This is a genomic window from Lentzea californiensis (assembly GCF_024648825.1).
GTDB lineage: Bacteria > Actinomycetota > Actinomycetes > Mycobacteriales > Pseudonocardiaceae > Lentzea > Lentzea californiensis.
Map to the genome: position 1 here is coordinate 1 of NZ_JANBBE010000011.1, position 57,162 is coordinate 57,162.

General features: G+C 69.2%; 49 protein-coding genes and 1 pseudogene (1 of these 50 only partly in view). 21 read left to right on the forward strand and 29 right to left on the reverse strand.

The genetic code is table 11. From position 1 onward, the window contains the following. Together LX88_RS31955 and LX88_RS31960 are read right to left on the reverse strand one after the other, a co-directional pair. A partial coding sequence (locus LX88_RS31955) for a helix-turn-helix domain-containing protein (RefSeq protein WP_258951499.1) occupies positions 1 to 230 on the reverse strand: 230 nt, incomplete at its 3' end. A 122-nt stretch (positions 231 to 352) separates the two neighbouring features. Beyond that, complete coding sequence (locus LX88_RS31960) at positions 353 to 1,318, reverse strand: aldo/keto reductase (RefSeq protein WP_258951500.1); 966 nt, start codon at positions 1,316 to 1,318, stop codon at positions 353 to 355. A gap of 179 nt (positions 1,319 to 1,497) precedes the next feature. Between LX88_RS31960 and LX88_RS31965 the strand changes: the two genes are divergently transcribed. After that, complete coding sequence (locus tag LX88_RS31965; protein ID WP_258951501.1) at positions 1,498 to 2,388, forward strand: polyprenyl synthetase family protein; 891 nt, start codon at positions 1,498 to 1,500, stop codon at positions 2,386 to 2,388. Here LX88_RS31965 and LX88_RS31970 read toward each other — a convergent pair. Then, complete coding sequence (locus tag LX88_RS31970; RefSeq protein WP_258951502.1) at positions 2,349 to 3,257, reverse strand: NADP-dependent oxidoreductase; 909 nt, start codon at positions 3,255 to 3,257, stop codon at positions 2,349 to 2,351. The two genes, LX88_RS31965 and LX88_RS31970, sit on opposite strands and share 40 nt — an antisense overlap. Positions 3,258 to 3,397: 140 nt before the next feature. On the opposite strand from LX88_RS31970, the gene LX88_RS44005 reads away from it, so the two are divergent. After that, positions 3,398 to 4,642, forward strand: a complete 1,245-nt coding sequence (locus LX88_RS44005) for a helix-turn-helix transcriptional regulator (protein WP_307791592.1) — start codon at positions 3,398 to 3,400, stop codon at positions 4,640 to 4,642. Here LX88_RS44005 and LX88_RS31980 read toward each other — a convergent pair. After that, complete coding sequence (locus tag LX88_RS31980; protein WP_258951503.1) at positions 4,639 to 4,980, reverse strand: iron chaperone; 342 nt, start codon at positions 4,978 to 4,980, stop codon at positions 4,639 to 4,641. The genes LX88_RS44005 and LX88_RS31980 overlap by 4 nt on opposite strands. 136 nt (positions 4,981 to 5,116) lie before the next feature. On the opposite strand from LX88_RS31980, the gene icmF reads away from it, so the two are divergent. Then, a complete protein-coding gene (gene icmF, locus LX88_RS31985; protein ID WP_258951504.1) occupies positions 5,117 to 8,323 on the forward strand; it encodes a fused isobutyryl-CoA mutase/GTPase IcmF in 3,207 nt (1,068 codons plus the stop codon). 184 nt (positions 8,324 to 8,507) lie between these two features. Here the strand turns inward: icmF and LX88_RS31990 are convergent, their stop codons facing one another. Both LX88_RS31990 and LX88_RS31995 read right to left on the reverse strand, forming a co-directional pair. Continuing rightward, complete coding sequence (locus LX88_RS31990; protein ID WP_258951797.1) at positions 8,508 to 9,188, reverse strand: MOSC domain-containing protein; 681 nt, start codon at positions 9,186 to 9,188, stop codon at positions 8,508 to 8,510. Between the two features lie 5 nt (positions 9,189 to 9,193). Next, the gene (locus LX88_RS31995) at positions 9,194 to 9,628 is read right to left on the reverse strand and encodes a nuclear transport factor 2 family protein (RefSeq protein ID WP_258951505.1); all 435 of its coding nucleotides are present in this window, start codon (positions 9,626 to 9,628) and stop codon (positions 9,194 to 9,196) included. A gap of 81 nt (positions 9,629 to 9,709) precedes the next feature. Here LX88_RS31995 and LX88_RS32000 point away from each other — a divergent pair, with 81 nt between their 5' ends. Both LX88_RS32000 and LX88_RS32005 read left to right on the forward strand, forming a co-directional pair. Then, complete coding sequence (locus LX88_RS32000) at positions 9,710 to 10,273, forward strand: CGNR zinc finger domain-containing protein (RefSeq protein WP_258951506.1); 564 nt, start codon at positions 9,710 to 9,712, stop codon at positions 10,271 to 10,273. 81 nt (positions 10,274 to 10,354) lie between these two features. Further along, positions 10,355 to 11,512, forward strand: coding sequence for a hypothetical protein (locus LX88_RS32005; protein ID WP_258951507.1), 1,158 nt, complete (start codon positions 10,355 to 10,357; stop codon positions 11,510 to 11,512). Here the strand turns inward: LX88_RS32005 and LX88_RS32010 are convergent. Then, positions 11,509 to 12,159 carry a hypothetical protein gene (locus LX88_RS32010; protein ID WP_258951508.1) on the reverse strand — a complete coding sequence of 217 codons (651 nt, stop codon included), beginning with the start codon at positions 12,157 to 12,159 and terminating at the stop codon, positions 11,509 to 11,511. The genes LX88_RS32005 and LX88_RS32010 overlap by 4 nt on opposite strands. A 97-nt stretch (positions 12,160 to 12,256) precedes the next feature. Here LX88_RS32010 and LX88_RS32015 point away from each other — a divergent pair, with 97 nt between their 5' ends. Next, complete coding sequence (locus LX88_RS32015; protein WP_443674879.1) at positions 12,257 to 13,882, forward strand: sensor histidine kinase; 1,626 nt, start codon at positions 12,257 to 12,259, stop codon at positions 13,880 to 13,882. Positions 13,883 to 14,128: 246 nt separating this feature from the next. Here the strand turns inward: LX88_RS32015 and LX88_RS32020 are convergent, their stop codons facing one another. After that, positions 14,129 to 14,779: a response regulator transcription factor gene (locus LX88_RS32020; RefSeq protein WP_030479008.1), complete on the reverse strand. Its 651-nt coding sequence runs from the start codon at positions 14,777 to 14,779 to the stop codon at positions 14,129 to 14,131. 84 nt (positions 14,780 to 14,863) lie between these two features. Here LX88_RS32020 and LX88_RS32025 point away from each other — a divergent pair, with 84 nt between their 5' ends. Continuing rightward, positions 14,864 to 15,661: a universal stress protein gene (locus LX88_RS32025; protein WP_258951509.1), complete on the forward strand. Its 798-nt coding sequence runs from the start codon at positions 14,864 to 14,866 to the stop codon at positions 15,659 to 15,661. On the opposite strand, the gene LX88_RS32030 is transcribed toward LX88_RS32025, so the two are convergent. Beyond that, positions 15,648 to 16,205 carry a YceI family protein gene (locus LX88_RS32030; protein ID WP_258951510.1) on the reverse strand — a complete coding sequence of 186 codons (558 nt, stop codon included), beginning with the start codon at positions 16,203 to 16,205 and terminating at the stop codon, positions 15,648 to 15,650. The genes LX88_RS32025 and LX88_RS32030 overlap by 14 nt on opposite strands. 94 nt (positions 16,206 to 16,299) lie before the next feature. On the opposite strand from LX88_RS32030, the gene LX88_RS32035 reads away from it, so the two are divergent. Next, the gene (locus LX88_RS32035; protein WP_258951511.1) at positions 16,300 to 16,833 is read left to right on the forward strand and encodes a MarR family winged helix-turn-helix transcriptional regulator; all 534 of its coding nucleotides are present in this window, start codon (positions 16,300 to 16,302) and stop codon (positions 16,831 to 16,833) included. Here LX88_RS32035 and LX88_RS32040 read toward each other — a convergent pair. Then, positions 16,738 to 17,682, reverse strand: a complete 945-nt coding sequence (locus tag LX88_RS32040) for a GlxA family transcriptional regulator (protein WP_258951512.1) — start codon at positions 17,680 to 17,682, stop codon at positions 16,738 to 16,740. The two genes, LX88_RS32035 and LX88_RS32040, sit on opposite strands and share 96 nt — an antisense overlap. A 71-nt stretch (positions 17,683 to 17,753) precedes the next feature. Between LX88_RS32040 and LX88_RS32045 the strand changes: the two genes are divergently transcribed. Then, complete coding sequence (locus LX88_RS32045; RefSeq protein ID WP_258951513.1) at positions 17,754 to 17,903, forward strand: hypothetical protein; 150 nt, start codon at positions 17,754 to 17,756, stop codon at positions 17,901 to 17,903. Here LX88_RS32045 and LX88_RS32050 read toward each other — a convergent pair. Then, positions 17,896 to 19,005 (reverse strand): citrate/2-methylcitrate synthase, encoded by a 1,110-nt coding sequence (locus LX88_RS32050; protein WP_258951514.1) that lies wholly within the window; start codon positions 19,003 to 19,005, stop codon positions 17,896 to 17,898. The two genes, LX88_RS32045 and LX88_RS32050, sit on opposite strands and share 8 nt — an antisense overlap. A 42-nt stretch (positions 19,006 to 19,047) precedes the next feature. On the opposite strand from LX88_RS32050, the gene LX88_RS32055 reads away from it, so the two are divergent. Next, the gene (locus LX88_RS32055; protein ID WP_258951515.1) at positions 19,048 to 20,169 is read left to right on the forward strand and encodes a citrate synthase; all 1,122 of its coding nucleotides are present in this window, start codon (positions 19,048 to 19,050) and stop codon (positions 20,167 to 20,169) included. A gap of 141 nt (positions 20,170 to 20,310) precedes the next feature. Next, complete coding sequence (locus tag LX88_RS32060) at positions 20,311 to 21,408, forward strand: acyltransferase family protein (protein WP_258951516.1); 1,098 nt, start codon at positions 20,311 to 20,313, stop codon at positions 21,406 to 21,408. Here LX88_RS32060 and LX88_RS32065 read toward each other — a convergent pair. The 9 genes and pseudogenes from LX88_RS32065 to LX88_RS32105 form a co-directional block, all read right to left on the reverse strand. Beyond that, the gene (locus LX88_RS32065; RefSeq protein WP_258951517.1) at positions 21,371 to 23,077 is read right to left on the reverse strand and encodes a 1-deoxy-D-xylulose-5-phosphate synthase; all 1,707 of its coding nucleotides are present in this window, start codon (positions 23,075 to 23,077) and stop codon (positions 21,371 to 21,373) included. The two genes, LX88_RS32060 and LX88_RS32065, sit on opposite strands and share 38 nt — an antisense overlap. Beyond that, complete coding sequence (ispH, locus tag LX88_RS32070; protein ID WP_258951518.1) at positions 23,067 to 24,008, reverse strand: 4-hydroxy-3-methylbut-2-enyl diphosphate reductase; 942 nt, start codon at positions 24,006 to 24,008, stop codon at positions 23,067 to 23,069. The genes LX88_RS32065 and ispH overlap by 11 nt, the downstream gene beginning before the upstream one ends. A gap of 22 nt (positions 24,009 to 24,030) precedes the next feature. Then, on the reverse strand, positions 24,031 to 25,077 hold the full coding sequence (locus tag LX88_RS32075) for a family 2 encapsulin nanocompartment cargo protein polyprenyl transferase (protein WP_258951519.1): 1,047 nt from the start codon (positions 25,075 to 25,077) through the stop codon (positions 24,031 to 24,033). A 2-nt stretch (positions 25,078 to 25,079) separates the two neighbouring features. Next, on the reverse strand, positions 25,080 to 26,480 hold the full coding sequence (locus LX88_RS32080) for a family 2B encapsulin nanocompartment shell protein (RefSeq protein WP_258951520.1): 1,401 nt from the start codon (positions 26,478 to 26,480) through the stop codon (positions 25,080 to 25,082). Between the two features lie 36 nt (positions 26,481 to 26,516). After that, a complete protein-coding gene (locus tag LX88_RS32085) occupies positions 26,517 to 27,524 on the reverse strand; it encodes a terpene synthase family protein (protein WP_258951521.1) in 1,008 nt (335 codons plus the stop codon). A 22-nt stretch (positions 27,525 to 27,546) separates the two neighbouring features. Next, positions 27,547 to 28,596 (reverse strand): annotated as a pseudogene (locus tag LX88_RS32090) (terpene synthase family protein); the annotation flags it as partial. Between the two features lie 3 nt (positions 28,597 to 28,599). Continuing rightward, positions 28,600 to 30,006 carry a family 2B encapsulin nanocompartment shell protein gene (locus LX88_RS32095; protein WP_258951523.1) on the reverse strand — a complete coding sequence of 469 codons (1,407 nt, stop codon included), beginning with the start codon at positions 30,004 to 30,006 and terminating at the stop codon, positions 28,600 to 28,602. 358 nt (positions 30,007 to 30,364) lie between these two features. Continuing rightward, positions 30,365 to 30,829 (reverse strand): heme-degrading domain-containing protein, encoded by a 465-nt coding sequence (locus LX88_RS32100; protein ID WP_258951524.1) that lies wholly within the window; start codon positions 30,827 to 30,829, stop codon positions 30,365 to 30,367. Next, the gene (locus LX88_RS32105) at positions 30,826 to 31,836 is read right to left on the reverse strand and encodes a Gfo/Idh/MocA family protein (protein WP_258951525.1); all 1,011 of its coding nucleotides are present in this window, start codon (positions 31,834 to 31,836) and stop codon (positions 30,826 to 30,828) included. Before LX88_RS32105 ends, LX88_RS32100 begins: the two co-directional genes overlap by 4 nt. A gap of 38 nt (positions 31,837 to 31,874) precedes the next feature. On the opposite strand from LX88_RS32105, the gene LX88_RS32110 reads away from it, so the two are divergent. The 5 genes from LX88_RS32110 to LX88_RS32130 all read left to right on the forward strand — a co-directional run bounded on the left by LX88_RS32110 (position 31,875) and on the right by LX88_RS32130 (position 38,492). After that, positions 31,875 to 32,849, forward strand: coding sequence for an ROK family transcriptional regulator (locus LX88_RS32110; protein WP_258951526.1), 975 nt, complete (start codon positions 31,875 to 31,877; stop codon positions 32,847 to 32,849). A gap of 24 nt (positions 32,850 to 32,873) precedes the next feature. Next, positions 32,874 to 33,674, forward strand: coding sequence for a helix-turn-helix domain-containing protein (locus LX88_RS32115; RefSeq protein ID WP_258951527.1), 801 nt, complete (start codon positions 32,874 to 32,876; stop codon positions 33,672 to 33,674). Beyond that, positions 33,671 to 34,069, forward strand: a complete 399-nt coding sequence (locus LX88_RS32120) for a VOC family protein (protein ID WP_258951528.1) — start codon at positions 33,671 to 33,673, stop codon at positions 34,067 to 34,069. The genes LX88_RS32115 and LX88_RS32120 overlap by 4 nt, the downstream gene beginning before the upstream one ends. 64 nt (positions 34,070 to 34,133) lie before the next feature. Then, positions 34,134 to 37,535 carry a S8 family serine peptidase gene (locus LX88_RS32125; protein WP_258951529.1) on the forward strand — a complete coding sequence of 1,134 codons (3,402 nt, stop codon included), beginning with the start codon at positions 34,134 to 34,136 and terminating at the stop codon, positions 37,533 to 37,535. 219 nt (positions 37,536 to 37,754) lie between these two features. After that, a complete protein-coding gene (locus LX88_RS32130; protein ID WP_258951530.1) occupies positions 37,755 to 38,492 on the forward strand; it encodes a class I SAM-dependent methyltransferase in 738 nt (245 codons plus the stop codon). Positions 38,493 to 38,495: 3 nt separating this feature from the next. Here LX88_RS32130 and LX88_RS32135 read toward each other — a convergent pair whose 3' ends face one another. From LX88_RS32135 to LX88_RS32145, 3 genes are all read right to left on the reverse strand, one after another. Further along, a complete protein-coding gene (locus tag LX88_RS32135; RefSeq protein ID WP_258951531.1) occupies positions 38,496 to 39,020 on the reverse strand; it encodes a hypothetical protein in 525 nt (174 codons plus the stop codon). A 71-nt stretch (positions 39,021 to 39,091) separates the two neighbouring features. Then, positions 39,092 to 43,390 carry an ALF repeat-containing protein gene (locus LX88_RS32140; RefSeq protein ID WP_258951532.1) on the reverse strand — a complete coding sequence of 1,433 codons (4,299 nt, stop codon included), beginning with the start codon at positions 43,388 to 43,390 and terminating at the stop codon, positions 39,092 to 39,094. A 4-nt stretch (positions 43,391 to 43,394) separates the two neighbouring features. Then, complete coding sequence (locus LX88_RS32145) at positions 43,395 to 44,318, reverse strand: hypothetical protein (protein WP_258951533.1); 924 nt, start codon at positions 44,316 to 44,318, stop codon at positions 43,395 to 43,397. Positions 44,319 to 44,705: 387 nt separating this feature from the next. Between LX88_RS32145 and LX88_RS32150 the strand changes: the two genes are divergently transcribed. Continuing rightward, complete coding sequence (locus tag LX88_RS32150; RefSeq protein WP_258951534.1) at positions 44,706 to 46,679, forward strand: RICIN domain-containing protein; 1,974 nt, start codon at positions 44,706 to 44,708, stop codon at positions 46,677 to 46,679. Between the two features lie 59 nt (positions 46,680 to 46,738). Here the strand turns inward: LX88_RS32150 and LX88_RS32155 are convergent, their stop codons facing one another. Together LX88_RS32155 and LX88_RS32160 are read right to left on the reverse strand one after the other, a co-directional pair. Continuing rightward, the gene (locus tag LX88_RS32155) at positions 46,739 to 48,415 is read right to left on the reverse strand and encodes a DEAD/DEAH box helicase (RefSeq protein WP_258951535.1); all 1,677 of its coding nucleotides are present in this window, start codon (positions 48,413 to 48,415) and stop codon (positions 46,739 to 46,741) included. Between the two features lie 60 nt (positions 48,416 to 48,475). Then, the gene (locus tag LX88_RS32160; RefSeq protein ID WP_258951536.1) at positions 48,476 to 51,574 is read right to left on the reverse strand and encodes a phosphodiester glycosidase family protein; all 3,099 of its coding nucleotides are present in this window, start codon (positions 51,572 to 51,574) and stop codon (positions 48,476 to 48,478) included. A 23-nt stretch (positions 51,575 to 51,597) separates the two neighbouring features. Here LX88_RS32160 and LX88_RS32165 point away from each other — a divergent pair, with 23 nt between their 5' ends. After that, positions 51,598 to 52,440: a DODA-type extradiol aromatic ring-opening family dioxygenase gene (locus LX88_RS32165; protein ID WP_258951537.1), complete on the forward strand. Its 843-nt coding sequence runs from the start codon at positions 51,598 to 51,600 to the stop codon at positions 52,438 to 52,440. Here the strand turns inward: LX88_RS32165 and LX88_RS32170 are convergent. Together LX88_RS32170 and LX88_RS44660 are read right to left on the reverse strand one after the other, a co-directional pair. Further along, on the reverse strand, positions 52,433 to 52,738 hold the full coding sequence (locus LX88_RS32170; protein ID WP_258951538.1) for a hypothetical protein: 306 nt from the start codon (positions 52,736 to 52,738) through the stop codon (positions 52,433 to 52,435). The two genes, LX88_RS32165 and LX88_RS32170, sit on opposite strands and share 8 nt — an antisense overlap. Next, positions 52,663 to 53,040: an HC3 family zinc finger protein gene (locus tag LX88_RS44660; RefSeq protein WP_372511457.1), complete on the reverse strand. Its 378-nt coding sequence runs from the start codon at positions 53,038 to 53,040 to the stop codon at positions 52,663 to 52,665. Before LX88_RS44660 ends, LX88_RS32170 begins: the two co-directional genes overlap by 76 nt. Between LX88_RS44660 and LX88_RS32175 the strand changes: the two genes are divergently transcribed. Genes LX88_RS32175 through LX88_RS32185 form a run of 3 tightly spaced genes read left to right on the forward strand, consistent with a single transcriptional unit; the run spans position 52,979 to position 54,861 of the window. Further along, positions 52,979 to 53,806 (forward strand): helix-turn-helix domain-containing protein, encoded by an 828-nt coding sequence (locus tag LX88_RS32175; RefSeq protein ID WP_258951539.1) that lies wholly within the window; start codon positions 52,979 to 52,981, stop codon positions 53,804 to 53,806. The two genes, LX88_RS44660 and LX88_RS32175, sit on opposite strands and share 62 nt — an antisense overlap. 10 nt (positions 53,807 to 53,816) lie before the next feature. Then, the gene (locus LX88_RS32180) at positions 53,817 to 53,978 is read left to right on the forward strand and encodes a DUF397 domain-containing protein (protein WP_090010660.1); all 162 of its coding nucleotides are present in this window, start codon (positions 53,817 to 53,819) and stop codon (positions 53,976 to 53,978) included. Positions 53,979 to 54,003: 25 nt separating this feature from the next. Then, on the forward strand, positions 54,004 to 54,861 hold the full coding sequence (locus LX88_RS32185; RefSeq protein WP_258951540.1) for an ornithine cyclodeaminase family protein: 858 nt from the start codon (positions 54,004 to 54,006) through the stop codon (positions 54,859 to 54,861). 96 nt (positions 54,862 to 54,957) lie between these two features. Here LX88_RS32185 and LX88_RS32190 read toward each other — a convergent pair whose 3' ends face one another. Together LX88_RS32190 and LX88_RS32195 are read right to left on the reverse strand one after the other, a co-directional pair. Then, positions 54,958 to 56,178: a glycoside hydrolase family 16 protein gene (locus LX88_RS32190; protein ID WP_090065038.1), complete on the reverse strand. Its 1,221-nt coding sequence runs from the start codon at positions 56,176 to 56,178 to the stop codon at positions 54,958 to 54,960. 189 nt (positions 56,179 to 56,367) lie between these two features. After that, positions 56,368 to 57,162 carry the 3' portion of a trypsin-like serine protease gene (locus tag LX88_RS32195; protein WP_258951541.1) on the reverse strand. Its footprint extends 651 nt past the window's final position, so only the last 795 of its 1,446 coding nucleotides appear in the window; its start codon lies beyond the right edge, outside the window; its stop codon occupies positions 56,368 to 56,370.

Below are 57,162 nucleotides of genomic sequence, written 5' to 3' on the forward strand. Positions count from 1 at the left end.
TGCCGGTCGGGCAGCCCTGTGATGCCGTCGCGGGTGTGCCGTGCGATCCAGCGGCGCACGGTGACCGGCTCGTAGTGCAGCAGCTCGGCGATCTCGGGCGCGCTCATTCCGGATGCGGACAGCAGGACGATGACGATTCGGGCGGCGACTCGGCATGGTCCGTGTAGCGCGGTGACCAGTTCGAGGTGCTGGGCAGGGGTCAGATCGGCGTAGACATGCGCTGGGCGCATACTGGTGAAGGCCTCGTTGTGGTGGGTTCAGGTGTGGTAACCGAATCCAACACGACGAGGCTCTTCACGTTCCCGGCAAGGTCAACTCCCGCGAGTTACAGACACAACTTCTGGCAACAGGCTTAGTGGTGCCCGGCGATGCGGTGCGGCTGGTAGCCCGACTCCAGCTGTTCCGCCTCCGCGTCGGTCAGCTCGAAGTCCAGCGCCGCCACCGCGTCGTCGAGCTGCGCGGGCTTGGTGATGCCGACGATCGGTGCCGTGACAACGGGATTGCGCCGCAGCCAGGCCAACGCAACCTGTGCCCGCGACACCCCGCGGGCGGTGGCGATGGCGGCGACCTGGTCGACGATCGCGCGGTCCGACTCCAGGTACAGGCTGGACCCGAACTCGTCGGTCTCGGTGCGCGCGGTCGTCGCGTCCCAGTCGCGGACCAGGCGGCCGCGGGCCAGCGGGCTCCACGGGATCACGGCGATGCCCTGGTCCGCGCAGAACGGCAGCATCTCGCGCTCCTCCTCGCGGTAAAGGAGGTTGTAGTGGTTCTGCATCGACACGAACTTCGTCCAGCCGTTCTCGCGTTGCGTGAACAACGCCTTGGCGAACTGCCACGCGTACATGGACGACGCACCGATGTAGCGCGCCTTGCCGGACTTCACGACGTCGTGCAGCGCCTCGAGTGTCTCTTCGAGAGGGACGGAACCGTCGAAGCGGTGGATCTGGTACAGGTCCACGTAGTCCGTGCCCAGCCTGCGCAACGAGTTGTCGATCTCGGCGAGGATCGACTTCCGCGACAGGCCGAAACCGTTGGGGCCCTCGTGCATCCGGTGGTGCACCTTGGTCGCCAGCACGATCTCCTCGCGCCGTCCGAAGTCGCGCAACGCGGCGCCGGTGATCTCCTCCGAGGAACCGTGCGAGTACATGTTCGCGGTGTCGAAGAAGTTGATCCCGGCGTCGAGCGCGGCCTTGATGAACGGCCTGGACTCCTCCTCCGGCAACGACCACGGGTGGCCGCCCCGCTTCGGGTCTCCGTAGCTCATCATGCCGAGACAGATCTCGGACACGTCCATGCCGGCGAGCTTGGTGTAGCGCATGGTCAGCCCCTCAGGAAAACGATGATCACGGTCGGGTGATGGTGACGACAACCCGTTCAACATCAACGTAGTCCGGATCGCTGGATCGTGCCTCTGTTCGACACGTCCGTGGCTAGTGGGCCTGATTCTCTGACCAGCGGGTTTAGCGTCGTCATCCCGGGGTCTGAGAGGAAAGCGCCATGACGAGCATCGACCTGGTCGCGCCACCGCAGCACGTGCTGGAGCGCACCCGTTGCGCGGTCGGGACCTTGCTGCCGGCGGCGCTGGCGGAGCTTCCGGACGAAACACGCGAGGTGGTCGAGTTCGGCCTCGCACGGCAGGACTTCTCGACGGCCGCGCTCGTGCTGCTCTCCGCCGAGGCGTTCGGTGACGCCGACGCGACCGGGGTCGCCCTCGCGCTGGAGTTCGCGCAACTGCACGAACGACTGCACGCGGACCTCATGATCCACGGGGGCGCGTGGGAGGCGTTCGGCGCGGACAGGGTCGTCTCGGCGGCGGATGCTCTGCTCTCGCTCGCCTTCGCACGGCTCACCAAGCCCTGGGTGATGATCGTCAACGTCGCACTGATGTCTGTTGTGGACGGTTACGTCCAGGAGATCGGCATGGACGAGGAGGACGACGTAGACCTGGCCCAGCACCTCGGTGTGGCGGCGGCGAAGCACAGCTCACTGCCGGCGGCGGCGTGCGAGCTCGGGGCGCTGGCCGCCGGCGCGAGCGCGAGCCAGGCCGGCCACCTCAGGCAGTTCGGGGACGACATCGGCCTGGCGCGCAAGCACGTCGACGACGTCCTGGCCCTCCCCGACGCCCTCGCGCACGGCCGCCGCACGCTCCCGGTCGTGGCGGCGGCGAACTCCGGGATGAGCGTCGCCGGCGGGCGGAAGTGGTGCGAGCAGCAGGCCGGACTGCTGCTCGCCCGCGCCCTGAACCACCTGCGGCGGTGCGGTCCGGGGGCGCGGGCGGCGGCAGAGCTGACGGCGCTGGCCGAGGAGCTCACGACCGCCCGGTGCGTCCCGGCCCCGGCCGTGCCGGCTCAGCCGACGGGGCGCAGCACGACCTTGCCCGGTGCGTGACCGGTCGCGACGAGGTCCTGCGCCTCGGCCGCCTCGGCCAGCGGGAGACTCTTCGCGACTCGCACAGCGAGCTTGCCGTCCACCACGAGCTGGGCGTACTCGGTCAGCCTCGCGCCGAACGGCGCACCTCCGCCGGAGAACGTGACGCCGAACTCGGCGGCCTGGGGATCGGCGATCGTGACGATCCGCTCGGTGCCGCCGCGCAGTTCGACCGACAGCGGCAGGTCACCCTGCCCGGCGGCGTCGTACACGGCGTCGACGCCCTGCGGTGCGGCGGCGCGAACCCGGTCGGCGAGCCCCTCGCCGTAGGCGACCGGGGTGGCGCCGAGCGACCGCAGGTAGTCGTGGTTGGCGGGGGAGGCGGTGCCGATGACGGTGGCACCGCGGGCCACCGCGAGCTGTACGCCGACGGCGCCGACCACGCCCGCGGCCCCGTGGACGAGCAGCGTGTCGCCCTCGCCGACCTTCAGCTCGTCGAGCACGCGGACCGACGTCTCGACGGCCACGGGCAGTGCGGCGGCCGTGTCCCAGTCGAGGTCCGCGGGCTTGAGGGCGAAGTCGGAGGCCAGCGCGTACTCGGCGTAGGCGCCGGTGACGGTCCAGCCCAGGACCGCGTCGCCGACCGCGACGCCGGTGACGCCCTCGCCGACCTCGTCGACGATGCCGGCCGCCTCCAGGCCGGGGGTCGCCGGGAACGGGGGCGTCATCTGCGGTGGCATCCACCCGTTGCGGATCTTGTGGTCCAGCGGGTTGACCGCCGCGGCCACCACTTTCAACCGCACCTGTCCCGGACCGGCGTGCGGCTCCTCGACCTCGTTCAGACTCAGCACTTCCGGGCCGCCGAACGCGGTGTAGGTGATCGCCTTCATCTCTGACTCCAGGTGCTCGTCGTTTGGTTGACATGTCAACCCTAGCGACGGCGATGCCCTGCCCGCCCCCGCACTTCGGCTAGTCCCACCTAGCCGAAAGACCAGCCGGGTGCACGTCTGGTCGGACTACGCTGGTCACCATGGACCTGCTGGCCGCCGCCGACGTGATCCGGGCACCGCTGTGCGAGACGCTGCCGCGGCTGTCGGCGGCGATCGCCGGCGCCATTCCGCACCACGCCGTGGTCGAGCTGTCCAACTGCTCGTTCGCGCCGTTCAAGCTCCGCGGCGAGACGCCGGTGACGATCACCGACATCGCCGCGTTGCGTCCCCTGCTGCCGAGCCGGGGTGCCTGGCAGGGGCGCGCGGCCATGGCCGGGGCCGAGGTGCCGGTCGTCGTGCTGGTGAGCGACGTGTCCGTACCGGGCGCACTGCTGGTGCTCCTGCGCGCCGACGACACCCCCGTGACCGACGAGGTGCTGGCACCCGCCGTCGCGTTGTGGGACGTGGTGACCGCGCACATGGAGGGCCTGCGCAACGAGGCGGTGCCCGCGACGCTGGCCGTGTCCCGGGCGGCCGCGGCGGCGCGTGCCGTCGCCATCTCCGACCTCGGCGACGCGTACGGCGCTTCACTGACCGCGCTGCTAGGCGTGCTGCGCGACCCCGGCGTGGACGACGCCGTCGCCCGCTCGCGGTCCGTCGACCTCGCCGTCACCGCGCTGGTCGAGCTGCGGTCGCGGGCCGACCTGGACCGGGCGCAGACCGAGGAACGGGCGGGGGAGGCCTTCGAACGGCTCGCCGAGTCGTTGCGCCGCGTGCTGCGCGGCCGCGACGTGCGCCTGGACCTGGGCACGCCCGGCGCGGAGGAGGGTGCCGACCGGATCGTGCCGACCGAGATCTCCGCCACGGCCGCCGCGGTGGTCAGGTCGGCCGTGCACGCCATGCTGGACGACCAGGGCGGCGTCGGCCGCGTCCACATCGGCTGGAAGATCGTCGGCGCCGTGCTGAGGGCGACCGTGCGCGACGACGGCCCCGGCACCCTGTCCTGCGGCAGCCTCGACCGGCGCCGGGTACCGGAACGCCTCGGGCCGCTCGGCGGGAAGGTCGAGGTCGACGCGGTGCCCGGCTGGGGCGCCACCGTGACGATCGAGGTGCCGCTCGGGCCGCCGGAGAGCCCGCGCGAGGACCCGCTGACCGTGCTGGGCGCGCGGGAGTTGGAGGTGCTCGGCCGTCTCGCCCGTGGCCGCCGCAACCGCGACATCGCCGGTGAGCTGCACATCAGCGAGTCCACGGTGAAGTTCCACGTGGCGAAGATCCTGGAGAAGCTCGGCGTCGGCTCACGCGGCGAGGCCGCAGCGCTAGCGCACGAGTGGGGCGCCGCGCGTTAGCCGATCTCGCCCATCCGCTGCCGCACGAGGTCGCGGACCACGTCGTCGGGCAGCGGCGCGTCCGGGGTGAACCGCACGGTGCCCTTGGAGAGCGAGAACCCGGCCAGCCGGTCGCGCACCACGTCCACGGCCGCGGGGCTGAACGGGAACACGGCCAGGTGGTCCTTCGCCGCCTTGAACCCGAGCAGAGGCTTGCCCTTGAGCCTCAGCGCGGCCATTCCGTAGCTCAGGCCCTGCTCGGCTGCCGGCGCCAGTTCCTCGGCCAGTGCGCGGATGTGGGCGAACGCGTCGCGCGCCGGGGCGTCGAGGCTCGCGAAGTAGTCGTCGACGTCGGCCATGGCGGCACGCTACTCGCGCGAAGTGCTCCGCGAGCGAACCTGTGGCACCTGGCGGGACCATGTCTTTTCCTTCTCGATACAGAGACCTGGACCACCCTCGGTTGCACGTCCGATAGTAGGAAGTCAAACTATTCTCATGGCGACCACTCTGCACAAGCCGGCGAACCCGGTGCGCTTTGTGACCGCGTCCAGCCTGTTCGACGGCCACGACGCGGCTATCAACATCATGCGGAGGATCCTGCAGTCGCAGGGTGCGGAGGTCATCCACCTCGGCCACAACAGGTCGGTGTCGGAGGTCGTCGACGCGGCGATCCAGGAGGACGTCCAGGGCATCGCCATCAGCGCGTACCAGGGCGGGCACGTCGAGTACTTCTCGTACCTGGTCGAGCTGCTCAACGAGCGCGGCGCCGGGCACATCCGGGTCTACGGCGGCGGTGGCGGCGTGATCGTCCCCGAGGAGATCGAGCTGCTGCACTCGCGCGGGGTCGCGCGGATCTTCTCGCCGCAGGACGGGCAGACGCTCGGCCTCGCCCGGATGATCAACCTGATGATCGAGGAGTGCGACCACGCGCTGACGGAGCCGTTCAGCCACGACGCGCTGCTGACGGGGGCGGACGAGGCCCTGGCGCGCGCGATCACGCACATCGAGGCCGGCACCGCGGAGCCCCTGGAGACCACGCGCAAGGTGCCGGTCCTCGGCATCACCGGTACCGGTGGCTCGGGCAAGTCGTCGCTCACCGACGAGCTGGTCCGCCGTTTCCGGCTCGACCAGCAGGACAAGCTGCGCATCGCCGTGCTCGCCGTCGACCCGACGCGCCGGCGTGGTGGTGGCGCGCTGCTCGGCGACCGCATCCGGATGAACTGCCTAGACGGCGACCGCGTGTTCTTCCGTTCGCTGGCCACGCGCCGTGCGGGCAGCGAGATCCCGGACGGCCTGGAGCAGGCCATCGTGGCGTGCAAGGCGTCCGGTGCCGATCTGGTCATCGTCGAGACGCCCGGTATCGGTCAGGGTGACGCGGCCATCGTGCCGTTCGTCGACTTCTCGCTGTACGTGATGACGCCGGAGTTCGGTGCCGCGTCACAGCTCGAGAAGATCGACATGCTCGACTACGCGGACGCCGTGGCGATCAACAAGTTCGAGCGCCGTGGTGCCGAGGACGCGCGCAGGGACGTCGCACGGCAGATGGTGCGCAACCGCGAGGCGTTCGGCGTCAAGTGGGAGGACATGCCGGTCTACGGCACGTCCGCCGCGACGTTCAACGACGACGGCGTGACGGCGCTCTACCAGTTCCTGCGCGACGGCCTGGTCGAACACGGCCTGCACGCCGAAGAGGGCGCCCTCGCCCCCGTCGCCGGCAAGACGTCCACGAGCGCCTCCACGGTCGTGCCCGCCGCCCGTGCCCGCTACCTGTCCGACATCTCGGACACCGTGCGCGGCTACCACCGCAGGACCGACGCGCAGGTCGCGGCAGTCCGCAGGCACCTCCAGCTCTCCGGTGCGCAGAAGGCGTTGGAGGCGGCGGGCAAGGGCGTCGCGGACATCGCGGAGCTGGCCTCCGAGGCCGAGCGCGAGGTCGACCGCGAGACGGCGGACCTGCTGCGGGCGTGGCCGGCGACCGTCGAGCAGTACTCCGGTGACGAGCTCGTGTTCAAGGTGCGGGACAAGGAGATCCGCACGTCGTTGACGCGCGAGACGTTGTCCGGCAACCAGGTCCGCCGGGTCAGCCTGCCCCGCTACGACGACGAGGGCTCGCTGCTGCGGTTCCTGCGCAAGGAGAACCTGCCGGGCTTCTTCCCCTACACCGCCGGGGTCTTCCCGTTCAAGCGCGAGGGCGAGGACCCGGCGCGCATGTTCGCGGGGGAGGGCGACGCGTTCCGCACGAACCGCCGCTTCAAGTACCTGTCGAAGGGCAACCCGGCCACGCGCCTGTCGACGGCGTTCGACTCGGTGACGCTCTACGGCCGCGACCCCGACACCCCGCCGGACGTCTACGGCAAGATCGGCACCTCCGGCGTCTCGATCGCGTCGCTGGACGACATGAAGGCCCTGTACGACGGCTTCGACCTCGTCGCGCCGACGACGTCGGTGTCGATGACGATCAACGGCCCGGCGCCGACGATCCTCGCGTACTTCCTGAACACCGTGATCGACCAGGAGGTCGGGAAGTTCAGGGACGCGGAAGGCCGTGAGCCGGACGCAGAGGAGTACGAGAAGGTCAGGGCCTACGCGCTGGCCAACGTCCGCGGCACCGTTCAGGCCGACATCCTCAAGGAGGACCAGGGCCAGAACACCTGCATCTTCTCCACGGAGTTCTCGCTGCGCATGATGGCGGACATCCAGGAGTGGTTCATCCAGCAGCAGGTCCGGAACTTCTACTCCGTGTCGATCTCGGGCTACCACATCGCCGAGGCCGGGGCGAACCCCATCAGCCAGCTCGCCTTCACGTTGGCCAACGGCTTCACCTACGTCGAGTCGTACCTCGCCCGCGGCATGAACATCGACGACTTCGCGCCGAACCTGTCGTTCTTCTTCTCCAACGGCATGGACGCCGAGTACAGCGTCATCGGCCGCGTGGCACGCCGCATCTGGGCCGTGGCCATGCGCGACCGCTACGGCGCCGCGGAGCGTTCGCAGAAGTTCAAGTACCACGTGCAGACGTCGGGCCGTTCGCTGCACGCGCAGGAGATGGACTTCAACGACATCCGCACGACGCTGCAGGCCCTCTGCGCGCTGTACGACAACTGCAACTCCCTGCACACCAACGCCTACGACGAGGCGATCACCACTCCAACGGAGTCGTCCGTCCGCCGCGCGATGGCCATCCAAATGATCATCAACAAGGAGTGGGGCCTCTCCGCCAACGAGAATCCGCTGCAGGGCTCGTTCGTCATCGACGAGCTGACCGACCTCGTCGAAGAGGCCGTGCTGATGGAGTTCGACCGCATCTCCGAACGCGGCGGCGTGCTCGGCGCGATGGAGACCGGCTACCAGCGCGGCCGCATCCAGGACGAGTCGATGCTCTACGAACAGCGCAAGCACGACGGCTCGCTGCCGTTGATCGGCGTCAACACCTTCCTGCCCGAGGACGGCACGCGCGAGGTCGTGAAGATCGAGCTCGCGCGCGCCACCGAGGAGGAGAAGGAGTCGCAGGTCGAGCGCACCCGCGCCTACCAGGCCGCGCACCGCGACGAGGCCCAGAAGGCGCTGGCCCGCCTGCGCGAGGTGGCGCAGACGAACGAGAACGTGTTCGCGGTGCTGATGGACGCGGCCCGCGTGTGCACGCTCGGCCAGATCACCGAGGCGTTCTTCGAGGTGGGCGGGCAGTACCGCCGCAACATCTGAACGCCCCAGCGGAACGACCCGGTGGCGGACAAGCCCGACACGTGTTTTGTGGTGACCGCACGCGGGGACCTTTCGTGCGGTCAGACCGCACGAAAGGTCCCCGCGTGCGGCTGGAGACTTGAGCCGTGCTCGCTCAAGTGTGGGTCGGCCGTCGTCTCGGGGAAGACCTTCCCGGGTCAAGTGGTCAGACCGCGTAGGGCCGGCCGACGATCCACCCGCCGATGTGTGCGGGGAGCTCGTCGGTCGGCACCAGCTCCACCGCGTCGCCGACGTTGACCACGCCCGGCTGGACCACCCAGCTGTCCAGGCACAGCACACCACCGAACTCGTGCCGGATGCGCCGGTGCACGTCGAGGTCCTGAGCGCCGGTGTCCGGGTCGATCGTCGTGACCACGCACCGGGCGCGCTTCTTGTACATCCCGATCACCACGTCGCCGACGACCAGCGCGTGTCCCGGCCAGCCGTCCTCCTCGCCGGCCTCGACGTCGCCGATGAGGATGTTGGGCCGCAGCCGCCGCACGTCGACTCCCGCGGCCTCGACCTGGCCGTCCGTGGCCACCAGGACGTTCAGCACGTCGAAGCGCTCCGGACCGGTGTAGCGGGTCAGCCTGCCGCCGAACGGCAGCACCCGCTCGTGGGCCTGCCAGCTGTCCCAGGGATGTCCGTCCACCAGCGGGCCGTCCGGGCCGGTGGTCGCGGGGATCGTGAGCAGGCCGTACCGGGTCCGTCCGGTGAGCACGCCGCGCGGGCCCCGCACGTGCACCAGCCGGTCGCCCTCGACGCCGTCCGGGGTGAACGTGGCCTGCTGGAGTTCTTCGCCGCCCAGTGACTTCACCGGGAACCGCCACAACGCCTTGACGTGCATGGTTCTCACTCCGCCGGGATCTCGTAGGTCGAGCCGGGGTCGACGCGGCGCTCGGCTTCGGCGATCTTCACGTCGTTGATGCTCGCCTCGCGCCTGCGCATCAGGCCGGACTCGGCGAACTCCCAGTTCTCGTTGCCGTAGCTGCGCCACCACTGGCCCTCGTCGTCGTGCCACTCGTACTGGAAGCGCACGGCGATGCGGTCGTCGCCGAACGCCCACAGTGACTTGCGCAGGACGTACTCGTGCTCGCGCTCCCACTTCTTCGTCAGGAACGCGACGATCTCGCCGGTGCCGTGGACGAACTCGGATCTGTTGCGCCACACCGAATCCGGTGTGTACGCGCCGGCCACACGAACCGGATCCTTGGTGTTCCAGGCGTCCTGGGCCGCCTGCACCTTGAGGCGGGCGGTCTCGGCGTCGAACGGGGGCACGAGTGTCACGACGATCCTTCCAACGGTTGGGCGATGCTGCAAACGTTAGAACGAGTCTCTAACGGATGCAAGCCTGTGTTACCGTTAGACGTGCTGACGCCCGACGAACCCCGTCCGGTCCTGCTGATGAACACCATCTGGGCCAATCGGTCGCAGGTTCACGACGACCTGACGACTGTCGGTGGACTTCGCGAGTTCCTGGGTGTTCCGGCGGATCAGGCCGATCTCGACGCGTTCCGCTCGTTGCGGCAGGCGCTGCGCGACCTCGCGGGCGTGCTGACCGAGGACACGCGTCCGGTCGCGCGCGATCGTGACCTGGAGCGGGCCGTGGCTGAGGTCAACCATGCGGCGCGCAGTGCGCAGCGGTGGCCGCAGCTGACCGTGCGCGACGGCGAACTGTTGCGGCACAACGAAAGCGACGGATCGCTCGCGGACCGTGAGCGCGCCTCGATCGCCGCGGAGGCCGTGGACCTGTTCACCGGCGAGAACAGGGTTCTGTTGCGCGCCTGTTATGCGCCGGGCTGCGTGCTGTACTTCGTGAAGGATCATCCGCGCCGTGAATGGTGCTCGCCGTCGTGCGGCAACAGGGTCCGCGCGGCCCGCCACTACCGGCGCAATCGGGGTGAATCCCCTGGTCCGAACGGGTTTTCCTGATCAGCGGGGGTAAACATGAGCCGCCCGGATTCCGATTAATCGGACAACAGTTGGGCGCGTTCTGTGTGGTGGTGATCCGCGATGTCCCGAGAATCCGTGCCAGGTCACGACATCAGCTATCACCTCGTCTGCTTCGACGAGACGGGCAACGAGCGGGGGCGGGACAGCGCGGACGTGCTGTACGACGCCCGCCAAGGCGTCACGGACGTCTTCTTCTTCATCCACGGGTGGAACGGCGACGTGCCGGCCGCCCGTGAGCAGTACGGGCGGTGGGTCGCGACGATGGCCGGCTGCCGTGCCGAACGTGAAGCGGCACACCGGCTTCCGGGCGGCTTCAAGTCCCTGCTCGTCGGCCTGCACTGGCCGTCGAAGGCGTGGGGCGACGAGGACGTGCGGTCGGACGAGTTCATCAAGGCGCAGGCCAACCGCCTCGGTGGCGGTGCCGGGCGCACGGCCGCCGTGCGCACGATCGTCCAGGCCGCGCGGCAGCACCCGTGCCGCATGTCGCCGGCGGTCAAACAGGCCTACGACTACCTGGAGAGCTCGGTTCCCGACCTGCCGGGCGAGGACGGGATGGCGTTCGACGCCGAACAGCTCTACCGGGCATGCCTGGAGGACCCGGCGCTGGGCGGCATCCTGTCGCCGTTGCGGATCCTGACGTTCTGGAAGATGAAGCGGCGCGCCAAGGTGTTCGGCGAGAGCGGCGCGGCCAGGATCGCCCGCGAGGTCGCCCAGACCGCCCCGAACGCCCGCATCCACCTGATGGGCCACAGCTTCGGCTGCATCACCGCCACCGCGATGGCGAACGTGGTGCCCGCCGCGACGCTGACCCTGGTGCAGGGCGCGATGTCGCTGTGGTCGTTCGCGGAACGGCTGCCCGGCGAACCCGGTTCCGGCTACTTCCGCGGCGTGCTCGGCCGCGTGCCCGGCCCGATCATCGTCACCACGTCGTCGAACGACTACGCCATCGGCCGCTTCTACCCGCTGGCCGCGCGTTCGGGCCGGCAGGTCGACCTGGACGAGTACCCGAAGTACGGCGGGCTCGGCTCGCACGGCGTGCAGGGCACCTACGCGCACGGCCACAAGATCGGCGCACCCGGCGAGCTCCAGCGCGGGCAGGTGCACAACGTCGACTGCACGTCCGTGATCCGCCGGATCGACGGGATCGCGGGCGCTCACAACGACATCTGCCACCCGGAGCTGGCGCGGCTGCTGTGGAAGGCGGTGATGGCCCGCTAAGGGGTGCCCAGGCGCAACACGATCTGGGGTACCAGCGTGTCGCCGAGGCAGGGGCGCAGCTCCGCGCGCAACGCGGACAGGATCACCGGGTCGTGCGCGGGGGAGACGGCGAACCCGGCCGTTCCCGCGGCCAGCACGACGCGCTGCATCGCCTGTCCCGCACGGATTTCCGCCGCGGCGCCCTGGGTGAACGTGCACAGCACCAGCTCGGTGCCGCTGCGCACGTGCAGCCACGCACGCTCCACTTCGGCCGCCCGCGACAGCAACCCGCGCCAGGCGGCGGGTTCGGGGAACGTCGTCCACGTGCGACGGTTCGCGTGCAGCGACCGGAGCAACGCGAGCACGTCCGGGCCCGGTTCCTGGTAGCCGCCGAGCCTGATGGCCGCCGCCGCGTCGTGCGCGCTCTGGCCGGGCAGCAGCGTCACCAGTGGACGGATGCCGTGTCCCTGCAGTGCCAGGCGGGCGTTGAGCAGCGCCACCCCGCAGGCCAGTCGCGTCTCGCGGCTGTGCGGCCCGGTGGTGTGCAGCTCGATCTGCTCGGGACGCACCTCGAACCGCACGCCGGGAGCGGAGGCCCTGGCGAGGGAGAGCACGCCGCGCACCTCCTCACTCGCGAGTCCGAGCGAGCCGGGCACGGTGACGGTCATGGTCATACTGTCCGGTCGGAGCGACTACCGAACCACGGTCGAAGGTCCCCACTTCCTAGGGCCGTGAGTTGGTCGAAAATGTGCGAATGTAGGCGGCGTGCCTGACGTGCCTGGTCGCCGCGACCTCGACGAGCTGCTCGACGAGGTCCGGGACCGCATGGACGAGATCGTGACCACCCGCGACCACATGCAGGAACTGCTGGGAGCGGTGCTCGCCGTCGCGTCCGGTCTGGAACTCGAGCCGACCCTGCTGCGCATCGTCCAGGCGGCCGTGGACCTGGTCGGTGCCCGCTACGGCGCGCTGGGCGTGCTCGGCACCCGCGACGACCTCTCGCAGTTCCTCCACGTCGGCGTGGACGAGGTGACCCGCGGGTCCATGGGCCACCTGCCCGAGGGCAAGGGCCTGCTCGGGTTGCTCATCAAGGACCCGACGCCGTTGCGCCTGCGCGACCTCGCCCAGCACGAGATGTCGGTCGGCTTCCCGGCCAACCACCCGCCGATGCACAGCTTCCTGGGCGTGCCCGTGCGCGTGCGCGACGAGGTGTTCGGCAACCTCTACATGACCGAGAAGATCGACGCCGCCGAGTTCACCGCCGACGACGAGGCCGTTCTGCTGGCCCTGGCCGCCGCCGCGGGCATCGCGATCGAGAACGCCCGCCTGTTCGAACGCTCCCGCATGCGCGAGCGGTGGCTCGAGGCGATCGGCGAGGTCAACTCCGAACTGCTGGGCGGCGCCTCCGGCGAGTACGCGCTGCGCCTGATCACCCAGCGCACCGTCGAGCTTGCCGGCGCCGACTCGGCCCTGGTCGTCCTCGGCGACGGCCGGCACACCCCGCTCTCCGTCGCCGCGACCGCGGGCATGAAGATCGACGACTTCGACGCCGCCGACCACGCCGTCGACGAGGTGATCCACTCCGGCGTCCCGCTCCTGGCGGACGACCTGGGTCCGGTCTTCGGTCCCGTCCTGGCCGTCCCGCTGCGGTCGGAGATGGGCGTGACCGGCGCGTTGGTCGTGCTGCGCCGCACCGGCGAGACCCGCTTCCTGCCCGACCAGGTCCCGATGCTCGCCTCGTTCGCCGACCAGGCGGCCGTCGCCCTGGAGTTCGCCGAGCAGCAACGCTCCCAGCGCCTGCTCGACGTGCTGGAGGACCGCGACCGCATCGCCCGCGACCTGCACGACCACGTCATCCAGCGCCTGTTCGTCACCGGCCTCACCCTGCAGGCCACCCTGCGCCGCATCACCGATCCCGAGGTGGCCGCCCGCCTGCGGACCGCCGTCGTGCAGCTCGACGAGACGGTCCGCGAGATCCGCACGTCCATCTTCGACCTGCACTCGAACGACAACACCTCGCTGCGCCGCCGGCTGCTCGACCTCGTCGCGGGCCTGACCGAGTCGACGCACCTCAAGCCGTCCATCCGCATGTCCGGCACCGTGGACAACTCGGTGCCGCCCGAACTCGCCGAGCACGTCGAGGCCGTCGTGCGCGAGGCCGTCACGAACTGCGTGCGGCACGCCTCCGCGACCGAACTGACAGTGCTGATCGACGCGGGCGAGGACGTCGTGATCACCGTGCAGGACAACGGCGTCGGCATCTCGGCGGACGCCTCGCGCAGCGGCCTGCGCAACCTGGCACACCGCGCGGTGAAGTTCGGCGGGTCGCTGGAGGTGACAGCGCCGGACGGCGGCGGAGCGTGCCTCGTCTGGCGCGTTCCACTGGGGTAGTGGTGTCGCGCGTCCCTTTGAGCTAGTGCCCTACGCCGGAAGTCCGCCGCTGAAGTCCCTGCCGTTTGTGCCGCACGCGGGGCGCTTTCGTGCACGTGGAGCGCACGAAAGCGCCCCGCGTGCAGTTGATGACGGCGTGGCTGAGGCCCCGCGACGTTGATGAGGGGAGCTTTCCCAAACCTGAGGTTGATGAAAGCTCCCCTCATCAACCTTCATACTTTGATGACGAATTTCCGACGCAGGACACTAGCGGAGCTTGTCGCCGTCCTTGCGGAACTGCGACGCGAACACGGCGGCCTGCGTGCGCCGCTGCATGCCGAGCTTCGCCAGCAGGTGTGAGACGTAGTTCTTGACGGTCTTCTCGGCGAGGAACATGCGCTCGGCGATCTGGCGGTTGGTCAGGCCCTCGCCGATCAGGTCGAGCACCGTGCGCTCCTGCTCGCTGAGCATGCGCAGCGGGTCGCCCTCCTCGCGCTCGCGGCGGATCCTGTTGAGCAGCGCGGAAGTCGTGCGTGCGTCCAGAAGGGACTGTCCGGCCGCGACGGTGCGCACGGCGTTGACCAGGTCCGCGCCGAGGATCTGCTTCAGCACGAAGCCGGAGGCGCCCGCCATGATCGCGTCGAACAGGGCCTCGTCGTCGGCAAAGCTCGTCAGCATCAGGCACTGCAGGCCCGGGATGCGGCTGCGCAGCTCACGGCACAGCTCGATGCCGTTGCCGTCGGGCAGCCTGATGTCGAGCACCGCCACGTCGGCCTGCGCGCCCGGCACCTTGGCCAGGGCCTCCGTCACCGATGCCGCATCACCGACCACCTCGAGATCGGACTCCTCGCCGAGCAGGTCCGCTATGCCGCGCCGGACGATCTCGTGGTCGTCGACGAGGAAAACACGCGTCGCCATGGAGGTCACGGTAGCCCAAAGACCCTGGCATGAGGGGACCAACGGCACGCGGCTCACTGCGACGATCGGGCCTATTTTGGGATCATGAGCGGACTTCCCGTTGTCGTCGGGGTCGACGGTTCCTCCTCCGCGCTCGCCGCGGTGGCGTGGGCCGCCCGCGCGTGCGTGCTCCACGGTGCGCCGTTGCGGCTGGTGCACGCCTACACATTGCCGACGCGCGGGTATCCGGAGGTCATCTCATCAGCGCGTGATCTGCGCTCGGCCATGTACGACCAAGGGCGGATGTGGCTTTCTCAGGCCGTTGCCGTCGCACAGGCCGAGGCGCCTGATGTGCCGTTGGAGCACGACCTGCGCATGGAACACCCCACGCCCGTGTTGCTCGCGGAGTCTGCACGCGCACGAGAGGTGGTGGTGGGGTCGCATGGATTGGGCGGGTTCACCGGAGCGTTGGTCGGCTCAACGGCTGTGGCGCTGTCGATCCACGGTGAGTGTCCCGTGGTGGTGGTCCGCGGAAACCAGCAGCAAGGACCCGTGGTGGTGGGCGTCGACCTCTCGCCCGAGTCGGACCCGGCCATCGGCTTCGGGTTCGAGGAGGCGGCGGCGTCCGGCATGCCGCTGGTGGCGACGATGGCCGACGACGACGAGCAGGCCCTGAACACGCGAATGTCCGGGTGGCTGGAGAAGTACCCGGACGTCGCGGTGGAACAGCTCGTGGTGGGGGAGCGACCGATCCCGGTGCTGCTGGAGCTCGGGCAACGGGCCGGGCTGCTCGTGGTCGGGTCGCGGGGGCGTGGCGGATTCGCCGGGATGCTGCTCGGGTCTACCTCGCAGGCCCTGATCTACCACGCCCCGTGCCCGGTGGCCGTCGTCAGGCCTGCTTGACCGCGGAGATCTCGAACTCGAGCACGATCTTCTCGCCGACCAGGACGCCGCCGGTCTCGAGCGGGGCGTTCCAGGTCACGCCGTAGTCCTTGCGGTTGATCGTGTGCGAGCCCTCGAAGCCGACGCGGGTCTGGTTGTACGGGTCGACGGCCACGCCCTCGAAGGCGAACGGGATGGTGATGTTCTTCGTGACGCCCTTGATGGTGAGGTCGCCCGAGATCTCGAAGTTGCCGTCGTCGACCTGCTTCGCGGAGGTCGAGACGAACGTGATCTCCGGGTGGTTCTCGGCGTCGAGGAAGTCGTTGGTGGCCAGGTGGCCGTCGCGCTGCGCGTTGCGGGTGTCGATGCTCGCGACCTTGAGGCTCACCGAGGCGGTGGTGTTCTCCGGCTTGTCGCCGTCGATGGAGATCTTGCCGTCGAACTCGTTGAACGCACCACGAACCTTGGTGACCATGGCGTGGCGCGCGACGAAGCCGATGCGGGAGTGCGAGCCGTCGATGACGTAGTCGCCGGTCAGTTCGGAGAGGTTGGTGGCGGAGGTCATGGTGTCAAGTCCTTCGGTTGCTCGATTTGGTTGAAGTGTCACTCACCCTGCCTGAACCTGGATGATGTGTCAACTATTCCCGTATGCTGAAGCGGTGACACGATGGTTGGAACCTGAGCAGCAGCGGGCGTGGCGTGCGTACGTCCGCATGCAGGGGGAGCTCAATGCGCATCTGAGCAGGCAGATGTCGGTCGATTCGGACATCTCGATGGCTGACTTCGCCGTGCTGGTGCAGCTCACCGACACGCGTGATGAACGCGTGCGCGTGTTGGAGCTCGCACGGTCTTTGCACTGGGAGAAGAGCCGCATCTCACATCATGTAGCACGGATGGAGAAGCGCGGCCTGGTGCGCCGGGAGAACTGCAGCAGCGACGGGCGCGGGTCGTTCGTCGTGCTGACGGACCAGGGCCGCTCCGCGATCGAGGAGGCCGCGCCGGCGCACGCCGAAACGGTCCACAAGCTGGTGTTCGACCTGCTCACCGAGGCCGAGGTCGAGGCGCTGGGGTCGATCTCCGAGAAGATCTTCACGCGCCTAACGACAGGAGAATGTGCGGCGGTAGTCGCTCGGTGCGATGCCGACGACCCGATGGAAGTGGTGTCGCAGGAGGGCGGCTGTCCCGAAGCCTGACCTGGTCGCGACCGCGTCGACGTCCAGGTCGGTCTCCTCGAGCAGCCTGCGTGCGTGAAGCACCCGTTGGAGTGACAGCCACTTGTTGGGAGTGGTGCCGGTCTCCGCGGCGAACCTGCGCGCGAAAGTCCGTTCGGACATGACGGCGAGCTTCGCCATCGTGGACACCGTGTGGTTGTCCGCGATCGTGTCGAGCACCTGCTCCAGCACCGGTTCGAGGCTGTCCGAGTTGCACTCCGGGATCGGCAGCTCCACGAACTGCCGCTGACCGCCGTCGCGCTGCGGCGCCACGACCATCCGGCGCGCGATCGTGTTGGCGATCTTGGTGCCGAGCTCCCGCCGGACCAGGTGCAGGCAGGCGTCGATGCCCGCCGCCGTGCCGGCGCTGGTGATGATGTTCCCGTCGTCCACGAACAGCACGCTGGCGTCGAGCCGCGCCTTCGGGAACCGCTCCTGGAACTGCGCCGCCTCACGCCAGTGCGTCGTGCAGTGCCGGTCGTCGAGCAGGCCTGCCGCGCCGAGGATGAACGCCCCGCTGCACACGCTGAGCAGCGTCGCGTCGGTCTCGCGGAGCGCCTTGACCAGCTTCTCCGGGTACTCGTCTCGAACCCGCGCGGCGGGCAGCGCGACCAGGTCGACGCTCTGCAGCGCGTCGAACCCGTGCTCCGGCGTGATGCTCACGCCGCGGATGCTCGTCGGCACCGGCTCGTTCGGGATCTCCCCGCACACCCGGAAGTCGGCCAGCGGCACACCCTCTTCGGTCCGGTCGATGCCGAACACCTCGCAGAGCAGCCCGAACTCGAACGGCGCGACGCCGTCGATGAGGGGGACCGCCACCGATCGCAGCATGGCAGGATATTAGCGCGCATCGTCAGATCTGCCACTGTTGGCGGGATATAGACGGTCGCAAACTTACTGACATGACTCTTGCAGCGATCGTCCTCGCAGTAGCCGCCCTCTCCGTCTGGCTCGACCGGCACCGCGACCGCACCGCCGGTCTGGCCGGTTCCTCCGACGTCCACGACCGCGATCGCGTCCGCGTCGGCGACGACCTCCGATACCTCACCTGATGAGCGGTGCGGGTCCCGTGTAGCGGGCCACCGGGCGGATGATCTTCGTGTCCTCGGACTGCTCGAGCGCGTTGGCACACCATCCGACCACCCGGCTGCACGCGAACGTCGGCGTGAACATCTCGCGCGGGATGCCGCACTGCTCCATCAGCACGCCGGCGTAGAACTCCACGTTCGCGTACAGCTGCCGGCCGGGCTTGAGCTCGGCCAGCAGCTCCGTGACCCTGCGCTCGACGGTGACCGCGAACTCGGTGAGGCGGGTCGGCTGCTCCTGGGCGATCCTCTTGAGCAAGCGCGCCCGCGGGTCCTCCGTCTTGTAGACGGCGTGCCCGAAACCCATGATCCGTTCACCGCACTCGATGCGTTCCCGCACCCAGGTGTCGATGTTGTCCGGCGTGCCGATGAGGTCGAGCGCCTCCAGCGCCCGGTCCGGTGCGCCACCGTGCAGCGGCCCGGAGAACGTCCCGATCGCCGCCGTCACCGCCGACACGATGTCCGCTCCCGCGCTCGCGACCACGCGCGCGGTGAACGTCGACGCGTTGAAGCCGTGGTCGATCGTGGCGATCAGGTACTGCTCGACAGCGCGGCTCGCCCAGGTTGACGGCTCCTGTCCGGTCAACATGTACAACCAGTTCGCCGACGTGGACAGATCAACCCTGGGGTGGACGGGATCAAGTCCGAGCTTGAGCCGGTGCAGTGCCGCCAGGATCGTCGGTGTCATCGCGCTGACCTTGAGCGCGTCCGCCTTGCGCGTGCTCATCGGCGCGTCCCACATCGGCTGCGACGGCAGCATCGAGAGCGCGGTCCGCAGCCCGGCCAGCGCCGTGCAGCCCGACCGCGCGATCGCGGGCAGCACCTCGCTGACCACCTCCGGCAACGGTCGCAACGCGGCGGTCTGCGCCGCGAAGAGCGCGGCTTCGTCCCCGTTCGGCAGCCGGCCCTCGGTGAACAGGAACCACACGTCCTCGAAGGAGCGCGTCTCGGCCAGTTCGATCGCGTCGTGCTCGCGGTAGTGGTAGTAGCCCGCGGCACCGTTCACGTCCCCGATCAGGGTGGTGGTGACGACGACGTCTTTAAGCCCTTTGGGTGCATCAATCAACATGGATGAAAGGCTCCGTCAACATGTCTTGTACAGTCAACGTTGATGGAATCAATGTTGACGACGAACCAGGCCGCGCGGCGACTCGGGGTGAAGCCGGCGACGGTCTACTCATACGTCAGCCGCAAACTCCTGACCAGCAAGAAGGTCAATCGCCAGAGCATGTTCGACGTCGCCGAGGTCGAGGCCCTGGCGCAACGCACTGGTGCCCGTGGCGCAGTGGCCGCTGTGACGGATCGCATCCGCACCCGCATCTCCCTGCTGGAGAAGGACCGCCTCCACTACCGGGGTCGCTCCGTTCCCGGCCTCGCGAGCACCAAGCGCTTCGAGGACGTGGCGCACTGGCTGTGGACGGGGATCGACTCGGAGGGCGTGCAGTTCCCCGAGGGCCAGGAGATCTGGATGGCCCTTCCGGAGAGCGCCACCCTGACCGACCGGATCCGGGTGGCCGTGGTCCTCGCGAGCGCGGGCGACCCGCTGAGGTTCGACCTCGACCGGGCGATCACCACCGCCATGTCGCTGATCGCCGACGTCGTCGAGTCCCTGCCGCTGCTGGGCAGGCCGGCGGGCACCGACATCGCCGACCGCCTCTGGGCCCGCCTCTCGCCGGAACCCCCGCGGACGGACCTGCTCAACGCCGCCCTGATCCTCCTGGCGGACCACGACCTGGCCATCTCGACCATGGCCGCGCGAGTGGCCGCGTCGGCCCACGCCCACCCGTACGCCGTCGTCTCCGCCGGCCTGGGCGCGATGGAGGGCCAGCGGCACGGCGCCGCCGCGACGATCGCGCACCGCTTCCTCACCCAGGCCGCGTCCGACCCGATGGGCACCGTCGCCGAACACCTGCGGGCCGGTCAGCCGATCCCCGGCTTCGGCCACCGCATCTACCAGTCCCGTGACCCGCGCGCCGACCACTTCCTGGCGCTGCTGCGCGGCAACGGCGACCTGGTGGTGGACAAGGTGATCGCCACCCAGCCGAAGACGTTCCCGAACATGGACCTGGCGCTGGCGCAGTTCGGGCTGACGTTCTCGATGCCGCCGACCGCGGGGGAGGCCATCTTCTCCATCGCGCGGATCGCAGGGTGGGTCGCGCACGCGATGGAGGAGTACAAGGAGCCGGGTCTGCGGTTCCGGACGATGGGTGTGTACACGGGCGACAGGCCGTAGCAAAACGCCACGCGGGGACCTTTCGTACTGCATGACGGTACGAAAGGTCCCCGCGTGGCGTTGGCGACGGAGGACGGGTGGGTGTTGTAGGCCTCTGTTGGCTGCTGGTGTGAGCGCGCCCGGAAGCGGACCATCGGAACCATGAGATTGTCCGCAGTGGACAACCTGAAGGTCGTCCTGGTGGCGTGGGTCATCGGCGGCCACGCGCTGCTGGGTTACGCCGCGATCGGCGGCTGGCCGTACGACGAGGTCAACGAGGTCACGTTCCACCCCGGCACCGAGACGGTGCTGGCGGCGTTGGTCGGGCCGTCCGGCCTGTTCTTCATGGGCACCTTCTACTTCATGGCCGGGATCTTCACGCCCGGCTCCGTCGAGCGCAAAGGCCGGCGGCGGTTCATCGCCGACCGGCTCGTGCGGCTGGGTACGCCGTGGGTGGTCAGTGCCGTCGTCGTCTGGCCGACGTTCGTGTGGATCGCCTACAACGGGGCCGGCCGGGACGTCTCGTGGTGGCAGGCGTTCACGGACCGGCGGCCGTTCCTGGACAGCGGGTCGCTGTGGTTCGTCGGGGTGCTGCTGATCTTCAGCATCGCGGTCGCCCTGGCGCCGCCGATCAAGGAACGCGCCATCACGCCGTGGACCGTGGCGGGCATGACGATGATCGTGGCGGGGACGACCTTCCTGACCCGGCTGGTGTTCCCGGCGCGCAGCGGGCAGGTCGGGGACCTGCACCTGTGGTGGTGGCCGCAGTGCCTCGGGATGTTGCTGCTCGGGGCGATCGGCGGGCGCAAGCTCGCGGAACGGGTGCCGGACGAGATCTACCGCATGACCCGCAACGTCGTCATCGGCACGATCGCCGTGCTGCCCGTGGCGGCGGCGCTCATGGGCGTGCTGGATCTGGCCAGGAACGCGGAACCGTTCCTCGGCGGCTGGAGGTGGCAGGCCGCCGCCCTCGCTCTGGTCGAGGGAATCCTCGTGGTGGCGGGAAGCCTGTGGCTCATCGGGCTGGCGCAACGGCGGCTGACGCGCCAGGGGCCCTTCGCGGAGGGGCTGGCGCGGTCCGCCTACGTCGCGTTCGTCGTGCAGGGGCCGATCCTGCTGGCGCTCGCGACCGGCCTGCGCCCGCTGGACGTTCCCGCGGAGGTGAAGGCCCCGCTGGTGGGCGCGGGGGCGATCGCGTTGTCGTTCGGGATCGGCTGGTACGTCACTTCGCGCCGAGGCGCTTCAGCACGCTCGTCGTGATGCCCGCCGCGTCCAGGCCGTGCGCGCGCAGGATGCGGGCGCGTGAGTCGTGCGGCAGGAAACGCGGCGGTAGCGCGAAAGTCGCCACGCAGGCCGGGGAACCGGCCAGGGCCTGGCCCAGACGTGCGCCCAGGGCTCCGGTGGACGTCGTGTCCTCCACGGCGAGCACCAGGCGGTGCTGACCGCTGTACTTGACGAGGTGCGGGTCCAGGGGAGCCGTCCAGCGCGGGTCCACCACGTTGACGCGGACGTCGTGCGAGGCGAGCTCCTCCGCCGCCGCCAGGCAGGGACCGGCCAGCGGGCCCACCGAGATCAGGAGCACCTCGGCGTCCGGGTCCTCGCGCAGCACGTCGAAGTGGCTCACGCGGCGCACCGCGGGCACGTCCGGGCCGATGGAAGCCTTCGGGTACCGGACCACCGTGGGGCCGTCCGAGACCTCGACGGCCTCGCGCAGCAGGGCGGCCAGGGAAGCCGGATCGCGCGGGGCGGCCAGCCTCAGACCCGGCACCACGGGCAGCACGGAGGCGTCCCACATGCCGTGGTGCGACGCGCCGTCCGGGCCGGTCACACCGGCCCGGTCCAGCACGAACGTCACCGGCAGCCGGTGCAGGGCCACGTCCATCAGCAACTGGTCGAAAGCACGGGACAGGAACGTCGCGTAGACGGCGACGACCGGGTGCAGGCCGCCCATCGCCATGCCGGCGGCGGACGTCACGGCGTGCTGCTCGGCGATGCCGACGTCGAACACGCGCGCAGGGAAGCGCTCGGAGAAAGGCCGCAGCCCCACCGGTTCCAGCATGGCGGCGGTCAGGCAGACGACGTCCGGGCGTTCCGCTCCGATGGACACGATCTCGTCGGAGAACGCGTCGGTCCACGTCCGCCCGCCCGCGGCACCGGACGCGCCGACCGCGTGCATGCGGTCCGCCTCGTCGGTCTCGGCGGCGCTGTACCCCTTGCCCTTCACGGTCTTGCAGTGCACGACGACCGGGCGGCCGAGTGTTTTGGCCTCCCACAAGGCGTTCTCGACGGCGTGCACGTCGTGGCCGTCGACCTCGCCGATGTACGCGAGACCCAGCGCCTCGAACAACCCGCGCGCAGAGCCGTTCAGCAACGACGCGGCGAAGCCACCGGCCGTCGGGTCGTAGGAGCGGCCGTTGTCGTTGAGCAGCACCACGACTGGGCGCGACGAGCCACCGATGTTGTTCAGCGCCTCCCAGCACATCCCGCCGGTCAGCGCGCCGTCGCCGACGATGGCGACGACCCGGCGATCCGCGCCGCCGAGTTCGAACGCCTTCGCCAGACCGTCCGCATAGGACAGTGCGGTGGAGGCGTGCGAGTTCTCGATGACGTCGTGCGCCGACTCCGCCGCGGACGGGTAGCCGGACATGCCGCCTGCCTGCCGCAACGAGTCGAAGTCCGAGCAACGGCCGGTCAGCATCTTGTGCACGTACGACTGGTGCCCGGTGTCGAACAGCACCACGTCGACCGGGGAGTTGAAGACCCGGTGCACACCGATCGTCAGCTCGACGGCACCCAGGTTCGGGCCGAGGTGGCCGCCGGTCCGGTGCACCTTGGAGATCAGGAACGACCGGATCTCCCCGGCCAGCGAGGAGAGTTCGGAGGACGAGAGCGCCCGGACGTCCGCGGGCGAGGTGATGTCAGCCAGCACTGCGCACCGCCGGCGGGAGGGTGAAGGCGATCGTCTCCGTCGCGGTCGTGTGAGTGGACACCGAGACGGTGCCCAGCGCCTCCAAGGCGGCCACGACCTCGTCGACCAGTTCGGGAGGTGCCGACGCGCCCGCGGACAGGCCTACCGACGTCACCCCGTGCAGCCACGCGGGGTCGATCTCCGAGGCGTCGTCGATCAGGTGGGCGGGCGTGCCGCCGCGGGCCGCGAGCTCCACCATCCGCACCGAGTTGGACGAGTTCTTCGACCCCACCACCAGCACCAGGTCCGACCGCGCGGCGACCTCGCGGATGGCGATCTGCCGGTTCGTGGTGGCGTAACAGATGTCGTCGGAACCGGGGCCGCGCACCTGCGGGAACTTCCGCTCCAGCGCCGCGACCACCTCGGCCGTCTCGTCGACGGCCAGCGTCGTCTGCGTCAGGTAGGACACCGGGCCGGTGATCTCCAGCGCCTCGACGTCCGCCACCGTCTCCACCAGCACCATCTGGCCGGGCGCCTCGCCCAGCGTGCCCTCGACCTCCTCGTGCCCGGCGTGCCCGATCAGCACGATGGTGTCGCCACGTTCGGCGAAACGCCGTGCCTCGGCGTGCACCTTCGTCACCAGAGGACACGTCGCGTCGAGCACGTCCAGCGACCGTGCCCGGGCCTCAGCGCGCACGGCCGGCGAGACGCCGTGCGCGGAGAAGACCGCCGTGGCACCGAAAGGCACCTCGGACAGTTCCTCCACGAACACGGCGCCCCGAGCTTCCAGCGCGCGCACGACGTGGACGTTGTGCACGATCTGCTTGCGCACGTAGATGGGGCCGCCGCGTTGGTCCAGCAGTCGTTCCACGATCTCGATGGCACGCTCCACCCCGGCGCAGAACGACCGGGGTGAGGCGAGCAGCACCGAACGCGGCGGATGTTCCGTCATCGAGCGCCTTCCCAAAGTGGAATCAGTGATCGCGGTGGGTGACGAGCTGGGCGAGCGTGCCGAGTTCCACTGCCGCACGCGCGGTCGGGGAGGCTTCGCCGAGATGGACCAGCGCCTGCGTGTGCAGTTCGTCGGCCTGCGTCTGGCTCCAGGCACGTCCACCGGCCTCGTCGACCAGGTGTGCGGCCCGCGCAAGCGTTTCCGCGTTCATCTCGTGAGAGCCGAAGTACAACGACGCCAGCTCGGCGGAGGCGGGGACACCGGCGGTCAGGGCACGCACGACGGGCAACGACTTCTTGCGGTTCACCAGGTCCGAGTGCCCGGCCTTGCCCGTCACCGCCGGGTCGCCCCAGATGCCGAGCAGATCGTCCACGTGCTGGAACGCGAGGCCCAGCTCGGTTCCGTACCCGCGCATCGCCTCGACCTGTTCGTCGGACCCGCCGCCGTACAGCGCGCCCAAGGCCGTGGAGGCGCCCAGGAGCGCACCCGTCTTGCCGCGCGCCATCCGCTCGACCTCGAACACCTCGACGTCGGACCGCGTCTCGAAGTCCAGGTCGTACGCCTGCCCTTCGAGCAACGCCACGGTGGCGTCACCCAGCGTCCGGATCGCCTCGATCGCCCGCGGATGTCCTGATGCGGCGAGGACGTCCACGGCCAGCGCCTGCAGCGCGTCGCCGGCCAGGATCGCCGCGTTGACGCCGAACACGGTCCACGCCGTCGCCCGGTGGCGCCGGGTCGTGTCGCGGTCCATCACGTCGTCGTGCAGCAGCGAGAAGTTGTGGATCAGCTCCACCGCGACCGCCGCCGGTACCGCGTCGGCGGCGGTACCGCCGACGGCCTCGGCCGCCAGCAGCACCAGCGCGGGACGGATCGCCTTGCCGCCGTTCTCCAGCACCGGGTTGCCGTACTCGTCGCGCCACCCGTGGTGGTACTCCGCGATCGTGCGCATCGACGGCGGCAGCTGGTCGACTGCCTTGCGCAGAGCCGGGAGCACGAAGCTCCGGCTCCACGCGAGCACCTCGCCGGACGGTCGCCCGGCGGCGAGAGGTTCGGTCATCTCGACTGTCATCGCTAGAGCCCGATCTCCACGTTCTCCAGCACGCCCAGGGCATCCGGCACCAGCACGGCGGCCGAGTAGTACGTCGACACGAGGTACTTGAGCATCGCGTGCTCGTCGATGCCCATGAACCGCACGTTGAGGCCGGGCTCGTACTCGTCCGGGATGCCGGTCTGGCGCAGGCCGACGACGCCCTGCTTCTCCTCGCCGAGCCGCATCGCGATGATCGACGTCGTGCCGTTCTTGTTGACCGGGATCTTGTCGCACGGCGCGATCGGGACGCCGCGCCACGACTGGAACTGCTTGCCCTCGACCTCGACGGTCGGCACGTACAGGCCGCGTTTGTTGAGCTGCCGGCCGAACGCCGAGATCGCCTTGGGGTGGGCCAGGATCAGCCTGGTGTTGCGGCGCCGCGAGATCAGCTCGTCCATGTCGTCCGGCGTCACCGGGCCGGAGTTGGTGCTGACCCGCTGCTTGAGGTCGGCGTTGGCGAGCAGGCCGAACTCCTTGTTGTTGATGAGCTCGTGCTCCTGGCGCTCGCGCAGCGCCTCGATGGTCAGCCGCAACTGGTGCTCGACCTGGTCCATCGGCTGGCTGTAGAGGTCCGCCACACGCGTGTGGACGCGCACGATCGTCTGCGCCACTGAGAGTTCGTACTCGCGGGGCCGCAGCTCGTAGTCGACGAACGTGCTGGGCAGCGTCGGCTCGCCGTCGTGGCCGGACGCGATGTCGATCTCGGCCTCGCCGTGCTTGTTCGACGCGTTCGTCGGGTTCGCGAGCTGCTGCGCGATGTGCTGGCGCAACGGCTCGATCTGCCCGTTGAGCTGTGCGAAGGCGGCCCGCGTCAGCACCACCGCCGTCGTCGGCGTCAACGCGCGTGCGGTGAAGCTCCAGTTCTTGCCGGAGCCGGACAGCACCGGCTCGTCGCCGAGGTACTCGCCGTCCGCGATCGTGCCCAGCGCCACGTCGTCGCCGTACTCGCCGCGCCCGGTCTTGGTGACCTTGCCGTGCGCGATGACGATGATCTCGTCGACGGACTCGCCGCGGTGCGCGATCACCTCACCGGGCAGGTACTCGCGCTGCTCGAAGCGGTTCGCGACGGCGGTCAGCGCCGCCTCGTCCTCGAACCCGCGCAGCAGCAGGAACTCAGCCAGTTCCTGCGGCACGATCCGCACCTCCGAACCCACGGAGGTGAAGGTGACCCGGCCGTCGCCGATCGCGAAGGTGAGCCGGCGGTTGACGCGGAACGCACCACCCTTCGCCTCGACCCAGGGCAGCATGCGCAGCAGCCACCGGGGTGAGATCCCCTGCATCTGCGGTGCGGACTTGGTGGTCGACGAGAGGTTGCGGGCCGCCTTCGTCGAAAGGCTCAGCTGCCCGCCCTCGACCCCAAGGCCCGGATCGGTAACAGTCACTGGAAGTCCTGCCAATCTGTTGGTGCTGTGATGGAACTAGCGAACGAGCAGTGCGGCCGTGCCAAGCCCTGACGGTCTGTGGAACGACTTCCGGGTGGGGACCGGGGAGGAGCTGTAGCGGCCGGATCTCTGCGTCCACAGCAGTTCTCCGGCCAGCCAGGACTTCAGGGCCTCGACGTACCGGTGCAGCCTGGCCTTGGCCTCCGCGTCGAGGCCGTACTCGTCGGCGACGGACGGCAGCTCGTCGATGATCGAGCCGATCTGCCGCAGCCGGGCGGCGATCAGGTCGGCCACGACCGAGACGGCCTGCTGGAGCTCGCACTCGAAGAACTGCTGCACGGCGAGCACCGCGCTGGTGGTGCTGCCGCCGGTGGCGTAGGCGTGGTCGAAGCCGACGATCTCCTGGCGCAGCGCGGGAACGTCGCCGAACGAGTCGACGAGCGCCCGCATGGTGCTGTTGCTCAGCAACTCCGCCGGCAGTTCGGCGCCGACCGACTTGCGGGCGAGCTTCGCGGACAGTTCCGCGGCGATCGACCGGCGCCGCATCTCCACGAGGTCGATCGGGTCGGGTACCCGGCCCTGCGCCGTGTTGTGCAGTTCCCACAGCAACGCGTCGAAGAACTCGGCCAGGTGTTCCCGGTCCTCTTCGTCGAGGGTGGACCGCGAGACCAGGTCGGCCAGGCCCCTCTCCGCCGGGTTCGGCGAGGGCGGCGAGCCGCTCAGCACCGACTTCAACCCCGCAACGAACGCCCTGCCGCCCGCGACGTTGCGCGGCCGGAGGAAGCCGGACTGGAACGCGTCGGTGACGTGGAAGCCCCACGTGTGCCAGTCGTTGATGTGCTTGAGGTCGTCCAGGGACGCCGCCGGGTGGGTCAGCGGACCGAAGCCGCCGTAGTCCGCGGCGTCGTAGAACGCCTCGGTCCACGGCGCGCCGCCGAGCATGCCCATGTCCCGTACCCACGTCTTCGTGTGCTGGCGGACGCGGTCGATGTGCGGGGAAAGCCTTGCGGCGAAGGGCATGTCGAACGAGGGGGCCTCAACCACGGGGCACCCCCAGCCACGCCGCGGACGTGCCCAGGCCGGTCGGGCCGCGCAGGACCGTGCGGAAGAACGCCGAGTTCCCGGCTCCTCCCTCGACTTTGGTGTAGCGGCCCGCGTGCAGGTGCCACTCGTGCCCGCCGGACTGCCAGTCCTGCAGGCCCTTCACGTACTTGAGCACGCGCGCCTGGTCCTCCGGGCCCAGGGCGTTCTCGGCGAACAGCTGCGGCAGCTCGGTGAAGACCGTGTTCTCGAACTGGTGCAGCCGTGAGGTCAGCAAGGTGTTCACGGCCTCGACCGCGGTCTGGGTGTCGTGGCCGAAGAACTTCTCGAACACGAGCACCCCGTTGGAGTTCTCGCCCTCCCGCAACACTTCCCGCTCGTACGAGAAGATGTCGTTGCGCAGGTGGATCGCGTCGGAGAACGTGTCGGACAGGACCCGCAGCGGCCGGGTGCCCGCGACGGACGCGGGCACCTCGGCTGCCTCGGAGACCTCCACCAGGTTCGCCGACCACGGTGCGCCACCGACCTTGCGGCGCATCTCGATGTACTCGATCGGGTTGGCGACCGTGCCGCTCTCGATGTTCTTGATCTCCCACATGCACTCGAGCAGCAGGTTGTGGGTGCTCGTGGTGAACCGGCGCCGCCAGTCCTGCGACATCAGCCCGATCGTGCGCTGCCACAGGTCGACGAGACCGCGCTCGGTCGGGTTCTGCGGCTCCGGCCACGGGTCCGTGCCGTTGAGAGGCATGAACGCCGGCAGCCGGTCGAGATACGCCTTCGCTCCCGACACGTCCTTGCTCTGCTTGAACTCCGCGAAGAACTCGTCGTCGAAGTAGAAGACCCAGACGTACCAGTCCGTGATGAGGTCGAGGATCTCCGCGGGCGCGTCCGGGTGGGTCCACGCGCACATGAACCCGTAGTCGTCGCCCGCGAGGACCTCGTCGGTCCACACCCCGGTGTCGAGCATCCCCATGTCCCGCGCCCACTGCGTCGAGTGGGCGCGGGCGCGTTCGAGGTGCGGGTTCATCCGCGCCGGGTGCGGCACGTAGAACTCCGGCATGGTGAAGGAGGCCAAGACCTATCCCTCGCGGCCGAGCTCGACGTGCTCCAGCACGCCGATCGCGTCCGGCACCATGATGGCGGCCGAGTAGTAGGCGCTGACCAGGTAGTTGATGATCGCCTGGTCGTTGATGCCCATGAACCGCACCGACAGGCCCGGCTGGTACTCGTCCGGGATGCCGGTCTGGTGCAGGCCGATGACGCCCTGGTTCTGCTCGCCGGTGCGGATCAGCATCACCGACGACGTGCGGGTGTCGGAGATCGGGATCTTGTTGCACGGCAGCACGGGGATGCCGCGCCAGGCCGGCACCTGCTGGCCGTTGAAGTCGATGTGCTGCGGGTAGAGGCCGCGCCTGTTGAGCTCACGGCCGAACGCGGCGATCGTGCGCGGGTGGGCGAGGAAGTACCCGGGGTCCTTCCACACGATCGACAGCAGCTCGTCGAAGTCGTCCGGGGTGGGCGGGCCGGTGCGGGTGTGGATGCGCTGCTTGAGGTCCGCGTTGTGCAGCAGGCCGAACGACCTGTTGTTGACGATCTCGTGCTCCTGGCGTTCGCGCAGGGCCTCGATCGTGAGCCGCAACTGCTGCTCGACCTGGTCCATCGGCTTGTTGTAGAGGTCCGCGACACGGGTGTGGACCCGCAGCACGGTCTGGGCGACGCTCAGCTCGTACTCGCGCGGCGAGATCTCGTAGTCGACGAACGTGCCGGGCAGGACGGGCTCGCCGTCGTGACCGGACGCCAGGTCGATCTCGGCCTCGCCGTGTTCGTCCTGAGGCTTGTTGCGGCTGTTGAACGTCTGCTGGATGTGTGCGCGCAGGCCGCCCGCTTCCCCGTTGAGCGCCTGGAAGTCGGTCCACGACAGCGTGAGCACCGTGACCGGCGTGACGGCCTTGGCGGTGTACTCCCACTCGCCCTGCGGACCCGCCAGCACGGTTTCGCCGAAGTACTGGCCGTCGGCGAGGTTGCCGAGCACGGTGTCGCCGCCGTACTCACCGGTGCCGATCTTGTCGACCTTGCCGTGCGCGATCAGCACGACGCTGTCCTTCGGACGGCCCTTCTCGACGATGACGTCGCCGATGCCGTACTCCTGCTGCGTGAAGCGGCCGGCGAGCGCCGCGAGGACCTCCTCGTCGTCGAAGCCCTTGAGCAGCGCCAGTTCGGTGAGCTCCATCGGCACCACGCGGATCTCCGCGCCGATGTTCGTGAACGAGACGCGGCCGTCCCCCAGCGTGTAGGTGAGGCGCCGGTTGACGCGGTACGCACCACCTGCCGCCTGCACCCAGGGGAGCACCTTGAGCAGCCAGCGGGAAGTGATTCCCTGCATCTGCGGGACGGACTTGGTGGTAGTGGCCAGATTTCGTGCGGCGGCCGTCCCCAAACTCAGCTGCTGACGGCCCTCATTGAGGTCAGAATCCGTCACAGTCACAACCGGTACCCACCTATCTCAATGCGCTAATTGGACCAAACCGATAAGCCGGAATGGACGTTAGTTCGCACTGCAGATGGATGTGAAGAGGCCAAGAAGGCGACATTCGGGTGGGTGGTTTACGCCTGTTGACGCTACGGAGCGTACAACTATTGCCGTACGCAACCATCGTTGTATCGGCAGGCGGGTGACTGAGCGTTATTCAAGAGGGTATGGAATAACGCACTCGTTTGGCTCAATAGGATCACCCTTTGGTGTGCCCCGGGTCGTGTTGTATGGATGTTATACGACACCACTCCGAGTGGGCTGAATCCACTCGAAGTGGTGTATCAATTTGTACCGACCACTATTCGTGTCATTACGCGTCGCGTGAGTTCAGGAACGATTCCAGCTGCGTCACGACGAACGCGTGGTCCTCCGCCTGGGGCAGTCCGGAGACACCGACGGTGCCGACCGGGCCGGTTCCGCGCAGGATGACGGGGAAGACACCTCCGTGCGCCGCGTAGAGGGCGGGGTCGAGGCCGGGCTGCTCCTCGAACGCCGACCCCTTCTCGCGGAACGTCGTGCCGACGTAGAACGAGCTGTGGCCGAACAGCTCGACCACCCGGGCCTTGCGTTCGAGCCACCTGTCGTTGTCCGGCGCCGTGCCGGGCAGCGACGCGTGGAAGAGCCGGTGCCCGTTGCGCTGCACCGAGATCGCGATCGGCAGGCCCTGTTCGCGGGCGGCGTCGAGCAGGTGCAGGCCGAGCTCGATCGCGACGTCGTTGCCGAACCGGCTGAACTGCAGCTGCCGTTCCTGGGCCAGAAGCTCTTCGGAGTTCATGACAGTGCTACCACCTTGTTCTCGCGTGCGGACAGGAAAGCGGCCTCGATGACCTTCAGCGCGTGCACGGCGCCCGCCGGGTCGACGGGGATCCGGCCGGCCTGCAGTTCGGTGTAGAAGTGCTGGTACGCGCCGGGTTCGACGGCGACCTCGGTGGTCTCGCCGAGGATGCCGAGTCGTCCGGTGCGGTCCTCGTGTCCCCAGTCCGGATCGGTCGGGCGGCGGCCCGCGTCGAGCGCGTCCTCCTGCTCGTCGAGGCCGCTGATCTCGAACGCGCCCTCGCTGCCGAGCAGGCGGAAGCGCGGTCCGGTGTTCGCCGCGTGCGCGTTGGCCCACAGGTGGGAGCGGACGCCGTTCTCGTGCGTCAGCGCCACGAACACGTCGTCGTCCACCTGTGCGCCGGGGCGGCGCCGGTCTAGTTCCGCGTAGACGCTGCTGACCGGCCCGAACAGCTGCAGCGCCTGGTCGACGAGGTGCGCGCCGAGGTCGTACAGCAGGCCGCCCGCCTCCTCGGGGGCACCGAACTCGCGCCAGTTGTCCCAGATCTCCGGCACCCAGCGCTCGAAGCGGGACTCGAACCGCCGCACCTCGCCCAGCCGGCCGAGGACCTCGCGGACGGTGAGGAAGTCGCTGTCCCAGCGGCGGTTCTGGAAGACGGTGAGAGGTACTCGCGCGGCCTGCGCGGCGGCCACGAGCTCCTCGGCTTCGGCGGAGGTCGGCGCGAACGGCTTGTCGACGACGACCGCGACGCCCTCGGCGATGGCTCGCTTCGCGTGCTCGACGTGCGTCTTGTTGGGAGTGGCCACGACGATCAGGTCGAGGTCCAGCTCGAACAGCTCGCCGGCGGTGACGATCTTCGCGTCCGGGTGCGCGGCACGGGCCTGCGCCTGCCGCTCCGGGTTCGCCGTGACGATCGCGACGAGGTCCATGCCCTCGGTGGAGGAGATCAGCGGGGCGTGGAAGACCCGCCCCGCGATGCCGTAGCCCAGAAGTCCGACTCGAGTCATGCTTCCGATTAAAGCAACGCTGTTGAATAATTGCGACCGTGGACCTCACCTCGCTGCGTTCGCACAACGACAGGGCAGTGCTCCGGCTCGTCCGTTCAGGGGCGCTGAGCAGGGCTTCCCTCGCCGCGGAGACCGGACTGACCCCGCAGGCGATCTCGAAGATCGTGGCGCGGCTCATGTCGGCAGGACTGCTGGAGGAGACCGGCGCCGTGCGCGACGGCGGCCGTGGCAAGCCCCGGATGTCGTTGCGGCTCGCGCCCGGCGGGGCGTACGCGTACGGCGCCTACGTCGACCGCGACGAACTGCGGGTGGTGAAGCTGGACCTGACCGGCGAGGTGGTGTCGTCGCCGGTCGTGCCGCTGCCCCCGATGTTCACGCCTGGCGACGTGCTGGACGCCCTGGCGCCGCTGGTCGAGGCCGGGGACGAGGTGCTGGGGCTCGGCATCGGCATCGCCGGCCCGCTGGAACACCCCGGCGGGGTGGTGTCCCCGAACGGTCTGCCGGGCTGGTCCTCGGTCCCGTTGAAGGCGCTGGCCGAGGAACGGCTCGGGCTGCCGGTCGTCGTGGACAAGGACACCAACGCCGCCGTCCTCGCCGAGGCGTGGCGACGACCGCTCCGAGACGCGGCGCTCGTGTTCGTGGGCACCGGTCTTGGCGTGGGGCTGCTCCTCGGAGGAGAGGTGCATCGCGGTGCACGGTCAGGCGCGGGGGAGTTCGGGCACACCACGATCCAGCTCGACGGGCCGCTGTGCGTGTGCGGAAGGCGCGGGTGCGTCGAGGCGGTGCACGCGGCCAGCACGGGCGTCGAGGCCGCACGGGTGCTGGCCGCCGCGGTGACGAACCTGGTGCAGCTGCTGGACCTCGACCAGATCGTCCTGAGTGGACGGAAGGTGCTGGAGTCGCCGGAGCTCTACCTGAGGGCGATGCCGGACGTGGACGTCAGCGTCACGTCGTACGGTCCCGACCTGGTGCCCGTCGGCGCAGGGCTGCTCGTTCTGGGCGAGTTGTTCTAGACGAGTTGTTCTAGCATCAATGGTGTGGACGTCGAGCACGTCGTCGGCCTGCCGCACCCGCGGCTGCGGCCGTTCGTGACGCGGTACTCCGGGTATCGGATGCGCACCGAGCCCGGCGTCCACCGCGGCCTGCCGTCGCGCTCGCTCACCCTCGTGGTCACGATGGACGGCACGGTCGACCTGTCCGAGGGCCGGTTCGCCACGCTGTGCGGCGGGTTGCACGACGAGGCCGTGATCATCACCCACGACGGGTTCCAGCACGGCGTCCAGTGCGACCTCACGCCGCTGGGGATGCGGGCGTTCTTCGGCGTGCCGGCGGGTGAGCTGGCGGCGACCACCGTGGGGCTCGACTGCCTGGACGCTCCGGCTGCCGAGTTGCGCGAACGGTTGCGGGAAGCCCTGACGTGGACGGACCGGTTCGCGCGCCTGGACGAGGTGCTGGGCGGGCTGGTCAGGCCGGTGCGGCAGCAGGTCGAGGTGGCGTGGGCGTGGCAGCGGCTCGCGGCGGGCGCGCCGGTGGCCGAGATCGCGGCCGAGGTCGGGTGGAGCAGGCAGCACCTGAGCGCGCGGTTCGCGGCCGAGTACGGGCTCACGCCCAAGGTCGTGGGCCGCGTGATGCGGTTCGAGCGGGCGAACCGGATGCTGCGCGGCGAGCGCCGGCCCACGCTGACCGAGGTGGCCGCGGCCTGCGGTTACACCGACCAGGCGCACTTCAACCGCGACTGGCGCGCGTTGTGCGGGGCGACCCCGACCGAGTGGATCGCGGCCGAGCTTCCATTCGTACAAGGCAGCGAACACGGTCAGGGCGCAGAGTTGCTGTCATGAGCACACCACCACCCACCTGCTGGCCCACTCTGTCCTATCAGGACGCTCCCGCCGCGATCCGCTTCCTCGTGGAGGCGTTCGGGTTCTCCGAGCACCTCGTCGTGCCGGGGGAGGCCGGCGGCGAGGTCGTGCACTGCGAGATGGTCTGGCCCGAGGGCGGCGGCGTCATGCTGGGGTCCGCCGTGCGGTCGGCCGGCGAGGTCGAGGCGACCACGGCCGGCGCAGGATCCGTCTATGTCGTGACCGACCGCCCGGACGAGATCCACGGGCAGGCGCTTGCGCGCGGGGCGACCGAGATCCGCGGCCTGCGCGACGAGGACTACGGCTCTCGCGGCTTCACGGTGGCCGACCCCGAGGGCAACCGCTGGAGCTTCGGCACCTATCGCGGAGCGTGAAGCAACCCGCACGCACCGTTTGGAGTCTTCCTGGTTGGAGAGGTTCACACCCAGGGGAGGACACGTGCGCCCAGCACGATGTTTGGTGATCGCCGCTCTCGCCGCCGGACTGCTCAGTCCGGCGGCGACGGCGCAGGCGGAACCGTCGAGAACGACGCAGAAGACGTCGTCCATCACGCTGATCAGCGGTGACAGGGTCGTCGTCGGTGAACGCGGGGAGCTCGTCCGGGTCGAGGGGCGGCCCGGAATGCAGTTCGCCCAGTACGTGCAGGACGACCACCAGTACGTGGTGCCGGCGGACGCCGTCGACGCGGTGAGCCAGGACCGCGTCGACAAGCGCTTCTTCGACATCACCTCGTTGCACGCCTACGGGTACACCGACGACAAGATCGACCGGATTCCATTGCTGGACAATGGTTTCCGCGCGGCGGCTGCGGTGCCCAAGAAGGACGCGGCGCAGCAGTGGGCGGCGCGGCGCACAGGCGCGTTGCGTGCCGGGAAGCTGTGGCTCGACGGCAAGTCGCAGATCTCGCTGACCGAGAGCGTGCCGATGGTGGACGCGCCAGCCGCGTGGCAGTCCGGGTTCGACGGCACCGGCGTCACCGTCGCCGTGCTCGACACCGGGTACGACCAGAAGCATCCGGAACTCGCGGGCGTCGTCTCCGTGTCGAAGGACTTCACGCCGTCCGGCATCCAGGACGACATCGGTCACGGCACGCACGTCGCGGCCACGGTCGCCGGTCGTGGCAGCGGGTACGTCGGCGTCGCGAAGGGCGCTTCTCTTGCCGTGGGCCGGGTCTGCGAGGCCTCGTACTGCTTCGACAGCGCGGTGATCGCCGGCATGGAGTGGGCGGCGCGCGAGGTCAAGGCCAAGGTCGTCAACATGTCGCTGGGCGGCGACCAGTCCGACGGCACCGACCCGTTGTCGGTGAAGGTCAACGAGCTCACGGCCGAGACCGGTGCGCTGTTCGTGGTCGCGGCGGGTAATGCGGGGACCTTCCGCAAGGTCTCCGGACCGGCGGTGGCGGACTCGGCGCTGGCCGTAGCCAACCTGACCAAGCAGGGCACGGTGGAGGAGATGTCGTCACGCGGCCCACGGCTCGGCGACCACGCGGTCAAGCCGGACATCGCGGCGCCGGGCACGGACATCGTGGCGGCCCGCGCCGAGAACACGTTGTGGGAACACGCCGTCGACGACCTGCACGCGCGGCTGACCGGTACGTCGATGGCCGCGCCGCACGTCGCGGGCGCGGCGGCGGTGCTGGCGCAGCGCAACCCGTCCTGGACCGCGGCCGAACTCAAGGCCCACCTGATGGGGACGGTGAAGCCGGTCGCGGACTCGCCGACGAGCGCGGGCACCGGTCTGCTCGACGTCGGCCGGGCGGTGACGCAGCAGGTGCGGGCGTCGGTGGGCAGCCTGTCGTTCGGCCTGCTGGAATGGCCGCACACCAGGACGTTCACGAAGACGATCACCTACTCGAACGCGGGCGCCGAGCCGGTGACGCTGGCGCTGCGGCACGACCTGGGTGCGGACTTCTCCGTGCCGGCGTCGGTGACCGTGCCGACAGGCGGCAGTGCCGCGGTCGACGTCGTGCTGGACCCGCGCAAGGGCCTCGGCACGTTCTTCGGGCACGTCAAGGCTTCCGGGGCCGGCGTCGAGCTGACGACCTCCGTCGGCGCGTACGTGCAGGAGGAACGGCACGCGCTGACATTGTCGATGATCGGCCGTGACGGCAAGCCCGTCCCGAACGAGTTCGCCGTCGTGGTCAACATGACGACGCAGGAGGCATCGGTGCTCAGCATCGGTCCCGACGGCACCGGATCGTCGAAGCTGCCGGTCGCGGACTACGCCGTGCTGAGCCGCATCGACGAGGTGACGCCGAACTACGACTGGTTCGTGCCGGTCGCCGCGACCGAGGTGGCCGGGCGCGTGTCGCTCGGAGCGGACGTGTCCGTGACGCTGGACACCAGGCAGGGCAAGCAGATCAGCGTCGAACTGCCCGAGCACGACTCGGTGGTGTGGTACCGCGACTCCAAGCTGGCGGTGCCGTTCAAGCCCGGCAAGATCAGCGGTGTCGCCAGCATCATCGACGGCAGGGTTCCGCTGTACGGCCTGTCGTTCGGCGCGCCGCTGCCGGAGCTGACCTACGACTCCGGGCTCAAGGGCGGGCAGCCGCTGGTCTCGGTTCCCGGCGGGTTCCCGGTGCGGTACTACGAGAGCAGCAAGTACCTGCCGCCGGGTGAGCACCGGCTCGACGTCGCCGAACGCGGTTCCGACGTGCGCGGCAAGCTCGTCCTGGTCCGGCAGGCGGGCGAGGACCCCTACGCGGTCGCACGGGAGATGGAGGACGCCGGAGCGGTCGCCGTGCTGTGGGCGGGTCCGGTGCCGTTCGGGTACGACGAGCAGACGGCGATCCCGGTGATCGCCGCGGCCGAGCACCACGTGGCCGTCACGCCGTCGAAGCTCACGTTGCGAGCCATCGCTGGTTCACCGGTGTCGTACACGTTGTTCCAGCAGAACAAGGGCTCGCTTCCGTTGGGGGTCAAGAAGTTCCGGAACTCGGAGCTCGCCCGGGTCAAGGCGCGCTACCACACGTCCGGCGCGGACGGCTCGGTCAACCAGCGGAACAACCCGGTCGTCGGCGGCGCCATCGGCGTGACGCTGGACGAACGGCTCGCCGCTCCGGCGGAGCGCACCGAGTACTTCACCCCGGGCACGTGGTTCCAGGAGGGCTTCGACGGGCGCGCGTCCGGAGGCGGCGACGACCCGATCACGACCTCGTGGGCCCACGTCGACCCGGTGACCTTCCAGGCAGGCGCAAACTACGAGCGCACGAACCTGCGTGCCGTCACCTCACCACGGCTCAACGGTCCGTCGCTCGTGCCGTGGGCCGACGGCGGTGGCGTCGAACGGGCGGGCGACCTGATCACCACGCGGATCTCGCCGTTCGGCGGGGCGGGGTGGGTGGAGAACTGGCGGCAGACCGGCGGCGGTTACGTGGAGCTGTTCCGCGACGGGGTGTCGCTGGGCTTCTCCGACGTGAGGAGGGGCTCGTTCCACGCCCCTGCCCGCGACGGCCGGTACAAGCTGGTGCTGGACGCGTCCCGCGAGTCGCTCGCGTTGTCCACCAACGTGAAAACCACGTGGGAGTTCTCAGCTTCCGCCGACGGCAAGCTGCCGTTGCTGGAGATCGGCTATTCGGTGCCGGTCGACCTGCGCAACAGCGGGAAGGCCGGGGCGCCGATGCCGGTGAGGTTCACCGCGACGCGTCAGGCGGGCAAGGCCTCGGTGCGCTCGCTGCAGGCCTACGCGTCGTTCGACGACGGCGTCACCTGGGCTCCGGTGAAGTCGATCGTCCCTCCCGGCGGGAAGGCGGGCGGGTTCGTGTCGCTGCGCGTGGTGGCGGAGGACGCGGACGGCAACACGGTCGACCAGACGGTGCTGAGGGCCTACCGCCTGCGCTAATCGTTCCCCCCACTGAGTGATGTTGCTGTGTTGAGCCGAACGGTCGTGCTTCTGTTACGTCTTAGGGCGTAACCGCACGGCCGTTCGGTCGTTGTAACCCCCTGCGGCACCTGCCCCGCCGAGCGCGAGACGAACCAGGGACGCGGCGTCTCAGCGCCCAGGGCAGGTGCCGCCATTCTCGGTGGCCGGTTCGGCGCGCCTGTGGTGGCATTCCTGCTCATGGGGACATTCGAGGAACTGGTGGCCGAGGGCGCGGCCGTGCCGCTGGAGGGCTGGGACTTCACCTGGTTCGAGGGCCGCGCCACCGAGGAACGCCCACCGTGGGGCTACGCCTCCCTGATCGCCGCACGGCTGGGAGCGGTCTCATCGGCCCTCGACCTGCAGACCGGCGGGGGAGAGGTCACCGCGTCGGCTCCGGTGCTGCCGTCCCTGATGGCAGCCACCGAGTCGTGGCCGCCCAACGCCCTGGTCGCCGCGAAGAACCTGCCCTTCGTGGTGCGCGCTCCGGACGACGGGCCGCTGCCGTTCCGGGGTTCCTCGTTCGACCTGGTGATCTCGCGGCACCCCGTGGTGACGCCGTGGGGCGAGATCGCGCGCGTGCTCCGGTCCGGTGGGACCTACTTCTCGCAGCAGATCGGGGCCGGGACGAACCGGGAGCTGACCGACTTCATGATGGGGCCGCAGCCGGTGAGCGAGGCTCGCGGAGTCGCTGTCGCTCGTGCTTCGGCCGAGGCCGCCGGGATGGAGGTGGTGCGGCTGGAGCCGGTTTCGTTGAGGGTGGCGTTCTTCGACGTTGCTGCGGTTGTGCATTTCCTGCGGAAGGTGCTGTGGACCGTTCCCGGGTTCACCGTGGAGGGGTATCGGGGTCGGCTCCTGGACATGCATGCGCACATCCAGGAGCACGGGGAGTTCGTGTGCACCTCGACGCGGTTCCTGGTCGAGGCCCGGAAGCCCTGACGGTCAGGCCTGCCAGCGCCGGGCGTCGACGATCTCCTTGAACCGTGCGGCCTCCTCTTCGGTGATCTCCTTAAGCCGCCCGCTCTTGCGGTCGGTATCCACGTCCTGGCGGAGGTAACTCCTGACCCACCCCTCGTCGAACGTGTATTTGTTCTCCATGCGGTAGCCCTGGGGACTGGTCCAGGTCCGGATGACTCCCCGAGCGTCGTCCACCGAGAACTTGTCGTCGTCCATCCAGGCGTAGTAGGTGTACTTCCCGTCCTTCGGCTCGAAGCTCGCGGGCCGGCCGTCCTGGACGTCGATGAACACCTCTGCGGTACCCGGCGAAAGCTCGGTCGCCTTGGTGCCCCGGTCGCCCGACTGGGCGTCGGTCAGTTCGGTGGTCGGAACCCAGCCGGACCCGGTGAGGTAGAGCTCGTCGTGCGTCTCACCGGTGTCGTCCACCCGGCGACGACAGACCTGCGTCGGGCCGACGCCCACCTCGTTCTCCCGCAGGGAGATGGCGTAGTACCGGTACTCGGGATCCACCTGAACCTCGTTCCACAAGAATCGGAGACGCGCCCCGGTATCAGCCGGGACGCGTCCATTGTCGATCAGCATCACTCGTCGAGTTGGTTGGGATACTCCCTGATCAGGACAGCACCCACGGGCCGCTTCACGGCACCCCAGATCTCCTGAGCTTTTTCTTCCAGCTCCGTCTGGCTCTCTTCGAGGCGCGCAAGCTGCAGCCTCTTCTCCTCGGCGGACAGCTTCGGGTCGTCGGTGACCTGCTTGATCGCGGCGCGGATCGCACGGCGATCCTGGTAGTTCGGATCTTCCTTCTTCTTGGCGCCGATGGCATCCAGGGTGTGGAACTGGACCTCGAACAGCAGGCCTTCCGGGCCCTTGAAGGTGACGTTGATCCCTGGGTAGGAGTCGACGCCGTCCCCGCTCATGCGCTTTCTCCAGCCGTTCTTCAGCACGACCAGCTCGTACTTCTTCCCGAGATCGTCGAGTGCCTTCAACACCTGTGAGGCGTAGTTGCCGATGTCGTAGGTGATCGTGTAGCGGACCGAGTCGTTCATCTTGTCCTGGATCTGAGCGATCCGCTGGTCCCAAGGCAGGTTCGGGTCTGTCGGCTGGAGTTCCTCGAAGAGCTTGCGCTTGTAGGAACGAGGCGACTTGACCACGTCTTCCGGCTTGCCGTAGCGCTCGCCGCCCGTTCGCGCTGCCGTTCCCAAGATGTCCCCGGTGATGTCCTTTTCGAGCAGGTTGGCCTTTTCGATCTGCTGGTTGGCCCAGTTGTTCTCCTGCGGGCTGAGCTTGACCTTGAGGGCGCCCTCAGTTTGTTCGTACGAACCGTCGTCCTTGTCGGGGTCGGGATCCGAGTCGCAGTCACTCGCCGCCGCGCGTGCGGCGAAACCAGGAACGCAGTTCTTCGGCGGTTCGACCTTCAGCCTGGCGTCGTCGAGCTTCGCCACGCCGTTCTCGATGCGCAGCGACCCGCCCTCGAGCCGGACGATCGACCCGTCCACGATGGCCGGGCTGCCCTCCGGGCGCAGCGTGAACGGCTCCATCCGGTAGAGCTGGCCGTCGACGATCGCGATGCTGGTGCCGTCGAACTTCGCGTCACCGTTCTCGAACTTCGCCCTGAGGTTGAAGATCTCACTGATGCTGTTGGGCAGCTTGTCGCGGACCGAGGTGTGCAGCTTGACCGCGAGGCTCTCCAGGTCGGCGAAGCCCTTCGAGGCCCTGCCACTGCCGCCGTCGATCTTGCGGGTGAGCGCGCGGGCGGTCTTCCACGCGGCGCCACCGATGCCGCCGGCCTCGATCGTGAGGACGAAGGTGGCGGTGTCCCAGAGCGTGGCGCCGAGGGCCTTGCCGGGGTTGGTCTGCCACTCGTCGAGGTTGATCCACGTGTACGGGTTCTTGATCATGTACTCAACGCCGTTGAGCATGGTCTGGCACTGGGCCCAGTTGCTGTTCACGACACCGTTGGCGACGCACTCGGCGACCTTGAACACGGTGACGGGAAGGCTGATGGCCGCCTCACCGAAGCCCTTGACCGCCTCCCAGGCGAAGTCGCGGATCTTGATGGAGGCGTCGAGAGTCCGTTTGCAGGCCGGCTCGTCGCCGCCGGCGCACTTGATCCAGTCCTCGGCGTAGTTGCCGGCGGCCGCGAGGCCTTCGTAGATCTTCAGGTTGACCTTCTGCTTGAACGCCAAGCAGGTCGGGAGATAGGTGGAGATCTCGCAGGAGATGGCACCGGTGATGTACCCGACCGCCTGGCGGTTCAGCTCCTCGCGCCTCTGCTCGGCCTCGGCCGCGACGATGCGCTTGGCCTCCTCGAAGCGCTGCCGGATGTCGGTGACCTGGTTCAGGCGTTCGACGATCATGTTCTCGAACGAGTCGAAACCCTTGGCGATGTTCAGCGCGATGCCGCGGAGGTTCTCCGTCGCCGCCGCCGCCTGACCTGCTGCCGCCGCGGCATTGGACGCCGCGTTCGCCGCCTCGCCCGCCATCGTCGCGTCGGAACGGGCCGAACTCGCCCATTTCGCCGCCGTCGCTGCCGAGCCTGAGGCGGTACCGGCGTGCTGTGCAGCCGTGTTCGCAGCGTCGTTGGCCTCCACCGCGTCCTGCGCCGCGGCGTTCGCCGCCTCCACCGCGCGTGCCGCGGCCTCGAAAGCGGGCTTGATGTCACCGACGGCCTGGTCGGCCGCCTTGCGGGCACGGATCGCGGCCGCGGCCGCCTCCGCTGCCTTGTCCCGCGCTGCCCGCGACTGCTCCTCGCTGATCAGGAGCGCGTCGGCGACCGTCTGAAGTGCCTTGCGGGCGTCGGCGTTGACACCGGCGAACGGCCTGAGGACGTCCTGCGCCACGCGGACGGGGTCGATGACGAGTTCGGCGGACGCTGCCGCCGCCGATGCCGCCCGGTCGGCGACCACGGACTGGTAGACGGCCTGGTTGGCCTCGCGCACCGACTCCTCGGCCTCGGACTGCACCTTCTCGGCCGCGTTCTTGGAGGCGATCGCGGCGTTGGTCGTCTCAAGCGCGAGGCGGTGGGTCTCGTCAGCGGCCCGGCGGGCCGTCACTGCTTCCTGACTCGCCCGGTTCGCCGCTGCCTGTGCCTGGTTGGCCGCGTTCGTGGCCGCCTGTGCCTCCGCCCGAGCGGTCGCCGCCGCGGCCCTGGCGTTGCTCGCCCACGCGGCGGACTGGTCGGCGGCCGCCTTCGCGGCATTGGTGTGGCCCTCGATGGCCCGGTACTCGTTCCAGGCGTCGCCGCCGAGTTCTTCAGCCTTCTTGCGAGCTGCTTCGAGCTCCCGTGCGAACTGGTCGTAGACCTGGATGCGCTTGCCGAAGACGTGCTCGGCGACCTCGACCTGCTTGCCGAGGCGGCCGACCTTGTCGACCGCCTTGTCCATGTTCGTCTTGTGGACGACGGCGTTGTTGTACGCGTCCGTGGCGACCTTGGACTTGCTGATCGCGTTGGAGGCCGCACCCTGCGCGTTCACCCTGGCGTTGCGGGCGTTCGCGGCGTGCTGCTGTGCCTGGTTCGCCTTCTGCGCGGCCAGGTTCTTCTGCTGCTCGGCGCGGTCGCGCGCGGCGATGGCGATGTCGTGCTGCACCTTCGCCGCGGCGGCCAGGTCTACTGCCCGCTGCGACTGCCGCTCCGCTTCCTCGCGGTACTTGCGGGCGTTGTTGGCATGCTCCTGGGCGTTGCGGTCGGCGTCGAGCGCGCGGCTGTCGGCCAGGGTGGCCTCGGCGGCGTGCTGAGAGGTCTCGGCCGCAAGAGCCGCCGCCTCGACGGCGCTGGCGATGCCGATGGTGACCTTGGCCCAGTCCAGGCCGTTGGTCTGGCCGGTCTCGACCAGGCGGACGGCGACCTGGTGGACGCCGACGTTGATCCGGTCCGCCTCCTCGGCGACTCGGGCGCCGCGTGCGGCGTACTCGGCCGCTTCGGCGCGCAGTGCGTCCAGTTCCTGGTCGCGGCCCTTCTGACCGTTGGCACGACCGTGCTTGTCCTCCTGGAAGACCTTGTCGGCCTTGTGCGCCGCCTTCACGGCCATCTGCATCGCGAAGATGCTGTCGTCCATGGCTTTGACGGCGTTGATGTTCGCGCGCATGATCTCGGCACGGGCCTTGGCCGCGGCCTCCGCGGTGCGCGCGAACTTGTCGAGCTCGGTCAACGCGCGGTTGCGGTCGTCCAGGGCCTTCTCGATGACCAGCTGGAACTCGGCGTCCCGCCGGTGCGCCTCGTGGTAGCCCGTCAGGTAGAACTCGCGGATCTTCGCGTAGTCGCCGAGGAGGAGGACCGCCTCGCCCTCGACCTTCACCTGCGGCCCGCCGTGCGCCACCATGTCGCGGACACGGGCGATGATGCGGTCCTGCTCGGCCTTGTCGTCCTCGGCCTGCTGCTTGTCCTGCTTCAGTGCGATCTCGTAGCCGAAGGCCACGAAGTCGGCGATCGCGCGGTCACCCGCGTTCAGCGCGGCCTGGGCGCCCGCCTTGACGTTCGGGCCGCCGGTGCGGGCCCATTCCTCGACCTTCTTGCGGTTCTCGACGCGTTCGACCTGCTTGCGCTGGTCGGCACGGGCCTGGGCCTCCGCCTGACCGTGGTCGAGGAACCAGAGCAGCTTCTCCTTGGTGCCGATGGCGAGCGCGGCCGCCGCGGCGTCGCGGACCTCCACGTCCTCGGCGTGGTCGCGGATGTCGCCGACGAGCTGCTTGTAGAACTCGAGCTCTTCGTCGACCTCATCGGGGTCGCTGGCAGGGGCGGCCTGCTGGAGCAGCGGGACCGGACGAACCGGTGCGGCGACGGCGGGAGCGGTGCTGCCCAGCAGGGCGAGCACCACCGTGATGATGACGGCCGTGATCGACCGGCGCCGCAACGAGGCGGCGCTGGTTGGTTTGATGTTCATGTGGTTACTGATCCCCCTGGTCGCGGTCGCGCCCGGCGTCCGCGTTCCTCTTCGCGTCGGCGGCCAGAGCAAGCCAGGTCGCGGCCTGCGACTGTGCCCAGGCCGCCTCGTCCTCCCACGACGTGTTGGAGGCGTCGGCGCGGGCCAGCACCGCGGCCCAGTCCTGTTCGCTCATCGCGGCACGCGCGTGCGCGGCCACTGATGCCCAGAAATCGGCTTGTTCGTCGGCCTTGTCCTTCTCGGCGTTCCAGTCCACAGAGGACTTCTTCGCCTCGGCATCTGCCAGATCCCAGTGGGCGATGGCGTCCAGGCGCGCCTTGCGGGCGAGTTCGCCGCTCGACTCGCGTTCGGCCTTCTCGGCCGCTTGGGCGGCGTCGACGAGCACACGGATCTTGCGCAGCCAGAACTCGTTCTGCTCCAGCGTGCGCTGGCGGAAGCCCTCGTTGTCGAGATCCGCACCGATTCCCCAGTAGTACTTGAAGAACAGGCCGATCGCTTCGTCGGTGCCCGCGCTGAGAGCCCGATTGGCCGCGTCGCGGACCTGCACGCCGGGATCGTTCGCGGCGAGGTAGGTCACGTAGTCGCGGTCCTCCCCGTGCAGCCGCGCCAGCCGTTCGTCACGGCGGTTGTCGTTGACGCGGTCGAGCTCCTGGGCCTCGTCGTATCCACTTTGGACGTACCGGCTCTGCATGGCCGGTGTGCCGCGCAGTGCGTTGGCCGAGGTGACCTGGACGTTGCTGCCCGGGATCGCGAACCTGTTGATGTGCCGGATGTACTTGAGGTCCAGGTCGATTCGTTTGGCGGCACGCTCCTTGGCCGCCGGGTAACCGGCCGTCAGGAACTCCTGGATCGCCTCGTCGCCGCGGTTGCTCAGCAACGCGAGCGTCGCGGCGGACTGAACCTCGGGCAGCGGGTCGGTGATCGCCATGCGTCTGACGGTGTCGCGTTGCCAGGGTGCCAGGTTGACCTGAACACCGGCGGTGATCATCACTTGGGCTGTCGCGGGCGTCACGCCAGTGGCGACGACAGCCCCGAAAGCGATGGCGGCAGCAAGAATTGAGCGCAGCAAAGTATGGCGCCCCATACATTTCCCCCCAGAAAAAGTACGGTGTGGAGCCCAATGGCCCAGGGATTTCTAGCACGGTTGGTGCGGCAACCCAATGTGATACAGATCACTTTGGTTGCGGGCTGTGTTCGCGTCATGTCAAAGTCCTGCTCGGCATCAGGTCGGCTGGGGGCTGACCGAAGTTGTTGTGGTGCCTTGAGTCCTGGGGGATAACCAAACTTGTCCAGATCCAGTCTGGGCGGCCGCTGCATGCGCGCAATCGCTGCGCTGACGGTCGTCTCCACGTTCATGTCCGGTCCGTTCACGACCGCGGCCGGCGCCGACCCCGCTGCCGTCGTCGCACAGGTGACCGAAGCGACCGTCGACCAGAAGATCGAGGCGCTGAACCAGATCGGCCCGCTGACGCCCACCCCTCCCGCGAGCACCTACTCGCTGAGGGACTGCGACTTCGTGATCTTCGTCTGGGACAAGGCGAAGGTTCCCGACAACGCGCGCGTCAAAGAGGCCGCGGCGGCCGCGTTCACGAGCAGCTCGTCGGATCCCGAGTCCTGCTACCGGTTCATCGCGCAGGGCATCTTCACCGCGCACCGCGAGGACCAGATCGAACGCCTGCGCAAGTCCGAGCGCGACCGGCAGCGCCTCGAAGCCGCGAAGATCGTCATGTGGACGGGGCTCACGCAGGCCGACCTGGACTGCGAGCTCAAGGAGTTCGTGTTCCGCCTCTGGGAACGCGCGAAGCCGAACAGCGAGGTGAAGACGAAGGCAGCGGCGGTGCTGACGCCGACGTCCACCGACGAGCAGCGCACCGCGTACGTCGTCACGGAGATCTTCGCCGCGAGGACTCGTGACCAGCAGCGTGAGCTCGAGGAGGCGGAGCGCATCGAACGCGAGCGGCGGGAACGCCTCGCCAACGAGTCCGCGCGAGCCTCCGCCTGGGGCGTCGCGACCGGGACGACGATCACCGACCCGATCAAGCTCATGACCGACCGCGAGTTCGTCTACGAGATCTACCGCAGGGGCACCGGCAAGTGGGTGAAGGCCGAGGCGGGGGTCGCTGCCGGCAGCAGCGAGGCGTCGGCGTGGAAGGCGTACATCTTCACCGGTGTGCACGCCGCCCACCAGAAGGACCTGGAGGACCAGAACCGCCAGGAGGCCGTCGAGACCGCGGCTCGCATCAAGGAGATCCTCGACCGCGCCGAACGCGACGGGTTCATGCCGAACCTCGCCTCCGCGGCGCGCGCGGCGCTCGGGGCCGATCTGGGCGCACGCCGGCTGTTCCTCACCGCTGGTCAGCACGAGGCGTTCAAGCGCGACCAGATCAAGCCGTCGAACCGGCGCGTGGTCGAGCTCCAGAACATGGGCTCCGGCAGCTGCCTCCAGACCGCCGGTGTGGACAGCGACGCGATGAACCCCGGCGCCTACATGGAGCTGTGGACCTGCCTGGTAGGCCACAAGCAGTTGTGGGAACTGTTCCAGTACGACAACGACCAGTACATGATCCGGGGCATGCACTCCAAGCTGTGCCTGAGCGTCCTCGGTCAGAACGTCGGGCAGACCCACTGCGACAGCGGTGCCGGCATCCTGCGCTGGAAGTTCGTCGAGAACCCCGCCGACGGGACGTTCCAGATGCAGAACGTCGCCACCGGCCGCTTCGCGACTGCGCTGAGCAGCGGCGTCGCCAACGGCACGGCCATCGTGGAAGGCGGCAACACCAAGACTCCCGACCAGTTCTGGCGCCTCATCGACCCGACTCACCGCGCGAACGTGCTGGCGGTCGAGTCCGGCTGGGTGCAGGTCAAGGGCGTCGAGTCCGGCCGTTGCCTGCAGACCGCCGGTATCTGGGACGTGCCGGGCCAGGGTGCGAACGCGGATCTCGCGGAGCAGGAACTGTGGGATTGCGTCGGCGGCAACAAGATGAAGTGGAAGATCGTCCCGCTCGGCGAGAACAAGTACGCGCTGGAGAACGCGCAGTCCGGCAAGTGTCTCGACGTCCGGTACGGCGACTGGCCCAACGGCAGCGCGTTGATCCAGTTCGCCTGCCACTACGGCGGTACCCAGCAGTTCGTCTTCGTGCAGGGCGGTGACAACACCTACGGCCTGCAGAGCGCGCTGACCCTGCGGTACGCCGACGTGGTCGGGCACCACACCGAAAACGGCTCCGGGGTCGACATGTGGGAATTCACCGGTCTCGCGAACCAGCGCTGGACGCTGGCGTACGTCTGACCTGAGACGTGAGACAGCCCCCGCCGGAACTCGGCGGGGGCTGTCTCACGTTCGGGGGACTAGCGGGGCTGGCGCTCGCGGCGGATCGTCACGCGCTTGCCCTTGATCGTGGCGTCGCGCAGCTGCTCGATCACGTCGTTCGCGGTGTCGCCGGGCACCTCGACCAGCGAGAACCTGTCGGCGATCTCGATCGCGCCGATGTCGCGGCCCTTCAAGTCCGTCTCACCGGTGATCGCGCCGACGATGTCCTGCGGGCGGATGCCCGACGAACGGCCGGCACCCAGGAACAGCCTGGTCATGCCCTCGGACGGGCCACGGCGCTCGCGGCGCGGGCCTGCGGGGACACCGTCGCGGCGCGGGCGGTCCTCACGCGGGCGCACCTCCGGGATCTCCTCCTCGTCGGCGGCGGCGCCGGAGGCCTCGTGCGCGAGCTTGACCGCGGCGAGCGCGATCTCCATGACGTCGAACTCGTCGGCCAGCGTCTCGACCACGACGCGGAACCGCGACAGGTCGTCCTCGAGCAGCGACTCGTGCAGCGACGAGCGGGTCAGCTCCAGCTGGCGGGCGCGCAGGTCGGCGACCGTCGGCACCTTCTCGACCGGGATCTTGGTCTTGGTCACGCGCTCGATGGTCTTGAGCATCGAGTTCTCGCGCGGCTCGACCAGGGTGATCGCGACGCCCTCACGGCCGGCGCGGCCCACGCGGCCGATGCGGTGCGTGTACGCCTCGGGCGCGGACGGCACGTTGTAGTTCACGACGTGCGTGAGCTGCTCGATGTCGAGGCCGCGGGCGGCGACGTCGGTGGCCACCAGCAGGTCGGCGGTGCCCGAACGCAGGCGCGACATGACGCGGTCGCGCTGCTCCTGGCTGATGCCGCCGTGCAGCGACTCGGCGCGGTAGCCGCGGCCGTTGAGCGTCTCGGTGAGCTGGTCGACCTCGTCGCGGGTGCGGCAGAAGACGACGGCGGCGGCCGGCGACTCGACGTCCAGCACGCGGCCGAGGGTTGCGGGCTTGTGCTCGCGGCGCACCAGGTACGCGGTCTGCCGGACGCGCGGGGCCTCGCCCGGCTCGGTCTTCTCGCGCTCGATCTGGATCAGCACCGGCGAGCGCAGGTGGCTCTTGGCCATGCGGTCGATGCGCGGCGGCATCGTGGCCGAGAACAGCACGGTCTGCCGCTCGGGGGGCGTCTCGCTGAGGATCGCGTCGATGTCCTCCGCGAAGCCCATGTCGAGCATCTCGTCGGCCTCGTCGAGCACGACGACCCGCAGGTCGCTCAGCTGCAACGTGCCGCGCTGGAGGTGGTCGATCGCGCGGCCCGGGGTGGCGACCACGACGTCGACGCCGCGCGACAGCTCGCGGAGCTGGCGGCCGATGGGCTGGCCGCCGTAGATGGGGAGGACGCGGGCGCCCATGTGGCGGCCGTAGCGGTGGACCGCCTCCGACACCTGCACGGCCAGCTCACGGGTCGGCGCGAGCACGAGAGCCAGCGGCTTCTCGCCCTTGCCGATCCTGTCGGCGATGCGCTCGAGCAGCGGCAGCGCGAACGCCGCCGTCTTGCCCGTGCCCGTGGCCGCCTGGCCCAGCAGGTCGTTGCCCGCGAGCAACGGCGGGATCGCTTCGCTCTGGATCGGCGTCGGCTCCTCGTAGCCCAGAGCGTTGAGGGCGTTGAGGAGGTCGGGGCGCAGGCCCAGGTCGGCGAAACCGTTGTCGGCGGAACCGTTGTCGGCGGTGGTCATGACGAGTATCTTCCCCCACCGCCTCACACCGCACTCACTCAGACCAGGTCAACGCACCTTCTAGGGGCTCACGCGCACGTCCGCGCTGCTCGTCACGCCGTTCACGGTGACCGTGATCTCGATCTGACCAGGCCTTATGCCCGTGAGGACGCCGGTGTCCGATTCGAGCCAGGCGACGTGCCACGGCCGGACTCCGCTCCGGTCGCCCACGTGCAGACCACGTGACCCTTCCCACACCGCGGCCATCGGATAACGGACAGGTACCGACCGGGAGCCCTGTTTCACCGTCGCCGCAACCGTTTCCGCGGCGCCGGCTTCCAGCGTCGCCGGAACCTGGATCTGGAGTGCGTCCACGTGCGGCCGGATCTCTGCTTTGACACCGGTCTCGGAGACGCCGACGAGCGTCCAGCCGGTGAACCCGCCCTGCTCCGCGGGTGCCTTGCCGGAGTTGCCGTTGATCACGTGCGGGACCCCGTCCACAGTGGACGCGAAGAACCCGCCGACGTGCCCGCCGATGAAGGCCGTGGGTCGGTCCCGTTCGGACAGCAGCCGCTCGAAGTAGGACGCCTCCAGCCGGTCGGCGAGCTGGCTCGTGCGCGCGGGCGTCGGATCGCGCGGCGGGTGGTGCATCAGCACGACGGCCTGGCCTTCGGCGGTGTGCAACGCGGTGCGGAGCATGTCCATCTGCTCGAAGCCGCCGCCCCTGAGCGTGCCGGTCGACGAGTCGAGCAGCACGAACCTGGTGCCCCTGTGGTCGAACGTGCGGTGCGTGGCGCCGAACTCGCGCCGGAAGTCGCCGATCGTGCCCGGACCCATGATCTCGTGGTTGCCCGGCACGTAGTACCAGGGGAAGTCGCCGAGCTCCTCGGTCAGGACCCTGCGGGCGAACTCCAGGTCCTCCGGAGAGGCCTCGTCCACGAAGTCGCCGTTGACCACGACGAACTCGGCGCCGGACGCCCTGATCTCCCGCAGGGTGCGGCGGGCGGACCTGACCAGGTCGCTGTCCGGGGCGCGGGCCACGAACTGGGCGTCGGACATCACCGCGAACTTCCAGCCCCGCGCCAAGCCGATCACGTCCTCGCGCAGGTCCGGGACGGGCGGCAGGGCGACCGCCGGCGGCACCCGCGCGACGATGTCGTCCACGACCACCTCGCCCCGGTAGGAGCGGTCGGCCTTGGTCTCGATCGCGGTGAACCTGGTGACCTGGACCGGGAACTCGAGCTCCGGCGGCACCGCGACCTCGATCCGCTGCCAGCCGTGCCAGGTGACGTGGGGGCCGTAGAGCGACCGCGACTGCCCCGCCGAGTCCGTGACGGTGAACGCCGTCCACTCGCCCTCACCGTGGCCGTCGACCCAGGCGGCGAGCGACAGGGGCTGCCCGCCGACCTGGATCGGCCGTGGCGGCACGGCGTAGGCGGTCCGGGTACCGGTCGACTGCGTGAAGTCGTAGCTGAGCCTCAGGCCCGCGCCGGTGTGGCCGTCCGGTTCCGGTTCCGCCTTCCCGGTCGCGCGGGCGGAACCGAACGTCCACTGTGGAGCATCGTCGAACGTGGCGAGCGGCTGGTCGGTCGCCCCGACGGTGACCGCCGCGTGCGTCTCCTTGCCCTGGGCGCGTGCCCTGATCGTGGTCGCTCCGGTGTTCAACGCCCTGATCTGGAGGTCCGGGGTGACCTCGATGATCCTGCGGTCGTAGCTGAGGTCGAGGTCGGCGCGTTCGATCGGTGCGCCGAAGCCCCTGGCGTCGAAACCGTTGATCTGCAACGGCTTGCGCTCGTGCTCGGTCAGGCTGATCCGGGGTTCGGCCGGGGCGAGCCTCGTGAGCCTGCCCAGCACGGTGAGCGGCGTGGTCCTGGTCGTGAGGCCCTGCGAGGCGGTGAAAGTCGCGGGCCCCGAGTGCGGCGCGGCGTGGAAGGTGTCGCCGATGGCCCATCCGCCCGTCGCGCGGGACACGTGCCCGTCGCTCGCCGGTCCGTACGTCTCGTCGTGGCCGCGCACCGTCAGCCGGCGGGTCATGCCGGGGAAGACGCGCGTGCTCGCGGTCTGGACGTCGAAGCCGGTCAGCTTGCCGGTGCCGGTGGGGGCGTAGAGCGCGAGGCCGTTCGGGACCGGGCGCTCGGAGCCGTCCGAGGGCGTGTTGACGACCTTCAGCTCGGTGGTGCCGGGTTCGCGGGCGAGCATGGTCGACGACCCGCCGCCGTCGAGGTTGATCGCGTTGTGCGCGCCGAGCTCGATCATCGCGTCGGCGAGGTCGTCCAGCTCCAGGCCCTGCAGGTAGGCGCTTTGGCGTCCGTCGACGGTGAGCATGTACATCTTCTTGCCGTCCTGCGAGAACCCGACCGCGGTGCGCGGGTGCGGCGGGTCCGCCGGGGCGACGTTCCTGCCGTTCTCGACCAGCCGTTGCCGCCCGCCGATGGCCGTCTTCGGCTTGCTGCCGTCGCTGGTGCGGCTCCGGTAGCTGATCTCCGCCCTGTCACCCGGCCTCAGCGTCCTGAGGACGTCGGCGCCCTTGTCGCGCCCGACCAGCGCGTACCCCTGGACGGGCCGGTCGCTCGGGCTGCCGACGGACTGCACGACGTCGTCCTTGACGATCACCTCGGCCGTGTTGGCCGCACCTTGCGTGGCGCGCGCTCTGCTGTACGTGCCCCACAACGAGTTGAAGACACCGATGCCGTCGACGTCGATCTGCACACTGTTGAGCTGCGTCAGCTCGTGCGTGCCGTTGAGCGTGCCCTCGAAGAACGTCTCCATCACGCTTCCGATGCCGGCCGCGTCGATGCCGGCCGCTCTGCCGTCGCCCGACTTCCGCAGCTGCCCGTCCTGGACGCCGACGCCCTCCGGCGCGTTGCTGTTGCCGATGTCGAAGAAGTCGCCGTTGATCGCCGCGACCGCGCCTCCGGTCTGCTGCGAAAGGGGAACCGCCTGGGAGACGGTGCCGGGATCGACGTACCCGACCTGCGCCTTCGTGAGGTCGACGGCCAGCGCGTCCCCGCGAACCCAGCCGTCGGGCCGGTACCAGTCGAACGAGCTGAGCGTGACCCCGGGAGCAACGGGTCTCTCGACCCGCTCGGTCTCGATGCGTCCGGGCGAGTCGGCCTGAGCGGGGGGAACGGGCGCAAGGAGCGCGGCGGCGATGATCACCGCAAGTGCACGTCTCGTCACACCCCGGAACCTAGACTGACCCGGTGAAGAACCGCCTGACGGTCTGCGCCTCGCACCTGATCACCCTGCCGAGCGCGCCTTTCGGCCCGGTCCGCGAGGCGATCGCGACGGCCAGGGACGCCGTCACGGCGTTCGACCCGGAGCTCGTCGTCTTCTTCGGCACCGATCACCGCCGCGCCTTCCGCTCCGTGGTCCCGACCTTCGCCGTCGTCCTGGAGGCCACCGCCCAGGGTGATGTCGCCGGCCCGGTCGGCTCGTACGACGTTCCCTCCGCTCTGGGGCGTTCGCTCGTGGCCGACCTCGTGGCCGGCGAGTTCGACGTCGCCACGGCTTACGAGGCCGCGCTGGACCACGCGTTCGGCCACACGACCCGCGACCTGCTGGGGGCGGTCGACGCCACACCGGTGCTGCCGATCTTCGTCAACTGCGCCTCCCCGCCGCACGCGACCTTCCGCCGCGCCGCCTCGCTGGGCCGCCGCGTGGGGGAGTTCTTCGCCGACCGGCGCGTCCTCTACGTCGGCTCGGGTGGGCTGGCGCACGACCTGCCGGGGTTCCGCGAGCCCGAGACGGGCGAGGTGCTGACGGAGGAGGAGCGGCAGGCGTGGATCCGGTCGGTCAACGAGAAGGCCCGGTCCGAAGGCACGATCCGGGAACTCGTGCGCACCTGGGACGAGGCCTTCCTCGCCGGAGTCGGCGGAACGGCGTGGGAGTGGCTGGACTCGATCGGCGCCGACCTGGTCGAGCGCGGTGGCAACGGCGCCGCCGAGTGCCTGACGTGGACGGCCGCGTGGGCCGCGGGCGGGCAGCCGCTCAGGACGCTGGCGCACGAGTTCGACACCGGCGGCCGCGCCGTCGCGATCAGCTAGGAGGAGATTCCACGGTGGAGAGCAAGTCAGCCTCGGCCAGATAAAGACGGCCGAGGTCGGTGAGCAACGTGCCGAGCTCACGATAGTGCTCCGCACGTTCCAGATCCGGAATCAGGCCGCACGTGCGCAACATGTTCTGCGCGAGCAACTCGCCGAACTGTGGATAAGTCTTCACCACCTCACGCGAGAGGCGCTGAAGAGATACGCGCAACAGGTCTTCCGTCAGGATTTCCGCGGCCATGGCAGGATTCCCTCGCTCTCTCGCCAGATGCCGTCGCAGTCCCAGCACGTCGGCCACACGTTCTTGTTCGACCACAGGTCAAGCTCCTGTGACGCGAAGGGACTACCGCACAGTGTTTCGACGAGCAGCCCCCTGGCCGGCTCGTCGTGGATGGCGTGCCGCCGCCCTTCGTGGGGTGTCCATCGAAATCTCACAGGATTATTCTGCAGCTTGGATGAGCTCCAAGCTAACGCCCTTTTGGGTTGTGTTGGCTTCGATTGTTCTGGAGTCCCCGAAAATGGAGATACGGTCCTCTTCATGCCGAAAAGATTCTCCACTGTGAGAGGCCGTGAGTTCGGGGAGGGCCTTCGCGCGGCCATCGCCGCCACGGGAATGACGTCACGTCAGATCGCCGAACTCATCGGCTGGCAGGAAGCCAAGATCTCCGACCTGGTCAACGGCAAAGGCGGTGCCACCGAGCTGGAGCTGGCGCTGCTGCTGGGCGTGTGCCGGACGCCGGCGCAGGAGCGGGACCACCTGCTCTCGCTGTTCACCGGCACGGGCGTGAAGGGGTGGTGGCAGGAGCACGGCGCCTGCGCGCCGATCAGTCCGCGCACGCTGGTCGAGCACGAGCGCCTGGCGAAGAGGTTGTTCAGCTGGCAGACGATGCTGCTGCACGGCACCCTGCAGGTTCAGGACTACACGCGTGCCGTGATCACCGTTTGCGCGAACGTGCCCGACGACGAGATCGAGGTCCGGGTCGAGGCGCGGGTGCTGCGGCAGGAGGCGTTGCGCGGCCTGAAGGCGGTCTTCTTCATCCCCGAATCGGTGTTGCTGACCCAGGTCGGCGGGCCTGAGGTGATGCAGGAGCAGTTGCGTCACCTGGACAAGCTGGCCGCGCGGCCGAACCTGGTGTTCCGGGTCGTGCCGCTCGGTGCCGGTGCACACGCGGGCATGGCCGGGTCGTTCGACCTGCTGACGTTCGACAAGTACGAGGACGCCGTCTTCCTGGAGAGCGAGAACTCCAGTCTGATCATCGAGGCACCGGAGGCCGTCAAGGCCTACGGGCGGATCGTCGAAGGGCTCCAACTCGCCGCCTTGGATGCGGAACAATCGAAGGAGCTGATCAAGAAGTTGCTGACATGAGGAGACTCGGATGGCTGAGTGGCGCAAGAGCACCCGCAGTGCGAACGCAAGTGCCTGCGTCGAGGTCGCCATCGGCATCGGCATCCGGGACAGCAAGGCGCCCGCCGCCCACGTCGAGGTGGGCGCCGCCGCGTGGACCGCGTTCCTCGCGGGCGTCACGCGGGAGCGCTGACCGGCAGGTCGTTACCATCCGAACCATGACGATGCCCGCAGCGATCGAGGCCGTGCGAGAAGCGTTCGTCGGGCTCGCGGCGGAGGAGTTCGACCTGCCGCCGAGGCAGGCGTTCGGCGACAGCCGGTCGCTCGTCATGGCCGTGCACCACCGGCCCACGGGGTCGACGGCGGTCAAGGTGATCAGCATCGAGGTCGAACGGGATCCGATGATCACGGGCACGGTCGTGTACTCGCATCCGGACGGTCAGTTCGTCACGGACGCGGTGTCGCTCACGACCCTGCGCACGGGCGCTGTCGTCGGTGTGGCAACGGATCTGCTGGCCGACGAGGACGCGTCGCACCTGGCGTTGCTGGGGGCCGGGGCGCAGGCCGCGGACCAGATCAGGGCCGTGCACGCGGTGCGGCCGTTGAAGAAGCTCGTCGTGTTCAACCGGAACGCCAAGAAGGCCGAGGCGTTGCTGGAGAGCCTGAAGGACGAGCTTCCGGACACGGTGATGGACGTGGCTGCCGACGCGGACGAAGCCGTGCGGGACGCGGACGTCGTGTGCTGTGCGACGGCGTCGACAGTGCCGCTGTTCCGGTGCGACTCGCTCAAGGAACGCGTGCACGTCAACGCCATCGGCTCGTACCGGCCGGTGATGCGCGAGCTGCCGGAGGAACTGCTGGCGACCGCCGGGGTCGTGGTGGTGGACCAGGTCGAGGCGGCGCTGAGCGAGGCCGGCGAGATCATCCGCGCGGTGCGCAGCGGTGTGCTCAGGCTGGAGTCGCTCGTCGAACTCGGTGCGGCGCTGGGAAACCCGCCGCTGCGCGAGGGCCGGACGGTGTTCAAGTCGGTCGGCGTCGCGGTGCAGGACTGGGCTGTCGCAAGGCTTCTGGCGTAGAAGAGCGCTGGACGTGAACCCATCCGCCGCGGGGGTTCACGTCCAGCGCTCTCGAATCTCCCTGTCAGGCCATGCGCAGCCGGACGGGGAGAGACCTCAGACCGCCCACTTCTGGCTGGCGACGCCGAGGCAGTCCCAGATGTGGGTTCTCGTGCCGTCGGCCGAGGAGCCGCCGATGGCGTCCAGGCACTTGTTGGCCTGCGGGTTCACGATGTCCTGTGCCCCGCTGACGGCCCATTTCTGGGCAGCCGAGCCGTTGCAGTCCCAGAGCTGGACCACTGTGCCGTTCGCGGTACCGCCACCGCTGACGTCGAGGCACTTGCCCAGCGCGCGGATCGTGCCGTCACCGGGACGGCTCCACTTCTGGGCGGCGTTGCCGTTGCAACCGACGATCTGGATGGGCGTGCCGTTGGCGGTGTTCGCCCAGGGCACGTCGAGGCACTTGCCGCCGATGCCGCGGATCTCCGAGCCACCGCTGGTGGGCGGGTTGTCGTTGGAGACGCGGACCCAGTCGATCACGAGCTGCTGCGGGAACGTCGTGCTGGCGTCCGGGTAGCCCGGCCACTCACCGCCGACCGCGAGGTTGAAGATGAGGAAGAAGGGCTTGTTGAACACCCACGGGTTGCCGTTGACGTCGGTCGGCGTGTTGCGGGCGTAGACGTTGCCGTCCACCGACCACGTGATCTCGCCGGGCTTCCAGTCAACCGCGAAGTTGTGGAAGCCGTCGGAGAAGTTCGGGCCGTTGTAGGCGTGGGACTTGCCGCCCGCGCCGGAGTAACCGGGGCCGTGGATCGTGCCGTACACGGTGCTCGTCTGGTGTCCCAGGAACTCCATGATGTCGATCTCGCCCGAGCCGGGCCACGGGTTACCGGTGTTGATGTCCGCGCCCAGCATCCAGAACGCGGGCCAGATCCCCTGGCCGCGCGGCATCTTCATGCGCGCTTCGAACCGGCCGTAGGTCTGGGTGAACTTGTTCGCGGAGTTGATGCGCGCGGACGTGTACTGACACCGTCCGTACCAGCAGTTGTAGTTGCCGGGGTTCTCGCGCTTGGCCGTGATGACCAGGTTGCCCTGGCCGTCGTGCGCCGCGTTCGAGGTACCCGACTGGTACCACTGGTGTTCCCTGTTGTTGCCGTTGTTGTTGCCCACTTCCATGTTCCACTTGCCACCGTCGACACCTGTGCCGGCGGGAGCGTTGAACTCGTCGGCCCAGGTCACCGCCGCGTTGGCAGGGGGAGCTTGGCTGGTGGTGGCGACGGTGATCCCTGCGGCCACCATCAAGGCGGCGGCGAGGGCCGTCCCGATGCGTCGCTGCATCGAACCGACCTTTCCGGGTGTTGAGTTGTGCGCCCAGTGGTTCGGAAGTGTTGTCGCGCCGTGACCCTCGGTCAACGTGTAAAGGTTTTCACGAATTTGTCAGATGAGAGCGCTCTCAGGGGATCAAGCTCTCTGCCAGCAACGCAGTGGCCTGGAAGACCGGAAAACCGGTCTTCCAGGCGACCGGGATCAGCCCTGCGGAGTGGTGATGACGCTGAAGACCGACCCGCCGCTCGCCTGGCGGGCGCTGAGGTCCTCGAGGATCGTCGAGAGCGGCGAGTAGTTGTTCAGCTCGCCCAGCTGGCAGGCGCCGCTGCGGGCCTGCTGGCTGCCGTTGAGGATGCCCAGCCCCGCCTTGGTGACCTGGCTGAACAACGGGCTGCCGCTGTCGCCGTTCCTCGCGCACACGTCGGTGTTGATGCCGACGTCGGTCGAGAGGACCCGGCCGCACCGGGTGCCGACGAGGTAGCCCTCACCGGCGCCGCTGTCGACGGAGTCCGGGTAGTTCACCCGGCTGGAACCGGACCCGGTGGCGCACACGATCGCGCCGGTCAGGATCTGCTCCAGCGGGGTGACCGAGGTGATCTCCTGGTTCTGGGAGGTCGCCTGCGGGCCGCACGGGGTGTCGCCGTTGCTGTCCAGGCCGCCGTTGCGGCAGTACTTGAGGACCGTGTTGCGGTTGGTCTGGCCCTCCAGCCACGTGTTCGCAGCGGCGGCGTTGACGTACTTCACGGCGTTGTAGTCGTACGGGTAGGCGTTCTTCCAGATGTCCCGCTGGTTCAGGACCGGCTGGTTGTTGTGCTGTGTGGGCGTGCCGTTCGTCTTGGTGCTCACGCAGTGGCCCGCGGTCAGCACCCAGGGGACACCGGGGTACGCGCCGCCCGTGGTGCGCAGGTTGAACCCGGCGGTGCACCCGCCCCAGGTGGGAACCTCATTGGGGCGCGCGTCGCGCTGCATGTCCAGGCGCAGACCGCCGCGCATGGG

Coding starts and splice junctions, on each gene's coding strand:
- ispH (WP_258951518.1), bottom strand. CDS start 24,008: ATGACGGAACATCCGCCGCGTTCGGTGCTGCTCGCCTCACCCCGGTCG.
- LX88_RS31980 (WP_258951503.1), bottom strand. CDS start 4,980: ATGGCCGACGTCGACGACTACTTCGCGAGCCTCGACGCCCCGGCGCGC.
- LX88_RS32045 (WP_258951513.1), top strand. CDS start 17,754: ATGACTCTTGCAGCGATCGTCCTCGCAGTAGCCGCCCTCTCCGTCTGG.
- LX88_RS32190 (WP_090065038.1), bottom strand. CDS start 56,178: ATGCAGCGACGCATCGGGACGGCCCTCGCCGCCGCCTTGATGGTGGCC.
- LX88_RS44660 (WP_372511457.1), bottom strand. CDS start 53,040: ATGGCCGCGCGAAGGCCCTCCCCGAACTCACGGCCTCTCACAGTGGAG.
- LX88_RS32150 (WP_258951534.1), top strand. CDS start 44,706: ATGCGCGCAATCGCTGCGCTGACGGTCGTCTCCACGTTCATGTCCGGT.
- LX88_RS32155 (WP_258951535.1), bottom strand. CDS start 48,415: ATGACCACCGCCGACAACGGTTCCGCCGACAACGGTTTCGCCGACCTG.
- LX88_RS32010 (WP_258951508.1), bottom strand. CDS start 12,159: ATGACCGTCACCGTGCCCGGCTCGCTCGGACTCGCGAGTGAGGAGGTG.
- LX88_RS31965 (WP_258951501.1), top strand. CDS start 1,498: ATGACGAGCATCGACCTGGTCGCGCCACCGCAGCACGTGCTGGAGCGC.
- LX88_RS32025 (WP_258951509.1), top strand. CDS start 14,864: ATGAGCGGACTTCCCGTTGTCGTCGGGGTCGACGGTTCCTCCTCCGCG.
- LX88_RS32020 (WP_030479008.1), bottom strand. CDS start 14,779: ATGGCGACGCGTGTTTTCCTCGTCGACGACCACGAGATCGTCCGGCGC.
- LX88_RS32145 (WP_258951533.1), bottom strand. CDS start 44,318: ATGGCGATCACCGACCCGCTGCCCGAGGTTCAGTCCGCCGCGACGCTC.
- LX88_RS32175 (WP_258951539.1), top strand. CDS start 52,979: ATGCCGAAAAGATTCTCCACTGTGAGAGGCCGTGAGTTCGGGGAGGGC.
- LX88_RS32100 (WP_258951524.1), bottom strand. CDS start 30,829: ATGAACTCCGAAGAGCTTCTGGCCCAGGAACGGCAGCTGCAGTTCAGC.
- LX88_RS32130 (WP_258951530.1), top strand. CDS start 37,755: ATGGGGACATTCGAGGAACTGGTGGCCGAGGGCGCGGCCGTGCCGCTG.
- LX88_RS31990 (WP_258951797.1), bottom strand. CDS start 9,188: ATGCACGTCAAGGCGTTGTGGCGGTTCCCGGTGAAGTCACTGGGCGGC.
- LX88_RS32055 (WP_258951515.1), top strand. CDS start 19,048: ATGGAATCAATGTTGACGACGAACCAGGCCGCGCGGCGACTCGGGGTG.
- LX88_RS32075 (WP_258951519.1), bottom strand. CDS start 25,077: ATGACAGTCGAGATGACCGAACCTCTCGCCGCCGGGCGACCGTCCGGC.
- LX88_RS32030 (WP_258951510.1), bottom strand. CDS start 16,205: ATGACCTCCGCCACCAACCTCTCCGAACTGACCGGCGACTACGTCATC.
- LX88_RS32040 (WP_258951512.1), bottom strand. CDS start 17,682: ATGCTGCGATCGGTGGCGGTCCCCCTCATCGACGGCGTCGCGCCGTTC.
- LX88_RS32060 (WP_258951516.1), top strand. CDS start 20,311: ATGAGATTGTCCGCAGTGGACAACCTGAAGGTCGTCCTGGTGGCGTGG.
- LX88_RS32185 (WP_258951540.1), top strand. CDS start 54,004: ATGACGATGCCCGCAGCGATCGAGGCCGTGCGAGAAGCGTTCGTCGGG.
- LX88_RS32005 (WP_258951507.1), top strand. CDS start 10,355: ATGTCCCGAGAATCCGTGCCAGGTCACGACATCAGCTATCACCTCGTC.
- LX88_RS44005 (WP_307791592.1), top strand. CDS start 3,398: ATGGACCTGCTGGCCGCCGCCGACGTGATCCGGGCACCGCTGTGCGAG.
- LX88_RS32105 (WP_258951525.1), bottom strand. CDS start 31,836: ATGACTCGAGTCGGACTTCTGGGCTACGGCATCGCGGGGCGGGTCTTC.
- LX88_RS32180 (WP_090010660.1), top strand. CDS start 53,817: ATGGCTGAGTGGCGCAAGAGCACCCGCAGTGCGAACGCAAGTGCCTGC.
- LX88_RS31960 (WP_258951500.1), bottom strand. CDS start 1,318: ATGCGCTACACCAAGCTCGCCGGCATGGACGTGTCCGAGATCTGTCTC.
- LX88_RS31970 (WP_258951502.1), bottom strand. CDS start 3,257: ATGAAGGCGATCACCTACACCGCGTTCGGCGGCCCGGAAGTGCTGAGT.
- LX88_RS32140 (WP_258951532.1), bottom strand. CDS start 43,390: ATGAACATCAAACCAACCAGCGCCGCCTCGTTGCGGCGCCGGTCGATC.
- icmF (WP_258951504.1), top strand. CDS start 5,117: ATGGCGACCACTCTGCACAAGCCGGCGAACCCGGTGCGCTTTGTGACC.
- LX88_RS32050 (WP_258951514.1), bottom strand. CDS start 19,005: ATGTTGATTGATGCACCCAAAGGGCTTAAAGACGTCGTCGTCACCACC.
- LX88_RS32120 (WP_258951528.1), top strand. CDS start 33,671: ATGAGCACACCACCACCCACCTGCTGGCCCACTCTGTCCTATCAGGAC.